Source organism: Sinorhizobium sp. CCBAU 05631, assembly GCF_002288505.1.
GTDB lineage: Bacteria > Pseudomonadota > Alphaproteobacteria > Rhizobiales > Rhizobiaceae > Sinorhizobium > Sinorhizobium fredii_C.
In genome coordinates, this window is the sequence record NZ_CP023064.1 from 455,291 (window position 1) to 511,480 (window position 56,190).

Sequence of the window (56,190 nt, forward strand, 5' to 3'; positions counted from 1 at the left end):
GCTTGCCGTGCCGGGCCTGATATCGGCCGGCATCTTCGCCTTCACGCTGTCCTGGAACGAGTTCATCTATGCGCTGACATTCATCCAATCGTCGGAGAACAAGACCGTGCCGGTCGGCGTGCTGACGGAACTGGTGCGCGGCGACGTGTTCGAATGGGGCGCGCTGATGGCCGGCGCGCTGTTCGGCTCGCTGCCGGTGGTCATCCTCTATTCGTTCTTCGTCGACTATTACGTCTCGTCGATGACCGGCGCGGTCAAGGAGTGACGGTCTCACCTATCATCGCTTGCCCGCAACGAGGAAGACAAGGATGGCGAGGACCACGGCAAACGGCGCCAGGGCGCCCAGGTCCTCCATGGCCCAAAGGGTGAGCCCGCTATAGAGACACCACAGGATCGGGATGGGCAGAAGCAGCCACAGCCTCTTTTGCCCGACCATCAGCATGGCGCCGAAGGTCGTTGCAACCGTCGGATCCGGCATCATCCCGAAGGTTTCCGCCGTGGCGGGCGGACGGCCTGCGACAAGGGCGATGAAGGGATAGGCGAGCAGGCCGCAAACGGCGAGGGCGATGCCGCCGTGATGACGCAGGCCGCCTGAGTTGGTGGGCGAGCGCGGCAGGAGGGCGGCCAGAACCAGCAATCCTGACTGGAGAAAAAAGGCAGCGGCAGCATAGGACATCGCCCAGTTGATGCTGGCATAGCGCGTCCACAGGAACTGCCAGGCGCAGAAGGCCCATGCCAGGGCGAAGAGCGGGAGAACCGCAATCCGGGCGCGGGACGCCTGCAGGGCTGCCGGAACGAGCAGGGCGAGCGCGCCTGCGATGAAGACAAGCTGAAGCGGCCAGAATTCCTGATTGTAGCGTTCGATGAGGCGGAAATAGACGCGCGGCGAGAACATCAGGAAGTCGGCGAGCGTGTAGGTCCCCCAGTCGGACATCAGCTACGCTTCCCGTCAGGAGCCGAGCGGCCGCTCACAGCGCTTCCACATAGTCGATCATGCGCCGGCGCAGCTTCTCGTCCGGCAGGACGCCGCCTGCGGCCTCGAGGTTTTCCCGCACGTGATCGACCCGGGTGGTCGCCGGGATGACGCAGGTGACCGCCGGATGGGAGATGATGAATTTCAAGAGGAACTGCGCCCAGTTGCGTGCGCCCGTCTCTGCGAGCCATTCCGGCAGCGGCTCGTCCTCGATCTGGCGGATCAAATTACCCTCCCGGAACGGCCGGTTGGCAATGACGGCGAGGCCTTTTTCCCGGGCAAGAGGCAGGATGCGCTGCTCGAGCTCGCGATCGAGGATATTGTAGGTCGCCTGGACGAAGTCGATTGGCTGGCTCGCCATGACCTTCTCGATCTCGCGGTGTCTGCGCCCTTCCGATGTCGTGATGCCGACATAGCGCAACTGCCCTGCCGCCTTCATTTCAAGGAGAGCCGGCAGGTGGTCTTCCCAGGAGACGAGATTGTGCACCTGCATGAGGTCAAACTTGTCGACGCCCCAATAGGCGCGCGACACCGCGATCTGCGCGTTTCCCTGTCCCGCATCCGATATCCAGACCTTCTCGGCGGAAAACAGGCGCTCCGGATGGCCGAGCTTACGGAGACCGTAACCGATCGTCGGCTGCGAGGAACTGTACATCGGCGAGGAATCGATCATGCGGCCGCCGCCCTCGAAGAAGGCGGCCATCACCGCGGCGCATTCCTCCATGAGCACCGGGTCGTCGCCGACATTGAAGGTGATCCAGGTGCCGAGACCGACCACCGGGATCGGTTCTCCGCTTGACGGAATCGGCCTCGTGAGAATGCCGGCCGGCTGGCCAACCGCCAGTCGCGGCGCGAACGGCAGCAATGCGCCGATGCCAAGCCCCTGAATGGTCGCGCGCCGAGTAATCTTCATCGGTCGCCCCTTCGCAAAGCCTACTCCTGCATGCTTCCCTAGATCGTAGCCGATTTGAGGACAAAAGCATGCAGCCATTCAAGGTGCGCTGATAAGACGCGGCGCTGTAGCATCGGGCGCATAATGAACCCGCTTGCCACGGCGCTGAAGCCACGAAGTCGTGATCGGTGCAGAGAGCCGACGCTCAGGCGCTTCCGCTGAAGGCGCGTTCGAGCGCGGCGATGTCGAGCTTCACCATGCCGAGCATGGCCTCGGTTGCGCGTTTGGCCCGGTCGCGGTCGGGACTGGACATCATCTCTCCCAGGACGCGCGGTGCGATCTGCCAGGAAAGGCCCCATCGGTCCTTCAGCCAGCCGCATTGTTCGGCTTCGCCGCCATTGGCGAGAAAAGCGTCCCAGATGCGGTCGATTTCATCCTGGCTGTCGCACTCGAGCAGGATCGAGAAGGCGTGGTTGAAGGGATCGAGCGGCCCGGCTTCGAGTGCGATGAAATTCTGGTCCTCCAGCGTGAACTCGATCACCTTGACGCTGCCGGGAGGGCCGCTCGGGGTCTCCGCCGGCACGGCCGTCTCGCCCGAAATGGTGGAGTTCGGGATTGTCGAAACGTAAAAGTCGACGGCGTCGCGGGCTTCCTTGGCAAACCAGAGATGTGAGACGATCTTGGCCATCGAATAAGCTCCTCGAGATGTTCGATTGCCGAAGGACGTTCCGGTTTGCCGGAAGCCGACAGACTGAGCGCAAGAATCTTCGTCTGATCGCCCGTTGCCTCCGCCGGCAAGCTCCGGTTCCGCGGTCAATGGGCGTGGAGAGCCCTGCTACCAGGGCCGCCAGCCGCTCGACCAATAGCGCTCCTTCAATTCGCTCAGGCGATCCTCGATGTCGGAAATGACGTCCTCTACGCGTGAAGTGCGCCGCATGGACCAGGATGGGCGGCTGGTACTTGCCAGGATCAGGCCGACGAGGCCGACGAGCGCAATGGCGGTCCAGGCCGGATGCTCCCTCGCCATCTCTCCGGCCCTGCGGCCGGTGTCCCTGACGGTATTGGCCACGGCCCGACCCGAGGGAATGCCGAGATCGGTGAGGGTGTCTTTCAATGCGTTGACCTGCTCACGAAGCCAGCGGACTTCCTCCTCCATGCTCTTTTGGTTCGGAACGCCAACCGTGCCGGACTTAGTATCGACGACGCCGCGCGGGACAGCCGAACCGATTGGTTTTTCTTGTGCCATTTTGCTGATCCTCCATATCCGGACCGTCAAGTGGTCCCCAGAGGAAACGGCGGCGGGCCGTTGGAGTTCCTTGGATCGGCAGGCGACAGGCATGCAGCGGAGGCCGGCTATTGCCGGCTTGACGTGCAAACGGTCAATCGCGGCTGCCCGGCCTGGGCGCAGCGCCGGGTAATTCGAACAGCAGTTGACATCGGAAAGGCGTTGCGTATTCTACGCGAATTGGTATGACCACTTGGCCACCAGCCGCGAGCGCTCGCGTGGCCTGCAGCGCGAGGATATGATGTTCTCTGCCGTGGAATCGCGCCGCCTGTACAGGCAGGTGGCGGACCAGATGCGAGGACTGATCGAGCGGGGCGAATTGGCCCCGGGCTCGCGGCTTCCGGCCGAGCGGGAGCTCGCGCAGAAGCTGGGCGTCTCGCGCCCGACGGTGCGCGAAGCCCTGATCGTGCTCGAGGTCGAAGGATTCATCGATATCCGCATGGGGTCCGGCATCTACGTCACGGCGCGCAAGGCGCCGGCGGCCGATGTGCCGCCTGAAGATTTCGAAGGACCATTCGAATTGCTGAGGGCCCGGGCGGTCGTCGAATGCGCGATCGCCGAGGAGGCGGCGCGGCTGGCCCGGCCCGAACATATAGAAATCCTCGACGACAATCTGGCGCGCATGGCCGCCGCGCTCGAGGACCGGCGTGAGGCGCTGGCGATCGATCGCGAGTTCCATGTGATCGTCTCGAGCATCATCGCCAACCAGACGCTCAACCGCTTTGTCGGCAGTATCCACGACATGCGCATGACGCCCTATTTCGAGAAGCTCGCCAGCTATTTCGAAAACACCGACACCTGGCGGGCGGCGATGGAGGAGCATCGGGTCATTCGCGATGCGATCGCCGCTGGCGATCCGGCCGCCGCACGGGCCGCGATGCGCGCCCATCTCGATCAATCTCAGCTTCGCCTGTCGGCAAGCTTCGTCGAGGAGCAGTCCGACAGCACGTTACCGGCCGCCTGGAGGCGTGCCGAAGGACAGTAAAGCAGGCAGTGACTTCACTTTGGGAGGAGTAAGAAGATGAAAGTCAGACTGTTAACGCTACTCGGCGCAACCGCGGCCATCCTGGGTTCGGCCTTGGGAGCGCAGGCCCAGACGGCGCTCAAATGGGCGCATGTCTACGAGACCTCGGAGCCGTTCCACACGGAATCAGTTTGGGCCGCCGAGGAGATCGGCAAGCGCAGCGAGGGACGCTACAAGATCGACGTCTTCCCGGCCTCGCAACTCGGCAAGGAAGCGGATATCAACCAGGGTCTGAAACTCGGCACGGTCGATATCATAATTTCCGGCTCGAGCTTCGCGGCGCGCGAATATGCGCCGATCGGCGTCACCTATTTCCCCTACACGTTCCGCGACGCCGCCCATCTGATCGCCTATACCAAAAGCGACGTCTTCAAGCGCCTGGCGGCGGGCTATGAGGAAGCCTCCGGCAACCACATCACCGCCGTCACCTATTACGGTACGCGCCACACCACGTCGAACAAGCCGATCGCCAAATGCGCCGACATGCAGGGGTTGAAGATGCGCGTCCCCGACGTCCCGGCTTATCTCGCCATGCCGCGCGCCTGCGGCGCCAACACGACACCGATCGCCTTCGCCGAGGTCTATCTCGCTCTGCAGAATGGCACGGTCGAGGCCCAGGAGAACCCGCTGACGACCATCGAAGCGAAGAAGTTCTTCGAAGTGCAGAAGCATATCGTGCTGACCGGCCATATCGTCGATCATCTGAACACAGTTGTTTCGAAGAACCTGTGGTCGCAGCTCTCCGATGCCGACAAGCAGATTTTCACCGAGGTGATGCAGGAGGCTGCGGAGCGCGCCACCAAGATCATCGAGGAGCGTGAGAAGGCGCTCGTCTCGACCTTCAAGGAGCGTGGTCTCGACGTGGCCGAAGTCGACAAGGCCGATTTCGAGTCGACCGTCATGGAAAAGGTCGCGCTTGAGGACTTCGGCTACAAGAAGGAGGACTGGGAGGCCATCCGCGCCGTCAAGTGAACCGCCTTTGTCGGCTCGCTGCATGGCGGGCCGACATTCCGTTTCTTAAACGTCGGATGATCGCCATGTCACAGGAAGTCCATCTGCAAGTGACCCCGGAGGAAATCGCCCATTCCTTCGACGAGGCTCCGCCCGCCGCGGATATTTCCAGCTATGCCTTCGAGGACTGGGTGACGCTCGCCGTCTTCTGGGTAATGACGGGATGCGTGTTCCTGCAGTTTTTCACGCGCTACGTCCTCAACGATTCCTATGCCTGGACGGAGGAGATCGCCACAAACTGCCTGATCGCCGTGGTGTTTCTCGGCTCCGTCATGTGCGTGCGCGTCTCCCGCCACATCCAGGTCGACGTGCTCTACCATTATTTCCCGCGGCCGCTGGCGCGGGCGATGGCGATCTTCGTCGATCTGGTGCGCATCGGTTTCTTTGCCTATGCCTGCTGGCTGATGTGGCGCTATGTGGCGATCGTCGCCCATGAGCGCATGGTGACCGTCGATCTGCCGCGCAACATCGTCTTCTACAGCGTCATGGCCGGCTTCGTGATGATGTTCGTCCGCTCGGTTCAGGTGTTCATCGCCAATCAACGCCGCGGCTATTCGGTTCTCGAGAAGCCCGAGGAATTCCAGAAGGTCGAGGACTGATCCATGCTCCTGCTCGTCGGTTCGTTTCTGGTCTTGATGGTGGTCGGCGTCCCGGTTGCCATCTCGATGGCCGTGGCGTCGGTCCTCTATCTTGTCTTCTACAACGTCGCGCCCGACATCATCGCAGCGCAGCGCATGATCGCCGGCGTCGAGAGCTTTCCCCTCTTGGCGGTGCCGTTCTTCATCCTTGCCGGCAACCTGATGAATTCCGCCGGCGTCACCGGCCGCATCTATTCCTTCGCCGTCGCGCTCGTGGGCTGGATGAAGGGCGGGCTGGCGCAGGTCAACATCATCGGCTCGGTGATCTTTTCGGGCATGTCCGGCACGGCGCTCGCCGATGCCGCCGGCATCGGCACGATCGAGATCAAGGCGATGAAGGATCACGGCTATCCGGTGGAAACCGCCGTCGGTGTTACCGCCGCATCGGCGACGCTCGGGCCCATTTTCCCGCCGTCGCTCCCCTTCGTCATCTACGGCATGATGGCCAATGTCTCGATCGGCGCTCTGTTCATGGCCGGCATCGTGCCGGGCGTGGTGATGACGGTGCTGATGATGCTGACGGTCGCGGTTTTCGCCTATCGGCGCGGCTGGGGATCGGACACGCCCTTCGAGATCAGACGGCTGCTTTCTGCTTCGGTCGAAGTGCTCGTCGTGCTTTCGGTGCCGATCGTCATCTATCTCCTGATGTCGGCGGGCTTGTCGATGAACGTCGCCGTCGGCCTGGCGCTTCTCGTGCTTCTGGCGCTCGACTGGTATTTCGATTTCTCGGCAGTCATGGCGCTGATGACGCCGGTGATCCTGATCGGCGGCATGACGATGGGCTGGTTCACCCCCACGGAAGCGGCGGTCGCCGCTGTCCTCTGGTCGCTGTTCCTGGGCCTGGTCCGCTACCGGACGATGACGATGTCGACGCTGGCGCGGGCGACATTCGATACTATCGAGACGACCGCTTCGGTGCTGTTCATCGTCACGGCGGCTTCGATCTTCGCCTGGCTCCTGACGGTCAGCCAGGCGGCCCAACTGCTCTCGGGCGCGATCCTGACGATCACCGACAACAAGTGGGTGTTCCTGATCCTCGTGAACCTCCTGATGCTGTTCGTCGGCTGCTTCCTGGATACGATCGCGGCGATCACCATCCTGGTGCCGATCCTCTTGCCGTTGACGGCGCAATTTGGCATTGATCCGGTGCATTTCGGCCTCATCATGACCCTCAACCTGATGATCGGCCTTCTTCACCCGCCGCTCGGCATGGTGCTCTTCGTGCTCTCTCGGGTGGCCAAGCTCTCGGTCGAGCGGACGACAATGGCGATCTTGCCCTGGCTCCTGCCGCTCTTCATCGCGCTCATCCTGATCACCTTCGTCCCGGCGGTTACGCTATGGCTGCCGGGCGCGGTCGGACTGAGCCGATGATGGCGGGAGGAGTGCGCCATGCGCGAGCCGCCCGGCTTTATGGCCGGCGCGATATTCGGGTGGAGACGGCGGAGGTTGCCGAGCCCGGCGAAGGCGAGGTCCTCCTGAAGATGGCGGCCGGCGGTATTTGCGGTTCTGACCTTCACTACTATCAGGACGGCGGCTTCGGCCCCGTCCGGGTGCAGGAGCCGATCATTCCCGGGCACGAGGCGTCGGGCCATGTCGCGGCGCGCGGTGCAGGGATCTCAGGACTTGCAGTCGGCGAACTGGTGGCGGTGAACCCGAGTAAGCCATGCGGCACCTGCCGCTTCTGCCGCGAAGGACTCGCGATCCATTGCCTGAATATGCATTTCATGGGCAGCGCCATGCGCTTGCCTCACGCGCAGGGCATGTTTCGCGACTGGCTCATTGTCCCTGCCGGCCAGTGTTTTCCGGCCGGCAGGCTAGTCAGCCCCGGCGAAGCCGCCTGTGCCGAGCCGCTGGCGGTCTCCCTGCACGCGGTGGGGCAGGCCGGAGATCTCACCGGCAAGCAGGTGCTCGTCACCGGGGCCGGGCCGATCGGTGCGCTTGTCGCCGCGGCCGCCCGTCATTCGGGGGCGGAAACGATCGTGGTCACCGACCTCGCCGATCCGGCACTCGCGCGGGCCGAAGCTATGGGCGCGACGCGGGTTGTCAACATTCGTCGCGATCGGGCGGGTCTGGCCGAGTACGAGACCGACAAGGGCCAGTTCGACGTCGTCTTCGAGTGCTCGGCCGCCGAGCCGGCGCTGCGCGGCGCGATCGCTGCGGTCAGGCCGCGTGGGCTGATCGTGCAGGTCGGGGTGACCGGCGACATCACCCTGCCGCTCAACGCGCTGGTCGGCAAGGAGCTGCGGTGGTTCGGGTCGCAGCGGTTCGACGATGAATTCGCCCGGGCCGTCGCGCTCATCGCCGAGCGCAGGATCGATGTTCGGCCAATCATCTCGCATGCCTTTCCGGTCGATCAGGCGGTGCAGGCCTTCGAACAGGCCGGCGACCGATCGTCCGCCTGCAAGGTGCAGCTGACATTCATGGTCTGAATTGAATACGGGAAGCGGGCGGAAGACCGCTCGGAAGGAGTTGGAAATGCGACATACATGGCGTTGGTTCGGGCCGGTGGACCGGGTGAGCGTCCAGGACGCGGCGCAGGCCGGCGCGCAAGGGATTGTCACCGCGCTGCATCACATCCCGACCGGGGATGTCTGGCCGGTGGGCGAGATCGAGAAGCGCCAGCAGGAGGTTCGCAACGGCGGCCTCGAATGGGAGGTGGTGGAGAGCGTTCCGGTATCCGAAAGCATCAAGACGCAGACGGGGCCCTGGCGCGATCATCTCGCCAACTGGCAGGAGACACTGCGCCGCCTTTCGGCGGCAGGCATCCGGACCGTCTGCTACAATTTCATGCCGGTGCTCGATTGGACGCGCACCGATCTGCGCTGGACCGCCCGTCACGGCGCCAAGGCCATGCGCTTTGACCGGATCGACTTCGTTGCCTTCGACCTCTATCTGCTACAGCGGCCGGGGGCTGCCGAAGACTACGACGCGGAGACGCGCGAGGCGGCGGAACGGCGCTTTCGCGCGATGACCGAGGAGCGCCGGCTTGGCCTCTCCCGCAACATCGGCGCGGGGCTTCCGGGCTCAGCCGACGGCTACAGCCTGCCTCAGCTTCGCGAGCACTTGCAGACCTATGCCGGTATCGGCCGCGACAAACTGCAGCGCCACCTCGTCGAATTCCTTGCCGAAGTGACGCCGGTCGCCGAGCGGGTCGGCATCAATATCTGCGCCCATCCGGACGATCCGCCGTGGCCGCTGCTCGGCCTGCCGCGCATTCTCTCGACCGCCGAGGACTATGCCTTCATGCTCAAGGAGGTTGACAGCCCGGCGAACGGTGTCACCTTCTGCACCGGCTCGCTCGGGGCTCGCGCCGCCAACGACTTGCCGGCGATGGTGAGCCAGTTCGCTCCGCGCATCCATTTCATTCATCTCCGCAATGTTCGCCGGGAGGAGGAGCGGACGCCGTGCTCCTTCTACGAGGACGAGCATCTGGAAGGCCACACCGACATGGTGGCGGTGATCGCCGAACTGCTCACCGAGGAGAAACGCCGTCGCGCCGCCGGACGGGCGGATCACCAGATCCCGATGCGGCCGGATCACGGCCAGGAGATTCTCGACGACATCACCCGCGGCGCCCAGCCGGGCTACCCGGCGATCGGCCGGCTGAAGGGGCTCGCGGAACTGCGCGGCATCGAACGGGCCCTGTCGCACGCCACCTATGGGCTGTCATGATCAGGGAATGGCAGTCTGGGTCGGCGGCTGCCTGGCGAACAGCCGTTTGATACCTGCGGCAAGAGCCTCCATGTAGAGGTAGATCACCGGCGTCACGAACAGCGTCAGCGGCTGCGAGACGAGCAGGCCGCCGACGACGGCAACGCCGAGCGGCTGGCGCAATTCGGCGCTGGCGCCGCTGCCGAGCGCGATCGGCAGCGTGCCCATGAGCGCGGCCAACGACGTCATCAGGATCGGGCGGAACCGCATCAGGCACGCCCGGTGGATCGCCTCTTCGGCCGGCAGTCCGTCGCGCTGCAGCGAGAGCGCCACGTCGATCATCATGATCGCATTCTTCTTGACGATGCCAATCAGCATCAGCAGCCCGATGACCGCGATGATCGACAGGTCGAAGCCGCCGAGGCTGATCGCGACAAGCGCGCCGGAGGCCGCCGATGGCAGGCCGGAGAGGATCGTCAGCGGGTGGATGACGCTCTCATAGAGAATTCCGAGCACGATATAGATCGTCAGGATCGCGCCGAGGATCAGCCAGGCTTGGTTGGACACGGCATCCTGGAATAGTTGGGCGGTGCCGTAGAAACGGGTCGTGACGTCGGCCGGCATGCCGATCTCGGCCTTCAGGCGGCCGATCTCTTCGACGCTGTTGCCGAGAGCCACGCCGGTCGGCAGGTTGTAGGAGATCGTCACGGCCGGCAACTGCCCGAGCTGGTTGACCGTCAGCGGCCCAGGAACCGTGTCGACCCGGGCAAAGGCACCGAGCGGCACCAGCCTGTTGTTTGCGGCCGGCACCTGCAGTTCGGCAAGCGAGGCGGCGGACCAGCTTTTTGCCGGATCGACTTCCATGATCACCTCGTAGCTGTCGCCGGAGGTGTAGATGGTCGAGATCTGTTCCGAGCCGAAGCCGCCATAGAGCGTCGAGCGCAGCACGTCCGTCGAAATGCCGAGTGCCGCGGCCTTGTCGCGGTCGACGACGAGGCGTGCCTCCGGGGCATTGTTCTCGAGGTCGGTGCTGACATCAGTGAAGAAGGCCCGGTCGTCCCGCATCGCCCCCGTCAGCTTGTCCGCCCACTGGTTCATAGCCGCCTGGTCGAGACCCTGGACGACGAGCTGGTACTGGCTGGCGGAGCTGCGCGCACCGACGGAGAGGTTCTGCACCGGCGAGATGTAGGCCCTGATGCCAGCGAGGTTGGCGAGTGCCGGACGCAATTTTGCAAGCACCTCGGGCAGCGCCGGTCGTTCGGTCTTCGGCTTCAATTCGACGAAGAGCCTGCCGGAGTTCAAGGCCAAGGAGCCTGCCCCGCCCGAGCCGATCGAGCTTGCCACATGCGCGACATAGGGCGAGCGCGCGAAGATGTCTTCGACCTTGGCCTGCAGCGCCGACATGGCGGCGAAGGAAATATCCGTCCGTGCCTGCGTCGTCACCTGAAGCTCGCCGATGTCCTCCTGCGGGAAGAAGCCCTTCGGTGTGGCACTGACCTGATAGACCGTCACGCCGATGCTCGCCAAGAACAGGAGGAGGACGGCGAACTTCGCACGGAGGCACAGGGTGAGCAGCCGCTCATAGCCGCGAAGCAGCGCATCGAATCCGCGCTCGAGCAGCGCGCCGACCCCGTGCCTGTCGTCCGGATCGGCGGACTTTTCGGGGAGGCGCGCCGCCAGCATCGGCGTCAGCGTCAAGGAGACGAATGCGGAGGCGAGGATCGAAATGGTGACGACGATGGCGAACTCGTTGAAGATCTTGCCGATCACGCCGCCCATCAAGAGGACCGGAATGAAGACCGCTACCAGAGAGAGCGAGATCGCGATAATGGTGAAACCGATCTCCGTTGAGGCGGCGATCGCCGCCTCAACGGCGTTCTGTCCCGTCTCCTCCATATGCCGGACGATGTTCTCCAGCATGACGATGGCATCGTCGACGACGAGGCCAACCGAGAGCGTCAGCGCCATCAGGGAAATGTTGTCGATCGAGAATCCCAGCGCATACATTACCGCGAATGTGGCGATGATCGAGATCGGCACGGCCAGCGCCGGAATGAGCGTCGCCCACAGGCGGCGCACGAAGATGAAGATCACCAGGATCACCAGCCCGATCGTCAGGCCCAGTGTGAATTCGACGTCGTAGACGGCACCCCGGACAGAGACGGAGCGGTCGTTGAGCGTCTCCAGAGACGCTCCCGCCGGCAGGGACTGGCGGAACGTCGGCAGCATCGCCTTGACCTTGTCGACGACGGCCACCGTATTGGCATCGGGCTGGCGCTGAACGGCGAGGATGATCGCTCGCGAGCCGTCATGCCAGCTTGCGGTCTGGGTGTTGGCGACGGAGTCGATGACCTTGGTAACGTCCCCGAGCCGAACCGCCTTGCCGTCGGCCGTCTTGACGATCAGCTTGGAAAATCCGGCTGCATTCTGCAATTGCGTGTCGGCAACGATCGTCATCTGCCGCCCGGTCGATTGCACCGTCCCGAGCGGCGAATTGTCGTTCGCCGCGGCGATGGCGGCCTGCAGCTCGGCGAGCGAAATGCCGCGCGCGGCAAGCGCGTTTGGGTCGATTTCGATGCGTACCGCGAACTGCTGGCTGCCGAAGATCGAGACTTCCGCCACGCCCCCGAGAGTCGAAAGCGACGGCGAGATCACCTGCTGGGCAAAGGCATCGAGCTTTGTGAGCGGCACCGTATCGCTCTTCAGGGCAAGGAGCAGCACCGGCGCGTCGGCCGGATTGACCTTGCGGAAGCTCGGCGGCGAGGGCATGTCCTGCGGCAGCGTCCGCAGCGTACGGGTAATCGCCGCCTGGACGTCGGCCGCCGCTGCATCGATATCGCGGTCGAGCGCGAACTGGATGGAGATCGAGGTCGCACCGAGGGAATTGTTCGTCGATACGCTGTCGATCCCCGCGATGGTGTTGAATTGCTTGATGAGCGGGGTTGCGACCGAGGTCGCCATCGTCTCGGGCGAGGCGCCCGGCAGCGACGCGGAGACGTTGATGACCGGAAAGTCGGTCCGCGGCAGGGCCGCAACGGGCAGCGCCGCATAGGCGAAGAGACCGGCAAAGACGAGCGCCAGCGACATCAGCAGCGTTGCGACGGGACGGCGGATGCAGAATTCGCAAATCGACATGACCCTTTTCCATGACTTGCCGGCTGGAGCATTTGCAGACAGCTGGGATCACCTGAAGCCGCACAGATGCGGCAAAAACAAACGAATAGAGCGGCGCGAACGTTGGGCGTCCCGCTCTACTGGACGACGCGTGCCTTGTCGCCTGCCTTGAGATGCAACTGACCTTCGGTCACGACCCGGTCGCCGGCGGAGAGCCCCGAGCGGATCGCGGCGTCCTGTCCGTTGTTGGCGGCGACGACGACCGGGCGGAGTTCGACAGTGTCGTCGGCGTTCAGCCGGTAGACGAAATCCCCTTTCTGGCCGGCCTGGACGGCGACGGCGGGAATGACGGGCGTCTTCGAAAGCGTCGTCTCTTCGATATCGACGTCGACATACTGGCCCGGCCAGAGCTTCTCTTCGGCATTGTCGAACTTGGCGCGCATCAGCACCGTCCCCGTCGCCGTATCGACGGCGGAATCGATGAAATCCAGGACGCCCGTGCCGATGACCTCGCGGGTGCCGCTGAGCCGCGCCGTGACCCGAGGCGGGGCGCCTGACAGAAGCCGGTTCTTGAAGGCCTGCAGATGGTTCTCGGGCAAATGAAAGGCGACTTCGATCGGATCGATGGCGGTAATGGTGACGAGGCTCGTTCCCGAGGTGCTGTTGCCGACGAGATCGCCGATCGTGACCTCAACCGCACCGAGGCGGCCGCCGATCGGGGCGCGAATGCGCGTCAGGTCGATCGACACCTTGTCCGCTTCCACCGCCGCCTGGTCGGCCGCGACCGTGGCCTTGGCCGATTGCTGTGCCGAGAGCGCGCTGTCATAGGCCTGCTGCGTGCCGGTGTTGTCGTCGCGCAAGGTCCTCGCCCGGTCGAGCTCGATCGCGGCGTCGGCAAGCAGCGCCGTGTCCTTCGCCAAGATCGCTTCATCACGGCTGAGGTCGGCCTGCAGGGCGCGGTCGTCGAGCGAAAACAGGAGGTCGCCCGCCCTGACCGTCTGCCCGTCCTTGACGTGAATGCCGACGATCTGGCTCGATATGCGCGCCTTGACTTCGACGGTCTCCGGCGCCTGCACATTGGCGAAGGTGCTGATGACGACGGGAAAGTCTTGCTGCTCGACTTGCGTAACCTGGACTGCGGTGGCCTGAGAAGAGGCGCCGTGGGCAGCCTTGTCGGTTCTTCCGGCCACACCGTCCGCGTGGGCATCGGCCGCGTCGAACAACGCCAAACCGGGGACCTTCGTAACAAGGGGCGCAATGGCAATTCCGGCAAGCATTGAGCCCAAAGCAATCGCAGCAATGACGACCCGGCTGGACATAGGACGCGCTCCTCGCAAGAGCATCGGGGCCGCCCGGGGCCGCCGATCTTGCCACCAGCATCTAGAAGAAGCGGGGGGCGCGTCCAGTGTTATTTCAATAGGTTACGAAGATTTAATCCGGCCTGCGCAGGGGTCGGCGAGTTCGGAGCCAGCCATGGCTTGGATATTTTGCTCATCGGGCCGATTGGCCTCGATCTCCAGCTTTTGAGCGGCGCGACGCAGGTGCTGCCATTCCTTTTCAAAACGCAGGAACACTTCGGTCGACATAAACCTCGGCTGCATATGATCTCCTCACGCTGCGACTTGAACACGCAGGCCGCGATTTTGGTTCCCCAGCCATCTTCGGATGCGGCCGATCATTGCTGACGACGCCGGAGGCGCACCTTAGCCGCAGGTCCCGATCAAATAGGTGAACCGCGCAGCTGCTGATCGGTTATACTGCGGGGTCCACCTATCGCCCCTCGAACTGGAGAGGCCGCCGCGCAGCTGGCTGCGAAACGGCGGCCTCAGGCAGTACGCCACAGAACCAATTCCACTCCTGCAGCAGGCACCCGTCAAGGTTTAGCGATTAGTTAATTCGAGCTACAGGTTACATCGGCCAGGGAGGTAAAGATGTCCGTAGGGACCCTGAAATCTCGCCGATGAGGCGGGACGTGCCGTCGTTAGATGGACTGCAAGGTCCAGGACGTGGCCGCGAGAATGAGGCCGATTGTCAGCACAATGCCGATGCCGTATTTCATCATCTTCATGCGGCGCGTGCGTTCGCCGGTCCAGTCGTAGCTCATCATGCGCTCCGAGCGATATTGCGCTTCGACCCGGAAAATTGAACCGAATTTGTTAATAAAACGGAAACCGAGGGTTTTCCACAGTCGTCTGCCCTTACGATGAAAGCCAAACGTCGAATGCTTACAGTCCGTCTGAGCGCAGATAAGTATAAGTTTAATAAAAAGTTCTGAAAGCTGCTGATTGAACAGATCAATAGTCTGCTTACGGCAGCTTCTCGCTACCTCTACCTTCGGAACGGCTCCTTTTGAATAATTTACCATCATTGGAAAAACCTTACGCGGGTTAACGCTTGCTCTCGGCATTCCGTCTATACACTCAGCTCAGATTGCGGGCTTCAGAGTGAATCTCAGATGTGTGGTTTTAGCGGCTATTTTGGCTCGATACGGGATGGAAGGGCGCTTCTCGAAACGATGACGGCCGCGATCGCGCATCGGGGACCGGACGAGCAGGGCATTTTCACCGCTCCCGAAGTCGGTCTCGGCCATGTGCGGCTCTCCATCGTCGGGCTCGGCGACGGCCAGCAGCCGATGTCGGATGCGAGCGGCGAACTGACGATCGCCTTCAACGGTGAAATCTTCAACTATGTGGAATTGAGGGACGAGCTTCGCGCCAGGGGGCGCCGTTTCCGCACCTCGAGCGACACCGAGGTCATCCTGCACCTCTATGAGGAGATGGGCGAGGCGTGCGTCTCGCTGCTCAATGGCGATTTCGCCTTCGCGATCTGGGATGCCCGCCGCCGCCGGATGATGCTGGCGCGCGACCGCATGGGGGTGCGCCCGCTCTTCTACACCGCGCATGCCGGCACATTTTATTTCGCCTCCGAGGTCAAGGCGCTCCTGAAGGTGCCGGGCATCTCGGCGGAGATCGATCCGATCGCGCTCGACCAGATATTCACCCTCTGGGCGCCGATCGCGCCCCGCACGCCTTTTCGCAATATCCTAGAGCTCGAACCGGCCCACCTGATGGTCGTTGAAGAGCGCGGCGTCACGACCAGACCCTATTGGCAGCTTCAATACCCGGACCGGGATCAGCCAGCTGGCTACGTTGACGCAAGGAGTGCCGCCGAGGAACTGCGGTCTATCTTGACCGACGCGACCCGCATCCGCATGCGGGCCGACGTACCCGTCGGCGCCTATCTCTCCGGCGGCCTCGATTCCTCGGTCGTCTCGGCTCTCGCGGCCGGCATGGCACCACAGGGGCTTCGGACCTTCTCCGTTACCTTCGACAGTGCCGAGCATGACGAGAGTGCCTTCCAGCTGGAAATGGCTGCGGCGCTCGGGACCGAGCACCATGCGATCGCCTGCCGCGAGGGCGACATCGCCAGGGTCTTTCCGGAGGTCATCCGCTTCACCGAAAGACCGATCATCCGCACGGCACCGGCGCCGCTCTATCAATTGTCCGGACTGGTGCGGGAGGCGGGCCTCAAGGTCGTGCTCACCGGCGAAGGAGCCGACGAGGTATTTGCCGGCTACGATATCTTCAAGGAAGCCCGGGTGCGTCGTTTCTGCGGCCGCCAGCCAGGCTCGCGCATCCGGCCACATCTCTTCCGCAAACTCTATCCCTATCTGCCGGGCCTCAAGCAGCAGTCGCCGGAATATCTCGCCGCCTTTTTCGGCGCCAGCGACGAGCGGCTCGACGATCCGCTCTTTTCGCATCGACCGCGCTTTAAGGGAACTGCCGCGACGAAACTGTTCTTCTCCGCCGACCTGCGCAGCCAATTGGGGGACTACGACGCCGCTGCCGAGCTTGTCGGCCGGCTGCCGCAGGATTTCGGTCGATGGCACCCGCTGCACCAGGCGCAATATCTCGAAAGCCGCTTCCTGCTGCCCGGCTACATCCTCTCCAGCCAGGGCGACCGCATGGCAATGGCCCGCGGGGTGGAGGGCCGCTTCCCCTTCCTGGACCATCGGCTCGTCGAATTCGCCGCGACGCTGCCGCCGGAGATGAAACTTAAAGGCCTGACGGAAAAGCACATCCTGCGCGAGGCGACGAAGGATCTGCTGCCGCCTGCGATCGGCAGGCGGGTGAAGCAGCCCTACCGCGCGCCCGACAGCCACTCCTTCACCGGCGCCGGCGCACGCGACTATGTTCGCGGCGCCCTCAGCGCGGAAGCGATTAGCGAAGGCGGCCTGTTCAATGCCGCGGCGGTGGCGAAGCTCTACGAAAAGTGCCGCTCGCGCCCGGCCTCGGGCTTCCGCGACAACGCCGCCTTCGTCGGCATCCTGTCGACGCAGCTGTGGCTGCGGACATTCACGGGGACCGGCTTCCGCAAGGCGGAAGCGGCCTGAAACGAAAGCAGTGAAAGGAAACCACATGACGCAGACGATCAAGGAGAAGGTCAGGACCTTCATCATCGATAATTTTCTCTTCGGCGACACCTCCTACGAACTCGGCGATACCGCGTCGCTGATCGAGAACGACGTCGTCGATTCGACCGGCATCCTGGAGCTCGTCGCCTTCATCGAGGACCAGTTCGGGATCGCGATGACGGACGCCGATATCGTCCCGGCGAACCTCGATTCGCTGGCGCGAATTGCGGCCTTCATCGAGGTGAAAGCAGTGCCGGTCACGGCGTAAGCGGCGGCGGGGCGGGGGCACTACGAAGATGAGGTTCGAGCAATTCCTCACCAGGAACGCCGCGGCGCACGGGGCAAAGACGGCCCTGGTCACCGACCGTAAGCGGTTGAGCTACAGGGAACTGGACGATCTTTCGTCGCGGCTTGCCGCCGCGCTCGCAGCGAGCGGCGTTAATGCCAACGACCGTGTTCTGGTCTTCATGGACAATTGCTGGGAAGCGGCCGTGGCGATCTTCGCGATCCTCAAGGCCGGCGCGACCTTCAGCCCGATCAACGCCTCCACCAAGGCCGACAAGCTCGCCTATATCATCGCCGATTGCGAGGCGGCGGCGATCCTGACGCAGGCGAAGCTGATGCCGGTCGTCACTGAGGCGCGCGCGTTTTCTGCCGCCAGGCCGCTTTTCGTCGCCTCGACCGCCGCGCCCGGCGGCAGCACGCCCGAGGGCGCGGCCTCCTTCGAAGAGTCCCTGACGGCCGAGCCCTTGCGCGTGCTTCACGGTGGCATCGACGTCGATCTTGCCATGCTGATCTACACGTCCGGTTCGACCGGCCGTCCCAAGGGCGTGATGATGACGCATCGCAATATCGATGCGGCGTCGGAATCGATCACCACCTATTTGCGCAACACGCCGGACGACATCATCCTGAACGTCCTGCCGCTTGCCTTCGACTATGGCCTCTATCAGCTGCTGATGACGATCCGGCTCGGCGCCACGCTCGTCCTCGAAAAGTCCTTCGCCTTCCCGCAGGCGATCTTCGAGCGAATTCGCGCCGAAGGCGTCACTGGTTTCCCGCTGGTTCCGACGATGGCCGCGATGATCCTGCAGATGCGCGACCTCGAGCCCGGCTTCCTGCCGAGCTTACGCTATATCTCCAATACCGCCGCAGCTTTGCCGCCGGCGCACATCGCCCGCCTGCGCGAGCTTTTCCCGTCGGCGCGGCTCTATTCAATGTACGGCCTGACGGAGTGCAAGCGCTGCACCTATCTGCCGCCGGACGAACTCGATCGCCGGCCGGGTTCGGTCGGAATCGCGATTCCGAACACCGAAGCCTTCGTGGTCGACGACGACGGCAAGCGCGCGCCGCCGGGCGTTCCGGGTGAACTGGTGATCCGCGGGCCCCACGTCATGCAAGGCTACTGGCGTAACGAGGCAGCCACCGAACGCATGCTGCGCCCGGGTCCGAACCCGTGGGAAAGGGTGCTCTATACGGGCGACCTCTTCCGCACCGACGATGAGGGCTTCCTTTATTTCGTCGGCCGCAAGGACGACATCATCAAGACGCGCGGCGAGAAGGTGGCGCCGAAGGAGGTCGAGACCGTTTTGCACGCCCATCCGGGGGTCGCCGAGGCGGTCGTCATCGCCGTGCCCGACCCGGTGCTCGGGGCTGCGATCGGCGCTCTCGTCGTCCGCTCCGACGCGGCGCTCACCGAGAAGGACATCATCCGCCACTGCGCCCGTCACCTCGAGGATTTCATGGTGCCGAAGATCGTCGAATTCCGCACCGAGCTGCCGAAGACGGACACGGGCAAGGTGAGCCGCAGGCTGGCGGCCGAGACATTGGAGGCAGCAGAATGAACATCCGCCCCGATCAGGAGACGTTCGTCTTCTCCGCCGACAGCTTGAAGATCGACGACGCCACGGAGACCGAACGCATCGTCTCGGGCTTGCGCGCGCAATTGCGCGGCATGCGCAAGCGCGGGCTGGTGCTCGGGCTTTCGGGAGGCATCGATTCGAGTGTTTCGGTCGCGCTGGCCGTACGCGCCGTCGGCGCCAAGAATGTCTTCTGCCTGTTCATGCCGGAAAACGATTCCGATCCTGAAAGCCTCCGGCTCGGCCGGCTGGTGGCCGAGACCTTCGGCGTCGAAGCGGTCGTCGAAGATATCGGGCCGACGCTTGCTGCCATGGGTTGCTACGCGCGCCGCGACGCCTTCATCCGGGAACTCGTGCCGGATTACGGGCCGGGCTGGGCGTCGAAAATAGTCATCGCCAATGCGCTCGAAGGCGAAGGCTACAACATTTCCTCGCTGGTGGTTCAGGACCCCGAGGGCAAGCGGACAAAGCTACGCATGCCGCCCTCCGTCTATCTCGGCATCGTCGCCGCCACCAACATGAAGCAGCGCACCCGCAAGCAGCTAGAATATTACCACGCCGACCGGCTGAACTTCGCCGTGCTCGGCACGCCGAACCGGCTCGAATACGACCAGGGCTTCTTTGTCAAGAACGGCGACGGCGCGGCCGACGTCAAGCCGATCGCCCATCTCTACAAGTCGCAGGTCTATGCGCTTGCCGCTCATCTCGGCGTTCCGGAGGAAATCCGCCGCCGGCCGCCCACCACCGACACCTATTCGCTCGAACAGACGCAGGAAGAATTCTATTTCTCGCTGCCCTACGACCGGATGGATCTCTGCCTCTACGGCCTCAACACCGGCCTCACCGCCGAAGAGGTCGGCCGCGCCGCAAATCTCTCCGCAGCGCAGGTCGAGCGCGTCTGGGCGGACATTGTCGCAAAGCGCAAGGCGACTCGCTTTTTGCATCTCGGACCGCAGCTCGTGCAGCCCGTTGCGGAAATCGGCGAGTGAAGCGGCGCGCGGGGCGCCCTATTCGCCCCGGCAGCCTCTCTGAACGGGCCCTCTGACATTCCCCCGGCGGTTCGCTGCCGATGCGTATTTTTTCAAGTTAGCGCTGCTATTTCAAAGTTTACGTTCTGCAAGGCGATCGACGCGCGATCGCCCGCTCAGCGGCATGTCTGGGATATTTTTCGTCCGGTCTCAACTAATCTCCAGCCCCGGGCAGGCTAGGGGAATTAACCATTTGTTAACCGTGACTCGCCTACATCTGAGGCAACGAAAAATTAACGTAGATGACCAAAGTGCTAACAGACACCCGCTCGATCCGCATCAAGGGCCGCTCGTTCCTGGCACTGGTGCTTTCACCGGAGCCGCCGCTCGATGCCTGGCTCACCCGCCTCGACGATTTGGCCTCGCGCTCCGCCGGGTTCTTCCTGGGGCGGCCGGTCGTTCTCGACGTCGCCGACCTCGAAATCGACCGGGCCGAGCTCAAGAAACTGATCGACGAGCTCGGCAAGCGCAATGTCCGGATCATGGGCATCGAAGGCGGCCGCCCGTCGCTCTTCGAGCCCGGCATGCCGCCGGCGATGAAGGGCGGTCGCCCGGCTCCGGATATCGAGATTCCGGCCGAGTCGAGTACCGAATCGGCTGGTGCGGCGCCGGCCACGGCCGTGGCGCCGAGCGTCCAGGTGGAGCCGCAGGCGGCGCGGGCGATCTCGTCGATCGTCATCCGCGAGCCGGTGCGCTCCGGCCAGTCGGTGATCTTCCCGGAAGGCGACGTGACCGTGGTCGGATCGGTCGCCTCGGGTGCGGAAATCATCGCCGGGGGCTCGGTGCATGTCTACGGGACGCTGAGGGGTCGGGCGCTCGCCGGTTCGGTGGGCAACGCCTCGGCGCGAATCTTCTGCCGCCGGCTCGAAGCCGAGCTGCTGGCAATCGATGGCGTCTACAAGACGGCGGAAGACATGGCACCCAATCTTCGCGGACAGGCGGTTCAGCTCTGGCTGGAAGGCCATTCGATCATGGCAGAGAGACTTAACTGAGCCGATGACCGGCCAGCATACAGGAGCGGGAAGATGGCGAAAGTAATCGTTGTTACATCGGGTAAGGGTGGCGTCGGCAAGACGACATCGACCGCCGCGCTTGGCGCGGCGCTGGCGCAGAGGAACGAAAAGACGGTTGTCGTCGACTTCGACGTCGGCCTGCGCAATCTCGACCTCGTCATGGGCGCCGAGCGGAGGGTCGTCTACGACCTCGTCAACGTCATCCAGGGCGACGCCAAGCTGCCGCAGGCGCTGATCCGCGACAAGCGCCTCGACACGCTCTTCCTGTTGCCAGCCTCGCAGACCCGCGACAAGGACAGCCTGACGCCGGAGGGCGTCGAGAAGGTGATGGCCGAGCTCAAGAAGCATTTCGACTGGATCATCTGCGACAGCCCGGCCGGGATCGAGCGCGGCGCGACGCTTGCCATGCGGCACGCCGACATCGCCGTCATCGTCACCAATCCGGAAGTCTCGTCGGTGCGCGACTCCGATCGCATCATCGGCCTTCTCGATGCCAAGACCGAACGGGCCGAGCGCGGTGAGCGGGTGGAAAAGCACCTGCTGCTGACGCGCTATGACCAGGCCCGCGCCGAGCGCGGCGACATGCTGAAGGTCGACGATGTCCTCGAGATCCTGTCGATCCCGCTGGTCGGCATCGTGCCCGAAAGCACCGACGTCCTTAAGGCATCCAACCTCGGCGCGCCGGTTACGCTGGCTGACAGCCGAAGCGCTCCGGCGCTCGCCTATCTCGACGCCGCTCGCCGGATTGCCGGCGAAACGGTGCCGATGATCATTCCGGGCGAGAAGCGCGGGTTTCTTGGTAAATTGTTCGGACGGAGGGCAGCATGAGCATATTCCGTTTCTTCAGCAAACAGACCTCGGCGCCGACGGCGCGCGAGCGTCTGCAGGTCCTGCTCGCGCATGAACGCGCCTCGGTCGGGCACTCGGATCTCGTGGCGAAACTTCGCGAAGAGATCCTCGCCGTCATCGCCAAGCATGTGCAGCTGGACGGCGACAAGGTCACCGTCAAGATGGACCGCGGCGAAAACGTCTCGACGCTGGAAGTCGACATCGAAATCCCGCTGAACGCGGTGCGCGCGGCCTGAAGCGGAGGCGCGATCTTTACGAACCGTCGAAGGAGCCGCCGATCAGGCGGCTCCAATGCTCTCCGGCAAGGCCATTGACGAAGCCCTGCGCGTGGCGGAAGGCGTCGACGAGTTCCTCGTCGCGGGAATGGACGACGGTCGAGGCCGCGTGGACGAAGCCGATGCGGCGACCCATCATCGCTTCGAGAAGCGCCGGTTGGGTGCGACCGCGCAGCGCCGCGGCGCCCCGGGCGGCGGCATGATCGATCAGGCAGTCGAGGACGGGACCTGCCTGGCCGGGCATGGCGAGCAGCTGCAGGACACGGGCGGTCCCGCCTGGCTTCATATGGTAGAAGAACGCCCCGACCGGAGCGCCGGTGCGCGTCTTGACGGCAGCGAAGTGCGGCGCGCCGAAGTCGGGCTTCTCCGTTGCGTTCCGCAGGATGTGGTTGAACTGGCCTTCGGTCCAGGCGGGCTGCACGGCAAAGTGCCCAGTCAACGGTGCGAAAAGTTCGGCAAAGGACCCGGCATCGATGTCGGCGACCTGAAACATCGCCGGAACACTGGCCTCCTTCGGAACCGCCGACCAACGCAGATCGCCGCGAGGCATTTTTCCGCGAAAGCGCTCGTCGAAGGCCCGTGCCAGGGGGCGAAGCGCGCGAACCGGCCCGATCCGGCCGGAGAGAAGCTCGACCGCAAAGCTCGCCGGGCGAAGGACGCGGACCCAGTCGAGGCTGTATTGCGGCAGCACGATGCCGCGCAGCCGCGTCCACATCTGCGTCGAGGTTTCGCTTGCCGTCTCGCTGAAGGAGAGGTCCTGCGGCCCGGCCAGAAAGGCCTTCAAGAGCCGGGCGCCGGCCATCGGGTCGCTCTCGCGGCCCTCGACCATCAGCGCGCCGCAGATGGCGGCGCGCAGCTGCCGGTCCTTGTAGCTCATCGGCAGCGCGTTAACGCCGACGAAGCCGGAAATCCGGCCGCCGTCATTGACGTGGACGAGCGGCGCGACCTCTGGATCATACCCGGGCGCTTCCAGGTAAAGGTGGCGAAGATAGTCGACGAGCGCCGGCGGCGCAGCCTGGTCGCTGTGGCGGAAGATCCTTTGGAAGAGCCCGGCAACGGCCGGAATGTCGGCGGTCGTGAGCGGACGAATGTCGCTCATCGCGCCGGTCCCTCCTTCAACCTGCGCACGATGGCGACCCGCGCCTTGCCGTGCGCATCGTGGGCGAAGCTCACGGCTTCATAGGCCTTGGCCCGGGCGATGAGGGCTGCGGCCTGCCGGTCCTGCCCCTCGCCGAACTCGAAGAGGAGCCAGCCGCCCGGTTTCAGGAAGGCGGCGGCCTCGCGGATCAGCCGCTGGTGGATGGAAATGCCGTAGGGCCCGCCGTCGAAGGCCTCGCGCGGCTCGCTCTCGAGGAGGTGGGCGCTATCGCCGGTGAGACGCGACGTCGATATATAGGGCGGATTGCAGACGATCATGTCGACCCGGCCTTCTAGGCCGGCTCCGTCGAGCGCGGCAAAAAGGTCACCCTGGCGGATCAGCACGCGCTCTTGAAGCGACAGGCGCTCGGCATTGCGGCGCGCGAGTGCGACGGTGCTGTCGGTCAGGTCCGCCCCCCAGACCCGCGCAAGCGGAACGGCAGCGGCGATCCCGAGGGCGAGATTGCCGGAGCCGCAGCACATGTCGATGACCGTCACCGGTTCCGTCGGGCCGGCAAGCCGCGCAACGGCGTTCCGCCCGAGCAACTCCGTCTCCTCCCGAGGCACGAGCACGTCGGGGGCGAGTTCGAGTTCGATGTCCATGAAGCGGACGAGTCGAGGCGAATGGCGGTCCGCCAGCTCGGCGCCGGGAAGATAGTCGCGCTTCAGCACGAACGCTCCTTCGGGATGTTTTTCGGGTCCGCGGAGACTAGCACATTCGGGTAAACGGAAGCTGAAAATACAATTGACGGGCGTATGTTAACCCCCCAATCATCTCTGTTCTCTAGTCTGCGGCTGGGAACCGGCGGATGGATTGCGGCAAGGGACGGCCTTTGCGACGCTGAATCCAGTGCGCAAGATCGACAGGGCAGGTCGGATGTCTTCGGAAGGCTTAACGGAATCGCGTGGCTACAAGCCCTTCCTGCCGATGATCCTGTCCTATGTGGCGTCCGGCGGCAGCCTCGTCCTCGGATCCGCGGCGCAACTTGTCACCTTCGCGATCCTCGCCCGCTTTCTTGGCGTCGACGAGTTCAGCGTCTTCGTCGCCATCACCGCCGTCGCCAGCATCGCTGTCCATCTCTGCGGACTGGGCGCGATGGAATCCCTCGTGCGGCGCGTCGCGCGGGATCGCGCGATCTATCCCGAGATGCTCGGCCACAACATTCTGCTCACGGCCGCAAGCGGGCTAGTCCTCGTTCTTGCCGGCGCCGTAACGCTGCCGTTCTTCTTTGCGCTGTCGGCCGATGCGGTCACCAATTTCCTGGTGATTGCGCTGATGCTCGTTACCAACATCGTGCTCGTCCGGATCATCGTTCTCGCAGAACAGATCTTCATTGCCCATTCTGATTTCGCCTCCGCCAACAAGGTGGTGGTCGGCTTTGCCGCGGCGCGCACCGTGGCGGCGGCGCTCGCCTGCCTGGCCTTCGGCGTTTCGACGGTGGCATCCTGGGCCGTCTGGCAATTTGTCTGCCATGTTCTGGTCGCCGTCACCTGTCTCCGGGCGATCAAGGGGCTCGGTAAACCGCGCTACCGTATCGTGCGGGAGGAACTGCCGCAGGGTCTTTATTTCAGCATTCCATTCATCCTGCGTGCCCTGCGGCAGAATGCCGACCTCCTCGTCCTGAGCCTCGTCACCACCGCCGAGATCGTCTCGAGTTATAGCGTCGCACGGCGGATGCTCGAGAGCAGCTTCCTGTCAGTTGAGGCGCTGAACCGTCTCATCTATCCAGGGTCGGCGCGGATGACGACATCGGGACTGCATCACGCCTTGCAGCGGGTGCTGCGCGTCCTTGCCGCCGCATCGGTCATCGGCCTGGCAGCGGCGCTGACGGTCTTCGTGCTGGCTCCGGTCCTGCCTTACCTTTTCGGACACGACTATGTGTCGCTCGTCGGCTTCGTGCGCGGCCTCGCATGGGTCGTCATACCGCTCGCCGTCTGGTCGGTGGCCGTGGAGGCGCTCGGGGCCTCCGGCTACCACGCCGCCCGCGCCGCTGTCATGGGACTTGGAAGCATCGTTGGGGCCGGGATCGCCGCGGCGGCGAGCTGGTACTCCCCGCCTACCGGCACCTTCGTCTCCTTCTATGTCATCGAGATCGCCATGGTCGTTGCTGCATGGAGCGTTTTCCTGCGCCTCGTACGCCGCGACCGGGAGCGGGCAACTCGCGAATTTCAGGCGGGACCAGCGCATGGGAGTTGAGTTGCGGAAGATTGTGCCGCATCCGGCGAGCATCGCCGAACCGCCGTGCCCCGGCACGCGGGCGATGACGCGCACCGATATCCCCACGATCGCGCGATTGTTCAACAGGGTCTTCCGCAACCGTGAGGGCGCGGCGGGCGAGGACCTGTGCCGCTACATCGAGACCGTTTTCTTTGGAAGCCCGTTCTATGCCTCCGAACAGGGCAGCATCGTGCACGACAATGGCAGCGGCGACGTCGACAGCGCCATTCTTTCCCTGCCTATGGAATTCGATGCCAATGGTCGCCGGCTGGTGGCACGCCTTCTCTGCGCCTTCATGGTCGATGGCAAAGCCGGCGCGGCCGGCGCGGCGCGGCTTGCCCGCAGCGTGCGCGCGGCTCGCCAGGATCTGTGCTTTTCCGACAGTTCTTCTCCCGTCAGCGCCGATCACTGCGTTGCCGGCGGGGGCGTCATCCTGCCGATCCAGAGCCTCGAATGGCAGCGCTTCTTCCGGCCGCTCGCTGCGGCTGCCGTTCTGGCCGGCCGGCGCATTCCGATTCTCAGGACGCCTCTGGTCGTTGGCGCACTGCGGTTGATCGATGGCGCGATTCGCCGTCGGGGGCCGTCGTCGGTACCTCCGGCGGCGCCGGGATGCCGGGTGCAGACGGCAAATCCCGATGAATTTCTCTGTTGCGCCGCACCGATGCTCGAGCGGTTTTCGGTTCGCCCCGCCTGGTCGAAATCCGAGTTCGATTGGCTCGTCGACGTCGCCTCGATGAACAGGAATCTCGGCGCGTTTCAGTGCCGGAAAGTGCTGCGCGAAGATGGCCGCACGATCGGGGCTTTCCTGTTCTTCGGAAGGTCTAAAGGCATGGCCAGTGTGCTGAACGTGATCTGCGACGAAGGCTGCGAAGCCGATGTCACCGCGGCAATGTTCGGCAGCCTCGACGCGGAAGGCTATGCGGTTGCGACCGGCATGGCGCAGCCGTTCCTAATGAATGCGATTTCGCGCCAGCGGTGGTTGTGCTTCCGCCACCGGGGCTATTTCTGCATGGTCACCCGGCACGCCGACATCAAGGAAGCGGCGCTCAGCGGCGACATCTATATCGGCGGCCTCGCGTCGGAAAGCTGGAGCCGTTTGCTGACCGATTTCTGAGGCCGCGAAAGTTACCGGCCGCATGCAAGTCTTAACCGAATATTCACTCTGCACTCCTAATTCTTAGCAGCAGATCTTACAACGCAGGGCAGTGCTCTTCGGTGGCTTCAAGGGCATGCGTGGGGAAAAACGGATGTATCGGCGGAGCGAGCCCTTAGAGCAAGGATTGCGCCTGGAGGCGCGCAGTCCCCGGCGCGGGACCGGCGGCTCGCTGCTGGACCTTGTTCCGGCCGTTGACAGGGAAGCGCCGGTCGAGCCCGAGGAGCACGAGATTTCCGCCCCGGCGGCAACGCGGGATGTTTCCCCGCCGATACCGGCGGCAAGGCCCAGTCCGCCGACTGTCGGCGCTTACTTCCCGCAGCTTCCCACGCTCGGCAGCGTCGGCATAGACGACATCATCCTCTGGCTGCGCGACGGGATGAGATGGATCGTCCTTGCGCTTGTTCTTTGCGTCGCCGCTGCCTTCATCTATGCGGTTACCGCCACACCGCGCTACACCGTCTATACCGACCTTGTGGTGGACCCCTCCAACCTCAACGTCGTCAGCGATGACGTCTTTACCAGCAACCCGCAGCGCGACGCGCAGCTGCTGGAGGTCGAGAGCAAGCTCAGGATTCTCACGTCGCGAAATGTTCTGAAGCGGGTCATCGACAAGCTGCAACTGACGAACGATCCGGAGTTCGTCAAATCGTCGCCACTTGCGGTGCTGACGGCTTTGTTCTCACGGGGAGACAGCAAGGCCGACAAGGAGCTGACGGCCATTCGCGCCCTGTCGGAAAGGGTCGAGGCACGCCGCGAGGAACGCTCCTTCGTCGTCGTTCTCGAGGTTTGGAGCGAGGAACCGGAAAAGGCCGTCACCCTTTCCGACGCGATAGTTGACGCCTTCGAAGCGGAACTCTTCCAATCGGCGGCCGAAAGCGCCGGCCGGGTGGCGCAGAACCTCAATGCCCGGCTCGATGAGTTGCGCCGCAACGTGACCGAGGCAGAAAAGAAGGTCGAGGATTTCCGGCGCGAGAACGGCCTGCTGTCGGCCAATGGCGAACTCGTCAGCAACCAGCTCTCGAGCGAACTCAATACTCAGGTTCTCGAGGCCCAGCAGCGCTTTATCCAGGCGGAGACGCGCTACAAGCAGATGAGTGCCGCGATCGCGCAGGGAGAGACGACCAGAGCCTCGGTCTTTGAGTCCGCTGACATGACGAACCTGCGCCAGCAATATAGTGCCGTGCAGCAGCAGATCGGTTCGATGCAGCTCACCTACGGCGAAAGGCACCCCCGTCTTGCCGCGGCACGTTCCGAGCGCGCGACGCTCGAGGCTGGCATAAACCAGGAAGCGCGCCGCATAGCCGAGCGCGCCAAAGCGGATTTCGACCGGGAACGCTCGGCGCTCGGTGCCCTGAGGACAAAGGCCGACGACGAGCAATCGAATGTCTTCACCGACAACGATGCGCAGGTCCACCTCCGCGACCTCGAGCGCGATGCGCGCACCAAGGCGGCGATCTATGAAACCCATCTGGCGCGCGCCCAGCAGATCACCGAGCGCCAGCAGATCGACACGACCAATATCCGCGTCATTTCACGCGCCATGCCGCCGAATTCGCGTAGCTGGCCGCCGCGAACCTCGATCCTGCTCATCGGCGGCGCCCTGGCCGGTCTCGCCGCAGGTGTTGCACTCGCGCTGGCGCTCGGCCTCTGGGGTTATCTACGCGGTCAGCGCCCGGCGGTCGGATAGGAAGCCGGCCAATGACAACCGCCGCCTTTGCGGAGACCAGCGCGCCGGACATTGCGAGGGCGCGCGTCGGCGCCTTCCTCTTCATGGCGATGTTTCTGTTTCTTTGGGTATCGATCACGCCCTATGTCGACCTGACGGGCGAGGCGATCCTCGACCCTTCCGCCGGCAACTCCAACCGCCTGAACCAGATCCTGGCGCTGCTGCTCTCCGCCGGTATGCTCGGCTACGGGCTGCTGCATCCGATGCGCGACATCATCCTGAAGCCGCGCCTGCTTCTCGCCATCCTCTCCTTTTGGTTCCTCCTCGTCTCGCTGATCTCCGCGCATCCGATGCTCGGCATCAAGGGCATCGTTCTCTCGACGATCATGACGGTGAATGCCAGCATCTATTTGCTGCTGCCGGCCTCGGAGCGCCACTTCGCCAAGATGCTGGGGATCGGCAGCCTGATCATGCTGGGATTCGCCTATTACGGCATTCTCTTCAAGCCGACGCTCGCCATCCACCAGGCGTCCGAACTGCGCGAGCCGATGAATGCCGGGCTCTGGCGCGGTCACTTCCCGCACAAGAACAGCGCCGCCTCCGGGATGGTGCTCGCCGCCTTCTTCGGGCTGTTCGTCGCGAGCAGCTGGTCGCGCATAACGGGCCTAGCGATCTTCGCGCTGTCGTTCCTGTTTCTCGTCAACACCGGCGGGAAAACCTCGACGGCGATGCTGCCGGCAATCCTCATGCTCGGATGGCTGTTCGAAAAGATGCGGCCGCTGCGTGCGCCGATCGTCATCGGCGGCGTAGGCCTGTTCAATCTATTCGCCGTGGGTTCGGCGGTTTTCAGGCCGCTCGGAGAGTTCATCACTGGCCTTGGCATCGACGCGACATTCACCAATCGCTCCGACATCTGGCGCTTCGCTTTCTCGGCACTCGCCGAGCGGCCGCTGACGGGTTACGGCTTCAGGGCGTTCTGGCAGACGGAGGAGCTGGTTTACAGTGGCGGCTCGGTCGAGACCTGGGCGGTGGCCGCTGCAAACGGCCACAATTCCTATCTCGACATTGCCCTGACGACCGGCTTCCCAGGGCTGCTGCTGACGCTCGTCTGGCTAATCCTGCTGCCGCTTCGCGACATTTCTCGCATTGCGCCCGAGCGCGAGAAGGCGCCGCTGACGCGGCTTTACATCCGCATCTGGCTCTACACGATCTTCCACGCCGGTCTGGAAACTCTCTTCTTCGAGGGCGGGAGCTTTGTCTGGTTCACTTTCGTCTTCGCCATCTACGGACTGCACCTGCAATCGAGCGCCGTGCTGGCGAAAGGTGCCGTCCCGGAAAAAGGAAAGCGCGTTGCTCATGCGTGATGTTCAGGAAAAGATTGGCGGCCTCGTCGACCGGCTAGCCAACCGGGCGATCTGGCGGCTCGCCGGGGCGCGGCGGGATATCAAAACGGACATACCGCTCGTCTCCTTCACCTTCGACGACGTGCCCGACAGCGCCCTTTACGAGGGAGCCCGGATTCTCGAGCGGTACGATGCGCGCGGCACCTTCTATATCGCCGGCGGGCTGGGGGGGCGGGTGGAAAAGCATCGGACGCTTATCACCCCGGAGGGATGCGCGGAGCTGCTCGCGCGCGGGCATGAGATCGGCTGCCACACCTTTGCGCATCTCAGGGTTCGCAGCGCCGGCGGCCTCGCCGCCGACCTCGACCGCAATGCGGACTATCTGAAGAGCGTCGGGGTCGCCTCGCCGGCGCGGAACTTCGCCTTTCCCTATAACGCCGCCTGGCCGCTGGCGCGCTCCGAGCTGCGCCGCCGCTATCGCTCCTGCCGCGCCGGCGGCGAGGCCATCAACCGGGAATCCGTGGATCCACTGATGCTCAAGGCCGTCGAAATCCGCCAGCCGGAGCAGCATGCCGAGACCCTGACCCGATGGATCGACGCGCTCGTCAGTGAGCCCGGATGGCTCATCTTCTTCACGCATGACATCGCGCCGCGGCCGACGCCCCATGGCTGCACGCCCGAGACCTTCGATCGTCTCGTCCGCTATTCCGTCGAAAAGGGTTGTCGCGTGCTGCCGGTCGATGAGGTGCTCGACCGGTTCAATTGGTAGGGGGCTGCGGTGCCTGAGCATGGCATAGCCGGGAAGCGCCTGCTGGCGATCAACAACTACTTTTACCGCCGCGGTGGAGCCGAGGCGGTGTTCTTCGATCATATGGCGATGTTCGACGAGCTCGGCTGGGACGTCGTACCGTTCGCCATGCGCCACGATCTCAACGAGCAAACGCCCTGGTCGGACTATTTCGTCTCCGAAATTGAATACGGCCGGAAGACGGGGCTGCTGCGCAAGGCGGTTCAAGCGGCGAGCGTCATCTATTCGCTCGAAGCCCAACGCAACATCCGCCGGCTGATCGGCCAGAGCCGCCCCGCGATCGCCCATGCCCACAATGTCTATCACCATCTGTCGCCGGCGATCTTCTCTACCTTGAAATCCGCCGGCATCCCGGTGGTCATGACGGTTCACGATCTGAAGCTCGCCTGCCCCTCCTACAAGATGCTGCGGCATGGCAAAGTCTGCGAAGATTGTCGCGGCGGGAAAATCTATAACGTGCTTCGCCATCGCTGCGTCAAGGACTCAGTCCCGTTGAGCGCCGTGGTACTGGCGGAAACGATGCTGCACCGGCTGCTCGGCCTTTATCGCGACAAGGTGGATCGGCTCGTCGTACCGAGCCGCTTTTACCTGGACAAGCTCGCCGAATGGGGCTGGCCGCGCGAAAAGATGGTCCACATAGCCAATTTCGTCGATGTGTCCACCTTTCGGACCGATTGGCAGGAGGCCGACTATTTTGTCTTCGCCGGTCGCCTGGCGCCGGAAAAGGGACTGGCGACCCTGATCAGGGCGATAGCTCTTTCGGGAGAGCGGCTGATCGTTGCCGGAACCGGGCCGGAAGAGGCGAGCCTTCGCCAGCTGGCGGCCGACCTCGGCGCAGACGTGACATTCGCCGGCTATCTTTCAGGCGAGAAGCTGCACCGGCTCATCGGCCAATCTTGCGCCCTCGTGCTTCCTTCCGAATGGTACGAGAATGCGCCGATCAGCCTTCTCGAGACCTATGCGCTGCAGCGGCCGGTCATCGGCGCGGCGATCGGTGGGATTCCGGAGATGGTCAGGGAAGGCGAGACGGGGCTGCTTGCCGCCTCCGGAAAGCCAGAGGACCTTGCACGGGCGCTCAGCGAAATGGCGGCGCTTTCGCCTCACGCACGCGCACGCATGGGCGCGGAGGGCCGATCCTGGATCTCCAGAGAATACTCGGCCGCGGCCTATCGGACGAGGACCCTCGACCTCTACGCGTCGCTCGGTGCTGCATAGGCTGAGCAAGGTCCGGCGACCGATTTCCGGCCAGTCTCGTAAAACTTTAGCGATCTTCTTACGCCCGGCGAAAGTGTTCTGCACGTAAAAGCTGCCGAAAGGGAACTTCCGGGGCAAGACAACCATGAGCAGTCAGACGGCAGTCTCGCGGGATCATGCTCCGCAGCAGACGAGGGGTTCGGCGACCCCGGTCAACACCGCTCGCGGCGGCGAGGGGCCTCTTCCCGAAAAGCTGCTCGCCGTCGACGCGCCGGCACTTGCGACGGCCGCGTTGCTCGAGGGGCCATTCTCCGGCTCAGGCACCGCACTGTCCCGGGACGAACTTGACGGTTTTCACCGGTCCATTGAGACGACGGCCGCGCATCCGCGCGTGATGATGCTTGGCCTGCGTGGGATACCCGACGTGCAGGGCGGCGTGGAAAAGCATGTCGAGATGCTCTCCACCAGGCTGGTGGCCCTTGGCTGGGGCGTCGATGTCATCGGGCGGCGGCGATATCTCCCCAAGACCGCTTCCTATTCCTGGAGCGGAATTCGCGTCTTCCCGCTCTGGGCACCGCGATCGATGGCGCTGGAGGCGATCGTCCACACCTTTTTCGGCGTCTGTTTCGCGGCGCTGCGCCGGCCGGACGTACTGCATATTCATGCGATTGGCCCGGCATTGCTGGTTCCCCTCGCGCGGCTCCTGGGCCTGAAGGTGGTGGTCACCCATCACGGGTATGATTACGACCGGCAGAAATGGAGCAGCTTCGCCAAGCGCATGCTCAAGCTCGGGGAACGCATGGGCATGCGGCTTGCGCATGGGCGTATCGCCATTTCCAAGGAAATCGTGGAGACGATGGGCGAGCGTTACGGGGTTCCGGTGGCCCTTGTCCCGAACGGCGTCGCTATATCGCCGTGGCGCGGCGGAACGGGCATTCTCGACGAGTTCGGCCTGACGCGCCGCCGTTACATTCTGCTTGCGGCGCGGCTCGTTCCGGAAAAACGCCAGACCGACCTCATCCGGGCCTTCGCGAGTCTCGGCGATACCGGCGTCAAACTCGTCCTGGCGGGGAGCGCCGAATTCGAAACGCCCTATGCGGCTAAGGTGAGGGCGATGGCTGAAGGCGTGCCCGGCGTTGTCCTGACGGGCTTCCAGTCTGGCCACAGGCTGGCCGAACTCTTCGCCAATGCGGCTCTTTTCGTCCTCCCCTCGAGCCACGAAGGCATGCCGATCGCCCTCCTGGAGGCGTTGGCCCATGGCTTGCCGGTGCTCGCCAGCGACATCGTCGCCAACCGCGAACTTGCCCTCGCTCCCGACGATTATTTTCCGCTGGGCGATACCGACGCCCTTGCCGCCGCCCTCGCCAAAAAAATAGCAAATCCGCCGACCGACGATGCGGTCCGAACTCAGATCGCCCATGTGGAAGCGACCCATAGCTGGGCGAGCGTCGCGCAGAAAACCCTTTCGGTTTATCGGGCGCTGGCAAGATGACCTCCGCCATGCGCCGGGACGATCGCAAGAAAGCGATCATGAACTTCAGGCGCGCGGCCGCGATCCTCGCGTGGTTCCTTTTGGCGCTGATCGCCTTTTCGACGCTGTCGCCGATCGCCATGCGTCCGCATATCGGCACGTGGGTCCACCTCGAGCGGTTCGGTGCCTATGGGCTGATCGGCTTCCTCTTCGCCGCCGCCTATCCGCAGCGCATTGCCCTTGTCCTCGGCCTGGTGCTTGGAGCGGCTGTCGGCTTTGAATTGCTGCAGATGCTATCGGCCGATCGCCACGCGCGCGTGACGGATCTTGCGGTCAAGCTGGCGGGCGGAGGATGCGGCGCCGGTGCGGCCCGGTACGCCGCTCGCTGCGGACGGCAATTGCGGGATTGGCGAAGTAAACCAAAACTCAAACCATCGCAGGTAGAAAGTTCCGCTTAGTGCATTTAGACCGCATGGGTGTGGCGAGCAAAAGCACGGCGCACCCTGCCTGGGGGCCATCTTGGCAATATCCGTCATTATCAAGACCTTGAATGAAGAAAAGCGCGTCGCCGCGACGATCGAGAGCGCCTTGACAGCGCTTGAGCGCCGGGGCGGCGAAGTCATTGTCGCGGACAGCGGATCGTCTGACTCCACGATCGAGATCGCCGCCCGATATCCGACAGTCATTGCGCAGATCACACCGCCGGCGCGTCCAAGTTGCGGCATAGGCCCACAGCTCGGCTTTCAGCATTCGCGTCACGACTATATCTGCCTCATCGACGGCGACATGCTGCTGGATGCGGACTTTCTCGACGAGGCCGTCGGCTTCCTCGAAGACCACCCGGCGATCGCGGGCGTGACCGGACACGTCGAGGAGATGCACGTCTCGAACCTGGAATTTGCGCGGCGCGTCAAACGCAACGCTCCAGAAAACCGGACGGGGCCGATCGACCGGATGAATGGCGGCGGGCTCTACCGGCGTAGCGCCATCGAGGATGTCGGCTACTTGTCGGACCGAAACCTGCACGGCTATGAGGAGTTCGATCTCGGCATCCGGCTGAGAAGCGCCGGCTGGGGCCTTTACCGGCTTGATCGGCGCTTCGTCCAGCACTTCGGTCACACGGTCAACTCCTACCGGCTGCTCGTGCGCCGCTGGAAAAGCAAATATCTCTACGGTATCGGCGAGCTCCTGCGCGCTTCGCTCGGCAAACCCTATTTCCTCCAGCTTCTGCGCGAACTGCCGGAACTCAGGCTTTGGGGGCTCGTGCATCTTTGGTGGCTGTTCTGCCTTGCATTGATCGTCTTCTTGCCGGACAAGCTCGTCGCAATCGCTGCGGTGCTCGCCACGGTTGCCAGTGTCGTTGCCATGGCAAGCGTCAAGAAACGCAGCCTAAGCATGGGACTCTACACGGTCGTCGCCTGGTTCTTCCACGCGGCGGCGCTGCCCGTCGGAATGCTCAGAAGCCGCCGACAGCCGGGCGACCCGATCGAGAGCAGAATCCTCGGGAAACCGGCTTGACGATGCGTTTACTGCTCACTGCTGCGGCGATCTTCCTCGGCTGCTTCACGCCGCCGGCGAAGGCCTCCGACCAATGGGTGCCAGTGCGTGACGTTTCGCTGGAAGTCCAACAGGGCAGTCCGCTCGACTTTTCCACCTTTCTGCCCAACGGCGTGATCGACGCGGATCACCGGCTCGTCGCCGGGGAGGGCGGGCGGCTGGCGCATGCGGCATCTCCGGAAAAGCCGCTGCGGATGCTCTGCGCCTCGCTCGCCTGGAGCCCAGCCTCCGGCGGCTTTCCCGATCACGAGGGTGCGGAACGCTACGCACGGCAGCTGGCGCTTCACGGCTACAACATCGCCCGGCTGCATTTTACCGACGCGAGCCTGATGTTCGGCCGGCAGAAGGATTTCGCCTTCGATCCGGAGACCCTCGACCGCATCCACTACCTGCTCGCGGCGCTGAAGCGAAACGGCATCCACTGGATCATCGACGGGCTTTCTTCGCCGCGCGGAGCCTATGGCGGTCATGACGACCGTTGGGAGGCAAATGGCGATCTCAAGCTGCGTCTGCACTTGGATGAGGAGGCCTTCGCCCATTGGAAGACGCTGCAGGAGACGTTCCTGGCGCGGGTCAATCCCTATACCGGCGTCGCGCCCATTCGCGACGATGCCCTGGCGCTGGTGATCCTCGCCAACGAGAACGGCATCGAGTTCGACAGCGTCGTGCATGAGCGCCCGGGCGCACCCGCTTATGACGAGGCCCTTGTCGCACCCTTCAACCGGTGGCTCGTGAAGCGCTACGCCTCGACCGACGAACTCACGCAGGCCTGGGGAGAGCTTGGCGACGACGAACGGCTGGAGACGGGCACCGTAAGGCTGCCGCCCGATCGCTACGCCGACAGCCCCCGCATGCGTGATCTGCAGGCATTCTTCACCGAACTGGAGCGGGCATCGGCCACCCGGATGAGCCAGATGCTGCGCGATCTCGGCTATAGGGGCCTGATCAGCACCTACAACAATTGGCCCACAGTCCAGACTGCGCTGAGCCGGCGCGATCTCGAAGCGGTGACCATGAACACCTATCACGACTGGGTCGGAGGCTATGCACCGGGCAGCGCCCTCCTGCAGGTGAGTTCCATTGCCGACGGCGCCAACTACTTCAGGATGATCGCAGCGGCGCGCTGGATCGGAAAGCCCTTCATCGTCAGCGAGTACGACCACCTGTTCTGGAACCGCTATCGCTACGAGGCGGGCCTCGTCATGCCGGCCTATGCGTCGCTGCAGGGCTGGGACGTGCTTTGCCGGCACGGCCATGGGCCGATCGTGCTTGCCTATGGCGAGCCCTATCCGCACAAGCGGGCGATGCTCCCCTATGCGATCGCGCTCGATCCGGTGGCGCGGGCCGGCGAAACGCTGGCGGCCCTTCTTTACCGGCGCGGCGATGTGGCGACCTCCGGCCTCACCATTCCGTTTGCGGTGCGCGGCGAGGAGGATCTTGGCGAGGATATGCAGGCGCGCGAGCCGGAGCGCCTCACCGAGCTCGCCTTGACCGCCGGCATCGGCCTCGTTCCTGCCGACAGCATCGACGACCGTGTCGGTGTCGCGCAGCCGCGCACGGAGGGAGCAGAGGAAATACTGACGGCGCTTCGCGACAGCGGCTCGCTGGCTCGCGACAATCAGACCGATACGGAAGCGGGCCTCCATGGGAGCGACACCGGCCAGATACGGCTTGATCGCCGAGCCGGGCAGTTGCGGGTCTCAACGCCGGCAACCGAGGCGGCGGCATTCTCCTCGCTGCGCGAGCCGATCGATCTCGGCGTTCTCCGCATCGAGCAGGCGGATGGAGACGGGCTCGTCGCCCTTGCGGCGATCGATCGCCAGCCTTCGCTCGCGCAAAGCCGCCGCATGCTGCTGATCTTTGCGACGGACGCCCAGAACAGCGGCATGATCTTCAGAGACAGCGAGGAGAAAGTCATCGAGGATTTCGGCAGCCTGCCTGTGCTGATCCGCAAGGGCAATGTCGATCTGGCGCTGGAGAGAAAGGCCAAATGGAGGATATCTCCGGTCGGCCTGGACGGCACCGTTTATCCGCCGGTGCGCAGCGGTGCGGGTCCGGTCGCCTTCCGCCTGTCGAACGATACGCCCCATGGGCCGACGACTTATTTTCTTCTGGAGCTCGACGACGGCTGAGTTCGTCGCGCACCGAGTTAGCGATTGCATTTCCCGGCTCAACCTGATTTTGGTCCGTGATCGGAAGGCGGTCGAACGATGCGCATCGGCCGTGGATGCATGGAGTGTTCGAAGCGATGGATAGCTTGCCCGAGATCGGCGGCAAGACCTGGTGGCCGGAGCCACGCAGCCGTTTGGGTGCGACGTTCTTCGTACGTCAGGCCTTTCCCTGGCTCGGACGTTATTTCAGTGGCCAGCCGCTCGCCTCGACGCTGTCGCCTGGGATCGAGGGCGTCGTCTCCTGGGGGGGGCGTATCCCCGCAAGGACAGCGATGGCGGTCGCCCGCGCGCGGCGGCTGCCGCACTGGCACCTCGAGGACGGCTTCCTGCGTTCGGTCGGTTTGGGCAAGGACGGAGACGCACCGGTCTCGATCATTGCCGACGACCTGGCGCTGCCCGTCGACGGCGGCCGGGCTTCGCGGCTCGAGCTGCTGATTGCCGAGGCGGCGGGCGGCCGGCATGACGGGTTCGGCCGGCGCATCCGCGAGCGGATGGTTGAATACAGGCTCTCCAAATACAACAATCTGCCGCATCGCCCACCGTCGATCGAGCCGTGCAGCCGGCGGCGCATTCTCCTCGTCGACCAGGTCTTCGGCGATGTCTCGGTGGGGCGCGCACTCGGCAGCCGCCGCTCGTTCGACCGCATGCTGGACGACGCGCTGACGAGCGGCGCGCAATGCGTCGTCAGGACCCATCCGGACGTGATGGCGGGCTATCGCAAGGGCTACATCACGGAACGCGCATCCAGGACTCCCGGCGTCATCCTGCTCGGCGACAAGGTGTCGGTCGCCTCGATCCTCGATGTCGTCGACGAGGTTTGGACCGTTTCCAGCCAGGTCGGCTTTGATGCGCTGTTGAGGGGGTTGCCGGTGCGCTGCTACGCAGTGCCCTTTTACGGCGGATGGGGGTTGACGGAGGATCGGGTGAGCCCCGCGGCCGAATTCGCCTTGGCCCGCCGTGCACTGGCGAGGCCAACGGTCGACCAAATCACCGCTGCCGCCCTCGGGCTCTATCCAAGCTATCGCAACCCGGCAGATTGGCGGCCCATGGATGTTTTTGCCGCAATGGACCTCCTACAGCGCCGCGTGTCATTAGACGTGCAAAGGTCGCTGTAACACTCGGTCGGTGCCCCCAACCCGGGTGCCTCCGACAGGCGCAAATGGTCGGGCAGTATCCGCTTTGCGCAACTTTGTATCGATTTAATCCACCCCTGTTGCGTTCTTAACCATTCCGCAATCATGGAATGCAACTAATTATTGTGGCGCTGGCATATTGTACCTGCGACAGAAGAGTTTTGCACCGAGAGCACTCGCGCGCTGCGAGACACTTTTCACGCGTGCCGCATAAATTTTACGGCAACAGGATCGTTGATTTATGCATTTTTTGCGAGGGGTTCCCCTGAGGGGCAGGCATATAGGGGCAGACATATGAAACTCAACATTGCACGCGGGATGATTGTGTTCGGCGGAATCATTGCGGCCGGACTGTTGGTCTCGATCGGCATCAAGACATACGCCTTCGACAAGCTCAGGGTGAACGGGCCGGTCTATGACCAGATCGTCTACGGCAAGGATCTGGTTGCCGACATCCTTCCGCCGCCGCTCTACACGGTGGAATCCTACATGCTCGCAATGGAGGCGATCTCCAGCCCGGAGCTTGCCGCCAAAAACCAGGAAAAGCTTGCCGCGCTGAAGCGCGCCTATGACGAGCGGCGGGTCTATTGGAAGTCTTCATCGGCGCCGGAGGCGCTGGTGAAGAAGCTGGAAGACGAGGTACTCGCCAGGGCCGACCTCTTCTGGCAGGTGATGGGCAAGCGGTTCCTGCCGGCGCTGCAGGCAAACGACCTTGCCGGCGCGGGTCAGGCACTGAGCGCCTTGAAGGACAGCTTCCACCACCACGAAGTTGCCGTGAACGAACTGGTGCAGATGGCTGTCGCCTTCCAGGCGGGCGAGGAAGCAGTTGCAGCCGTGGATACGCACCGCCTGTCCTTGGCGGCAACGGCTAGTTCGGCGATCTCGGTCCTGCTGCTTGCCGCCGGCCTCTGGTATCTCCGTCGCCGTGCGGTCCAGCCGCTGGCGGCGATGTCGTCCTATATGGAGACGCTCGCCGGCGGCGATTACAGCCTGGCGGTGCCGTTTTCGGATCGCGCGGACGAGATCGGCGCGGTAGCGAAATCGGTCGCCGTGTTCCGCGTGGCGGCGATCGAGCGCCGCAGCATAAGAGAGCGTGCCGAAGAGGAACGCCGCCGCCGGGACGAGCAAGAGACGGCGCTCCGCGAGCAACGGGCGGCGGAGGAAAAGGACAGGCTCACCGTCATCGATCAGCTCAGCGGGGGACTGGGTCGCCTGTCGTCCGGCGATCTCACGGCGCAGATCGACGCCGGCTTCGCCCCGGAGTTCGACCGGCTCCGCAGCGAATTCAACGGCAGCGTCGCGCAGCTTGCCGAAGCGATTTCCGGCGTGCTCCAGGCGACCGGGCGGCTGCGCTCCGGTTCGTCGGAGATCGCCAGCGCCACCGACGATCTGGCAAAGCGCACCGAGCATCAGGCTGCGTCGCTGGAGCAGACCGCCGCCGCCTGTGACGAGATCACCGCCACGGTGCGGACCTCGCTGGAACGCGCAAGGGAAGCAAGCCAGGTGATGCGAACGGCAAAGGACGGCGCGGAACGCTCTGCGGCCGTCGTCCGCGATGCGGTCGCCGCCATGGAACGGATCGCCGGCTCCTCGTCGCGCATCCGGCAGATCCTCAATGTCATCGACGAGATCGCCTTCCAGACCAACCTGCTGGCCTTGAATGCTGGCGTCGAGGCGGCCCGCGCCGGCGAAGCCGGCAAGGGATTTGCGGTCGTCGCGCAGGAGGTGCGGGAACTTGCCAGCCGCTCGGCCGCCGCCGCCAGGGAAATCAAGCAGCTGATCGAAACTTCGGCCCGCGAGGTTGCCGACGGTGTCGAACTCGTCAACCAGACCGGTTCGGCACTGACGGGCATCGAAGGACATATGCAGCAGGTAAGCGGCCTGATCGGCGCGATCGTCACCGCGGCCGACGAGCAGTCCTCCGCCCTCGACGGCATCAATGCCGCTCTGCAGCAGATGGACCAGGTCACGCAGCAAAACGCAGCCATGGTCCAAGAGACGAATGCCGCCTGCCGCACCCTCAGCGAGGAGGTGCTTGATCTCGACCGGATTGCCGGACGGTTTCAGGTGAAGGCCAATGCCGGGCCGCTCCGCCGCGTTGCCTGATCGCGTTGGGGCTGCGGGCCGGGAAGATCGTTATCGTTGAGTCGGCGCGAACGTTCGAAGCTTAAAAGGAAGAGAGGCTCCGCAAACGTGCGGCCGGAGGCGGCACGTGCCAGCGGCAAGCCAAGCCGCTGGCACGATACCCAGGGCATCATGCCCAAGGCTGCCCTGCACCCACGAGAAGGAGTGTAAGCGGACCGGCCGGCGCTAGGCTACCGTTTCCAGGTGATATCCATATCCGCATTGCGAAGAGGGTATACGCTTCACGCAAAATAGCGCGGCGCGGCTGCCGACTGCACGAGGCGCATAGTCGGCAATCAACAACAGGATGTAATCTTTCGTTATATATGTTATTTCGTGCGAATAACTGCACCGAGACAAACGCTTGGCGCAAACATGTCTAGACTGTGTCAGTATTGTGGCCTCAAAAACTGTAGCGATTACTAGCATCTTTTCCGCCGGCGCTCGGAACAGTTGCACTTTTCAAGGAACTCGAGGCGTTACGACGAGAGCCAAGGCCTGCATGGCCGTTAACTGTGGGTGATCGTGTTGCCGTTTCGCGGCCGGATGAAGAAATGCTGGTCGTATTCGTAAGAGCCGCCGCCCGTGAAACTCTCGAAAAGGCCGGAGAAGATCGTATCCAGCTTGTATTGGACCCGAGTCACCACCAGTTGCACGCCCTCGATTCGCAAATCCTCCGGCACCTCGACGGGCGAGTCCTGCCCTGAAGAGAGGGCTGTCGTGCCGTAGGCGGCAGACCAGTTCACGGTCGCCTTGCCGTCGCTGTCGATGTCGAGAACGCAAAGGAGGACCGTAAGTTCGTCGGTTTCATAGGGTTGCACGATGGTGCTGACGCCGTCGAGGATCGATTCGACGCTCGCCTCCGTCCAACTGCTTTGCATGGCGATGATCTCGCTGCTCGTCGAAGCGATCTGATTGATCTTCCTTCGAACCGTTAGGCCTTGGCCGAGATCGACCAGTCCGGCGAGCAGCAGCAGCAGGATCGGAAAGAGGAAGGCGAATTCGATCGCGGAAGCTCCGTCGCGGTTCCGCAGGCAATGCCGCAGAAGGGCGACTGTTCTCTTGGCGATCGGTCTCATGCGGGCATCCTCAGAACGGTTCGTTGCGCAGCAGGACGGCGGCGCCCATCAGATAGCTGCCGTCCGCGAGCGTGGAGCTCGAAAGCGAATAGAGACTGACGATCGGCTTCCACGGAAGGAAAGCCTGGACCATCACGTAGTCGCTGCCCTTGCCGATTTCGAAGCCTTCGGTGATCGCGACGGCGCCGCTGCTGTTGATCGCCTTCATCGCGCCGGAAGAGGAGGTGTCGGTGAGCGTGTCGACGGCCACCAGCAGCTTGTCTTCGCAGTCGAGCACATAGAGCAGGTTGCCGCAGACCTCCGTCTTGAAGCCGGTGAGGCTCATGTTCTCTGCAGTCGCCTGACCCGTTCTGATCAAGCGAGCGGCCTTGTGAACCGCCGCATCGAGGGCCGTGTCGATGAAGAACATCGCCGCACATTCGAGAATCCCGAAAATGATGGTGAACAGCGGCAGCGCGAGCAGCGCGAATTCAATGGCGGCGACACCCGACCTGTCGCGCAGCAGCCGGCGCAGAAGCGTTATCTTCGAACGGCTTGTCATTGGGTCAGCCGTACCGAGGTCAGATATTGGTTGAAAAGGGTGGAAAGGCCGGCGGTGATCTCGTCTTCCGAGGCGGCGGAGATGAAGAGGTCGGACGAGGAGGCGCAGTCCTGCAGCGCGATCGGGATATAGTCGTGCCGAGTGGTGCTGCTGCTCACACCGCTATGCAGCGTGCCGCCCCATGTTGATGTCCAATCACTATTGCCCATCGATTTGGCGAGAGTTGCGTTGTAGCCCCAGTCTGCCGGGATCGCGAGATATTCCGTGTAGAGAACGGCCATGGTTGCGTCGTTGTCTTTGAGGTAGTCGCACCAGTCCGGGTTCACCGGCGTAACTCGGCCCCAATATTTCCCGCTCCATTTGATAACCCAATCGCGATTCGACTGAACGCCATCGGTAAGCAAAAGAACGAGCTTTAGTGGCGAAGCCGCCGACGTGCCATCTCCGGCTGTACCGACCTTTTTCTGAAGAGCCTTCAGTGACGTCTTGAAATCGGTCGTCGAGGTGGACGTGGCGCTCGTCAGCCCGCTGCTATCGTCGGACAGCTTCTTCCGCGCCGTGCTGGTCGAATAGGTCGGCTCGAGAACCTCGGCAATTGTTTCGCCGAGACTGTAGAGCCCGACCTTAATCCTCGCATGGTCCTCGTCCGCCGCGTCGACCATGTCGAGCACCTCTTCGACGGCGTCGAGCGCCACGTCTGTTCGGAGCTTTACACCAAGGCTCTTAATGTAGTTGTAGTAGGTCGATGCGATGACGGAGCCGTTCTTCTTTACCGGATCCTTCGTGTCGTGGCAGGCGAACTCGCAGCTGATATTCTTGTCGGCCCGCAGCATTGCCTGGTCTTCGCTCGTCGCCGCAAGCAGCATCGACGGCGACTTGTCGATGACAATGTAGACTTCGAGGTGAGATGTGGCCGGCCCCTCGATGGCGCTGACGACGCCGACCGGAACGGTCTTGATGTCCGCCAGCGTCATCACCGTCGTCGGCACCGTCCCACTCGCCGAAGCGGTTATCGTGTGACCGGTCTTGTCGACCTTGATGTCCGTCAGGTCATAGGTGGCATTCTGCTTCTCGGACTGGGCGTCGAACCATTCCTTGATCTTGTCGACGATCGCGTCCTCGTCGTAGTCGTCGATCTCCTTGATGGCGGCCACCAGCGCCGCGTCGAGGTCGGATTGCATTCTGCTCTGAATGTTGTAGGCGCGCGTATAGTCGAGCCCGGCGCCGACGGCGAGAAGCATGGGAACCATGCAGATTGCGACCGTCAGCGCGACATTGCCGCCCTTGTCGCGGATAATGTTTGCCATTCGGCCGGTGATCAGCTGACGGAATAAGCCGAAATCGAAACGCATGTTAAATGACCAGCTCCGTTACCACGCGGGCCGATCGTGCTTTCGAAATATTATTCGTGAGTAAATTAGCGCCGTCTGCGGCTGGCCGATTGGCGCGCGCCTATCCGGATTGCGCAGGAAAACAATGCGGGCGGTCAGAACGGCCCCGGCCGATGACTGAGATGGGCGGGCTCGCCGGGAGCCGCTCGGCGGTCAGCGGTTGCTGTCGGTCGATCGTGACGACGCCACGCCGGCGCCGCGCCGGCTATGGAGCTTGGCCGTTTCGGACGGTGTCTGGCCGAAGGCGTCATGGTAGACCGCGGAAAACCGCCCCATATGGGTGAAGCCCCAGGCGCGCGCCACCTGCGCGATCGAGAGCGCATTGGTACTGTCGGAAAGGGTCTTGCGAACACCTTCAAGCCGCATCTGGCGCAGAAAATTCAAGGGCGTCGTACTCTTGAATTGCTGGAAGGCCGTTTGCAGGGCACGCACGCTCGTGCCGGCCTCCCGGGCGATTTCGGCGACGCTCATGGGCTCGGCGATATTGGCAACCATGTATTCGATCGCCCGTTTCAGATTTCGCGGCATGGCGGGTGACATTGGTTTGTGCAATCGCGCGCTGTAGTTGTGAGGAACCGATTCGAGGATCATGACCATTGCTGCCTGGAAAAGATGTGTGGCCGCCGTCGTTGACACCCGGTCTTCGCCGTCGAAACAATCCCAGAGCAGGCGTCCGAGAGCTGCGAGCCTGGAGCCGACCGCCGAGTCGGTTTCCAGAGTCGCGCAAAGGTCGATATCTCCGAGAACCGGGGCATCGAGGAGCTGGCTCAGCTGGCCGACCATCGCTGATTTTTCGAACGCGATGCCGATATGGCCGCGGTTCTCGTGAATCGTCAGCTTTTCGAACTGCGCCATATTGCCGACCATGGCCGTGCCGGGTGTCGATAGAAGGCGTTTGCGGCCGACATCGATCTCCATGGCGCTCGAATGCGGCAGGTAGAGCACAAAGGCATCGGACGGTCGCGAGAATGTGACTTTCATGCCCGAATGGCACATGCCCGCCCAGATGCTGAACGGCCCGGCAGAATAGTGGCGATCCTCGACCGAGATACGCCCGCCGACTTGCAAGGGTTCAACCTTCGCGGGCGACAATGTCCTTGCATAATGCTCTGACATTTCGTCGGCATCTGCTTTGACGATGCGGAAGGCGGGTCGATGAGGAACGTACCTCATCTAGGCTCCGAGAAAGCGGGGGCGCCGTGCCGCTTGGCGCCTCGAATGACATTTTTTGGTCTCAGCTTCACGCCACCTCCCTTTGATGGGTACTCGCCGTGTCCGCATTTATCGTACAAATAGACCGTATATTAGCTATGGCGTAAACGATTATGTGTATGCGTCTATCCAAAAAGCGAAAAACGCAGCCGGATTTCGCAGAAATTGACCGCGGGCGCCGGATGAGCATCGCGATTCACAGGTGGCGGGCACAATCGAAGCGCGGACGGCGCTCGCCCACTGATCGCGGGCGCGGGCGACGGAATGAAGCGACCGGCAGCGCGTGGGTATTGATCCAATCGCGGCACGCGACGCCCATCGCAGTTGACCGCCGCGGGGCCGGTTCATCCTCACTCCAAATCGGCAATCAAGGAACATTCAGCTCCGCGTGATGAGCGTCACGTTCACCCCCCGAAGGATCGTTGCAGACGGAAAGCGTCGCCATCGGGATAAGCCCTGCGCTATGCGGATACTGGAGCAGTTGTTTCCGTATGTCTTTTGTAAGCCGTCCGACATATTCAAGGAAGTGGTGATTTTAAGTTGAAAACTACTCCCGCCGGCCCTGGCTTCTACTGAGCGTGGTGTCCTGCGGGGCAATCTATAGCGCTTGGGTCATTGAACGCAGGACGCTCAACAAGGTGGGAACGAGAACGAATGCAGGCCAGACCGAACAAGAAAGAACCCCGCGCAATCGACATCCATGTGGGCAACCGCATCCGATTGCGCCGATTGGCTTTGGATTGGAGCCAAACGAAGCTCGGCGAGGCGCTCGACGTCAGTTTCCAGCAGGTGCAGAAATACGAAAAGGGCCTGAACCGCGTCGGGGCGAGCCGCCTTCAGCGGGCTGCCGAGGTCCTGAGCGTGCCGGTGTCCTATTTCTTCGAAGGCGGCCCGGAGAGCACGAACGGGCTGGAGCACAATGGCGCCGCGGTGACCTCCAGCGATGAAATGCTGCAGTTTCTCGCGACCGAGGAGGGCGTGGCTCTTAACCGCGCCTTTGCCCGGCTCCGCGATCCGCAGGTTCGACGGAAGATCGTGGCACTCGTCAAAGCCTTGGCGCCGACGGTGGAAGAGGCACCGATAGCAGCGGAATAGCGCTACCGGCACCGCGGCCGGTCACGACATTGTCGAGCACGGCGCGCGACCGAAGATGTGTGACGCCAGTCAGGCGTTTCGGCTCACCTTGATGAGGGCGTCGCCGCGACAGTGAACGCGGCGGCGTGGATGAGCCCGCAGGTCATTCGGCGGCGATCGGCGCAGGATAGGCGGAGTTGTCCTCGATCGCCGCCGTGGTCGCCTCGACGGTTTCGCCTTCGGGCTCGGCTGCCTTGGGCTCCCTGCCGAAAAACAACGCGTAGCCGGCCGGCAGCACCAGGATCGTCAGCACCGTCGCCACCAGGATGCCGCCCATCATCGCATAGGCAAGCGGTCCCCAGAAGACGCCGCGCGAGATCGGGATCAGAGCGAGCACGGCGGTCAGCGCCGTCAGCACGATCGGCCGGAAACGCCGTACGGCTGCGCCGATGATCGCCTCCAAGCGTTCCATACCCGCCGCAATGTCCTGGTCGATCTGGTCGATCAGGATGATCGAATTGCGGATGATGATGCCGAGCAGCGCAATGACGCCGAGGATGGCGACGAAGCCGAAGGGTGCGCCGCTGATGAGCAGCGCCGCTGCCGCACCGATGATGCCGAGCGGCCCGGTTGCGAGCACCAGCATGGACTTGCCGAAGTGCCGGAGCTGCGCCATCAGCAGGACGACGATGACGAGCAGCATGATCGGCGCCTTGGCGGCGATCGATGCCTGGCTCTCGGCACTGTCTTCCGCACCGCCCTGGATCTCGACCTTGTAGTTCGGGGCAAGGCCGTCGCGCAGGCCCTGAAGTTCGTTATAGAGCTTGAGGGTCACGTCGTTCGGCTGGATGCCGTCCGGCAGCGTTGCACGCACGGTGATGGTCGGCAGTCGGTCGCGCCGCCATTCGATACCCTGCTCCATGACCGGAACCACCTTGGCCACCTGGGAGACGGGCACGAAGCTGCCGAAATCCGTCGGCACATAGACCGATTTGACGGCCGAAAGCAGCTGGCGGTTTCCGTCCGGCTCGCGCGCCACGATCGAGACGGTCTCTTCGCCGTCGCGGAAATCGTCGAGCGGCACGCCGGACATCGCCGCCTGCAGCATCTGGCGGATGCGCTGCGAGGTGACGCCCAGCGCGCGGGCGCGATCCTGATCGATCACCAGCTTCATCGCCGGCACGGGCTCCAGCCAGTCGTCATGGATCGCACCGAGCAGCGGGTTTTCGTTAAACTTCGCCTTCACCTGATCGGCGATGCGCCGCACCTCCTGGCGATCCGGCCCCATGACCCGGATCTGCACCGGCCAGCCGGTCGGCGGACCGAGGAAAAGACGGTCGACCTTGGCGCGGATCGATGGGAAGTCGTCGGCGAGGATCGACCGCAATTTGACGATCAGCCGTTCGCGGGCAGGCTCGTCCTTTGCCATAACCAGGAGCTGCGCGAAGTTGGGATTGCGCAGCTGTTGGTCGAGCGGCAGGAAGAAGCGCGGTATGCCTTCGCCGATATAGGTGGCGATGAAGCGCTTGTCCTCGTCGTCCATCATGCGCGCCTCGAGCGCCTTGGCCTGTCTTTCGACTTCCTGGATGCTCGTGCCCTCCGGCAGCCAGAGGTCGACTAGGATTTCCGGCCGCGACGACTGCGGGAAGAAGTTCTTCGGAATGAACTGGAACGCCCAGAGGCTTCCCATGAAGGTAGCGAGCGTCAGGACGAGCACGAGGACGCGATGGCGCACGGCCCAGCCGACGGTTGCACGGAGACGCCGATAGAAACGGGTGTCGAAGGCGTCGTGGTGGGTTCCCGCATGGTGGCGCTGCTTCAGAATCATGTAGCCGAGCCAGGGCGTGAAATAGACCGCTACGAACCAGGAGACGACGAGCGCGATGCCGACGACGTAGAAGAGTGAGCGAACATATTCGCCCGCGGTCGATTCCGCGAAGCCGACGGGAATGAAGCCGGCCGTGGTGATCAGCGTACCCGTCAGCATCGGAAAGGCAGTGGAGGAATAGGCAAAGCTCGCCGCTTCGATCTTCACCAGCCCTTCCTCGAGCTTCCGTTCCATCAGTTCGACGACGATCATCGCGTCGTCGACGAGGAGGCCGAGCGCAATGATCAGCGCCCCGAGCGAAATACGCTGCAGGTCGATGCCGAGCTCGTACATGATTGCGAAAGTGGCGGCCAGCACCAGCGGGATGGCGATGGCGATCACCAGGCCCGAGCGCCAGCCGATCGATAGGAACGAGACGATGAGCACGATGATCAACGCCTCGACGAGCGCATGGCTGAATTCGCTGATTGCCTCGGTTACGACCTCCGGCTGGTTGGAGATCTGTTCGACCGACACGCCGTAGGGAAGGGAGGTTTCGAACCGCTCATAAGTCGCCTCCACGGCCTTGCCCACATCGGTGACCTTATGCCCCTTAGCCATCACCACGCCGATCTGGACGCTATCGTGGCCATTGAAGCGGAACTTGCGCGAATAGGGATCTTCGAGCCCCGAGCTGACGGTGGCGATGTCGCCAAGCCGGATCGTCTCGTTGCCGGCGCGCAGCCTCAGTTCGCGGATATCCTCGGCGCGTTTCACGTCCCCGTCGACGGAAATGCGCACCGAGCGGATGCCCGTCTCTATGCTGCCGGCGGGGTCGACATTATTCTGTCCGGCGACGGCGTTGCGCAGGTCGTTGAGCGTCAGCCCGCGTGCGGCAAGCAGTTTGGAAGAAACATCGATGTAGATCTTCTGCGGCTGGTCGCCGAGGATCACCACCTTCTCGACGCCCGGTGTCGTCAAGAGCATGTCGCGCCCCTCGATCGCGAAGCGCTTCAGTTCGGGATAGCTGTAGCCGTCGCCGCTGATCGCATGGAGCGTGATGAAAGTATCGCCGAACTCGTCGTTGAAATAAGGACCGAGGACGCCGTCCGGCAGTTCATTGGCGATATCGCCCACCTTCTTGCGCACCTGGTAGAAGGCATCGGCGACGTCGTCGGCGGTGGTGTCACCCTCGATCTGCACGGTGATGACGGCGCTGCCGGCGCGGGTGTAGGAGCGGACGAAGTCGAGATGCGGCGTCTCCTGCAGCTTGCGCTCGATCTTGTTGACGACCTGGTCCTGCATCTCCTCTATCGAGGCGCCGGGCCAGACGGCCTGAACCACCATGGTACGGAAGGTGAATTCCGGATCTTCGCGCTGCCCCATGCGAACGAGGCCGAGTGCGCCGGTGATGATGATCAGTCCCAACAGAAACCGCGCGATGCTCGGATGGCCGATTGCCCAGCGCGACAGGTTGAACGGTTTCTTGTCCCCGTTGGTGGCGTGCATCGGCGTATTTCCGTTCTGTTGATTGGTCTTATCGGACGACTTCGCCCGTTTCGGCGCGGGCGGACTGCTGCTCGGCAAGAGGCAGCTTGACCTTCAGGTCTTCGGCCATGAACTGCGTACCGGCGGCGACGACGAGATCGCCCGGCCGCAACCCTTCGGCGACGCGCACCTGTTCGCCGGCGTAATCGGCGAGCGTGACGCGGCGGGCATGTACCGTCGTGGCGCTGCGATCGACTACCCAGACGATGTCCTTGCCGTCCTTCTGCGCGAGCGCGCTCAAGGGAATGGAGACGAGGGACTCGGCGTTGGCGGCCGCGGCCTCGACGGTCGCGGTCATCCCGAGCAGGACGCGCGGATCGCTGGGCAGGCTGATGCGCATCGAGAATGTCCGGGACTGCCGCTCCGCGCTGCCGGAGACCTCGCGCACATGACCGTCCAGCGTGAGCATGTCGTTCGACCAGAAGCGCGCCTTGACCGCCTTTCCAGGCGTGAACTCGGCGATGTCCAGTTCCGGAACGGCAACCTCGATCTCCTTTTCGCCATCAACCGCGACAGTAACGACCGGCGTGCCGGTCCCGACCACCTGGCCGACATCGGCATTGATCGCCGTCACGATGCCGCTCTGGTCCGACTTGAGACCAGCATAGGCGACCTGGTTCTTCGCCTGGCTCAGGCTGGAGGCGGCCGCGTCGCGCGTGGAGACCGCCTGGTCGTAAAGGAGGTCCGCCTGGTCCAGCTCGGCCTTGGAGGAGAACGACTTGGTGAAGAGCTGCTCGGCCCGCCTCTTCGTCAGGGATGTCGTCTGCACCTGCTTTTCGGCGGCGAAGAGCGTTGCTTCGGCGCTCCTGACGGCGAGCTCATAGTCGGTCGAATCGATGCGCGCGAGAAGGTCGCCCGGCTTCACCCGGTCGCCGACATTGACGAGCCGTCCGGTGATTTTGCCGCCGACCCGGAAGCCGAGATTCATCTCGGTGCGCGCCTTCACGGTACCGGCATAGTCGAGCCGGCGAGTCTCGCCCGTGGCGGCGATCTCGACCACCTTGACCGGCCGTATGATCTCCTTCGTTTCCGCCTTCTCCTCCGCGCAGCCGGAGAGCACGGCGGCAAGCGCGGCAAGGGCGAGCACATGGGCGAAGAGCGGCCGATTGTAAGCTCTCGGTGAAAACATCGTTCGGGCTCCTGATCCGGTATCTGGCAGCGCGGCTGCCTTATTTCTTCAGCGCCTTGATGGCGAACTCGATCAGTTCGTCGGGTGTCGGGCGGTTCTCCTTCGCAAGACATTGCGCGACGATCTGCGGATGACAGAGGGTGACGATGCTCGCGCCGAAGCATCGGGCGGCGACCTCAGCGTCCTGCTCGGCGAATTCGCCGGCCTCGATGCCACCGCGGATGATGCCGGCGAGAAGCTTATCAATGCGGTCGAGATGTTTCTCGATGACGTGCCATTCCTGTTCGATCGCCACGACCACCATCTCGTGGACCTTTTGCTCGTCGAGCATGGTCTCCACGGTCGTCTTGTGCTGTGCCAGCACGTAATGTCGCAGGCGCTCGGTAGCACTCACGGGGAGGCGGGAAATTTCGTAGGCCTGCTGATAGCTCGCCTCCAGCATGCGCGCGCAAAGCGCCTGATGGATCTCCGTCTTGGAGCTGAAAAAACGATAGATGTTGGCCGGCGACATGCCGAGGTCGCGCGCAATGTCGGCCACATTCGTCTTCGTGTAGCCGTAATGCCGGAAAAGCCGCTCCGCGGCATCGAGAATGCGCGCGATGTTTTCCTGCCTGGTCGTGTCGATGCTGCTTTCTGCCGGGTCGGTCATGGGCTCGCACTCGTGATGAGTGACGATTTTCGAATTTCGTCAGTCATAATCCGGCAGGCGACACTTGTCAATCGTGCGCGCCGCGTGATTTGCTGTGCAGGGACGGCTGGGGAGAAGCACGATTGCGGTGATCTGGCCTGAGCGAGCGGAGACAAAATCGTACGATGGATAAAACGGGAGGCGCTGCGGATGGTCGCTCTTAACGGAGGACTGGCAATACCGATTGCCGCCGAGGAGCGTCAGCTCCTCCGGCAAGGTCGCTTGCGAGGAGTGCGCCGCCGTCGCGAGACAAAAGAAGGGCTCGGCCGCGCAAGCGGGTTTCGCTGGCGAGCGGGGCTTACCTTCTCCCTAGAGGACGAAGTAGCCCTTCTGCAGCGTCACGGCATCGTCGAGATGGATGGCTAAGTCGGCCTTCTTGTCGCCGTTGACGTCGCCGTAGATATAGGTGTCGGAGGCAGCGCGGTCGTAGCGCAACTCGCCCTTCTTGCCGCTGAAAGCGGCGGTTCCAACGAAGCTGAAGGCCTGGTTTCCAGTGGTGGTTGTGTTGGCGTCGATTGCGGAAAGATCGATCCGATCGGATGCCGAGGCCAGGAAGTCGTATATCGTATCGCGGCCCGACGTGGCAACGGTGCTGTCCGCCACTGACTTGAACTGGAATGTGTCGGCGCCGCTCACGCCGGTTAGCTTGTCGGCGCCGCCACCGCCATAGAGCACATCATTGTTCGATTCGCCGTACAAAGTATCATTGCCGTTGCCACCATAGAGCTTGTCGGCGCCCGAGCCGCCGTAAAGTGTATCGTTGCCGGAGTCGCCACTCAGTGTGTCATTGCCACTGTTGCCCCACAGCCGGTTGGCCGCCTGATTGCCGGTGATGGTGTCGCCGGCCGAACCTCCTTTGACGTTCTCGATCAGCGAGCGCGTATCGCCGTGATAGAGCAGCGCGTTGAAGATGTTGCCGGCGGCAAAGCCGCTGTTGGAACCGCCACCGAGCCAGGCGAGCTGGTCGATGCTGAAGGTCGAGGCCTTGCCTGGACGCAGGTCGATCTTGAGGCCCGTTGCATATGCCGAGAGATCGTAGGTGTCGTTGCCGCCGCCATCCCATATGGTCGCGAAAATCCGATTGGCACCGGGAGCAATGCCGACTGCGCCATTCACGAGCGTCGCGCCGCTATTGGGCGTCCACTTGTAGACCGTATTGCCGCTGTTGGTGCTGAAATCCGCGCCGTACATTTCCTGCAGCGCCGCAATGTCAGCCATCATGAACGTTTGCGGCGCGCCGTATTGTTCGTAGTAGTAACCCTCGCCTGCTCCAACATAGCCGCTATAGGTCATGATCGAATATTCGATCGAATCGTACTGGGCAGGCAGAGGCTGGAAGGCTCCCTCTTGTTCATGCCCGTGCTTCAGGCCAAGCGCATGGCCGAGTTCGTGCATGAGCGTGTGCCAGGCATAATTTCCGGCAACCGGCTTGCTGTAGTCGTAGATGGTGCCGGCATAGGTCTTCCCAAACCAGATGTCGCCGGCTTCGGCATAGGCGCCCGGCAGATACGCCCAGGCGGTCGAGGGCAGGGTCGACTGCGCAAACCGGATTGTCGCGCTGGATGCGCTTCCGGAGGTGAAGTCGGCATTGGTGAAGCCCTCGACGGAGAAGCCGTCATTGGCGGTTGAGCCGAAGGTTTGCTCCATCGCGAACAGCGCGGCGTCTATCTGCGCCTGCGAGACCGCGGCAAAGCCATTGTCCTTCTCGCCGCTATAGCTGTAGCTGCTCTTCGATGCCGGGAAGGCATAGGTGATCGGCCCGGTCCAGGCGTAGCCCGACAGCACGCCGTCGATCAAACTGTTGCCGGTCTTGTTCAAGGTCTTGCCGGTTTTGCCGGTACCGCTCATGCTGAATTCCCACCAGAAAAGCGCGGGGCCGTTGTCTCGCGCTCATAAAATGCAGATCGTGCCGGCGACGTTAGGCTCCGAATGCCTACGATTGTTGTAACGAACTCGATAAGATTGGAGAGAAACGTGCCGATCATCAGGTTGCTGTCGTGTCTTGCCGCCGTGATTGTAGCGGCGCTGTGTGTTGCACCTATAGCGTCAGGTACGGCCAAAGCAAGCGGGGTGGACATGCAGAAGCCTCCGGATCACGAGGCGGCCGTCCGGGCGGAGTTCGAGACGGTGAGGGCGGAGGATACCGTGGAAGCCTATGAGCGCTTCATCCGGCGCCATCCGAATCATTCATTGGTCAAGGACGCGGCAGAAGCGCTGGCGCGGCTCAAGAAGCAGTAGCGCAGTAGGCGGCGAGGCCAGCTGTCGTTGCGTTTGTCCGCTTATTTCGCGCGTAGCAGCATGCCGAACAGGTCGCGGGGATCGTCCGGATCGGCGATCATGTCGAGATTTTGATAGAAGCCCGTGCCGGACAGCCGGTCGCGCACGTAGCGGAGCGCCGAAAAATCCTCGATGGCGAAGCCGACGCTGTCGAACAGCGTGATCTGCCTTGCATCGCGGCGGCCGGGTGCGGCGCCCGTCACGACCTTCCAGAGCTCGGTCACCGGGAAGTCCGCTGCCATCTGCTGGATCTCGCCCTCGATGCGGGTCTGCGGCGGATATTCGACGAAGACGTCCGAGCGAAGCAGGATGTCGCGGTGCAGTTCCGTCTTGCCGGGGCAGTCGCCGCCGATCGCATTGATATGGACGCCGGCGCCCACCATGTTGTCGGTGAGGATCGTTGCGAACTGCTTGTCGGCCGTACAGGTGGTTATGATCTCGGCCCCCTCGATCGCAGTCTGGGCGGTCGTGCAGGAGACGATCTCGAGGCCCGAGCCCGCCAGGTTGCGCGCCGTCTTCTCGGTTGCGCGAGGATCGACGTCGTAAAGGCGGACGGTGTCGATGCTGCAGACGGCCTTCATCGCCAGTGCCTGGAACTCGGCCTGGGCGCCGTTGCCGATCATCGCCATGGTGCGCGCGCCCTTTGGTGCCAGGTGGCGCGCAGCCATCGCCGAGGTCGCGGCGGTTCTCAGCGCTGTCAGCATCGTCATTTCCGTGAGCAGCACCGGATAGCCGGTCGAAACTTCGGCAAGGAGCCCGAAGGCGGTCACGGTCTGCAGCCCGTCGGCGATGTTCTTGGGATGGCCGTTGACATATTTGAAGCTGTAGACGGCGCCGTCGGAGGTCGGCATCAGCTCGATCACGCCGTCGCGCGAATGGCTGGCGACGCGCGGCGTCTTGTCGAAGCTCTCCCACCGGCGGAAATCGGCCTCGATTGCGTCCGTGAGCTCCGCCAGAACGGTCTCGATGCCCAGATGGTGGACGAGATGCATCATGTTCTCGACGCTGACGAAGGGCACCATCGCCTTGGCTGACGGGAGCGGTGAAAGCATCGCGGTTCCTCCTGCATGTGCGGGCTATCCCGAGAGAGTAATGGCAGGCGCTGCTGGTCGAAAGCGCAAAGCTGTGCTATTTTCGTCATCCCACTGAGCAATTTTGCCGGCCCGATTGCGCAATTTATCCAATGACAGCGACAGACAGAGCAACCGCAAGATACGCGCCGGATGATCTCGACCGGCGGATCATCGCCCACCTGCGCGTCGATGGCCGGGCTTCGCTCTCCAAGCTCTCCGATGCGCTCGGCGTCGCGCGCGGAACGGTGCAGAACCGACTGGATCGGCTGCTGGAAACGGGAACTCTGATGGGGTTTACTGTGCGTGTCCGCGAGGACTACGACCTGAACACCGTCCAGGCGGTGATGATGATCGAGGTCGTCGGGAAATCGACGACCCAGGTCCTCCGCAAGCTGCGCGGCATTCCCGAAATCCATAAGCTGCACACGACGAACGGCAATTGGGACCTGGTCGCCAATATTCGCGCTGCGAACCTTTCCGAATTCGACCGCATCTTGCGCGAGGTGCGGATGATCGACGGCGTCGCCAACAGCGAAACCAGTCTTCTCCTGAGCAGTGTTTGAGCGGGTCCTTACGATATCGGCAGTTGAAAGCCGAGCGCCCGCCAATTAGGTTCCGGCCGCAATCAACGGAAGTCCGGGGTGGGGAATAATCGCGTGAATACAGGCAATCGGCCCTTTCTCCTGCTGGCCTGTCTGGGATCATTGTCCTCGCCAGCCAACGCGGACTGGCAGGCGGTCGAGACGGTGAAGAGCTACGCGATAACCGGGCAATCCGGCCCGGAGCTCTATGCATCGATCGGCGAGCACGGTCCGAAGCTCGGGCCAACGCGCGCCATCGCGCATACGAGCTTCAAGCTGACCTGGTCGCGAAAATACGAGGCTCACGGCGATGCCTGCGTTCTCGTGTCGGCGCTGCCGAAGCTTGCGATCACCTATACCCTGCCGAAACCCTCCAAGCCCCTGCCGGCAGGCACGCGGGAGCACTGGGAAACCTTCATCGACGGCGTCCATGAGCACGAATTGGTGCATGGCGATTTCATCAAGGACATGGTGAAGAAGATCGAGGCCGCAACTGTCGGGCTCACCGTTCCCGCCGACCCGCAATGCCGCAAGATCAAGTCGGAAATGACCAAGCGGCTCGGGGCGCTCTCCAACGCCCAGCGCCAGCAGAGCCGAGATTTCGACCGCGCGGAACTCAGCGACGGCGGCAAGGTTCACCAGCTGATCCTCAATCTGGTGAACGGCGGATAGAGGCTCGTCCGCCACGGGGCAGCGCGCCGTAAGCCGCAACAGATGCACGCAAAAAGCTGGTGACGGCCACAAACACGCCCCCGAATTGTCTCAATGGAGTTGAACTGTGCCGCGGCGTTACACGCGTGCGTCGTCCACCTTTCGTGGCGATGCGGGCTGTCCAATGCTGAATTTGTGTCGGAAGGGCGAGCCTCTCCGCCGGTCCGAGAAGGGAGTCATGCATGCACAGAAATCTTTTCGCCGCCCTTTCCGCAGCTTCTCTGTCTTTCGTCGGCTTCGCCGCCCATGCAGCCGACCTCGCTCCCTATCGAGAGCCCGCGCCACCCCCGGCGCTGGACGAGCAGGACGGCGTCAAGATCGGTTATCTGGAATGCGATATCGGCGGTGGCGCCGGCTATGTTCTCGGATCGTCGAAAGAGATAGAGTGCGTCTTCCGCTCCCTTGGCGGCGATGAGATCGAGGATCGCTATACCGGCGAAATCCGCAAGCTCGGCGTCGATATCGGCTTTACCATGCGCAGCCGGCTTCTCTGGGCCGTTTTCGCGCCGACGGCCGGCTATCACCACGGCTCGCTGAGCGGCCTCTACAAGGGCGCGACCGCCGAGGCAACCGTCGGTGCCGGCGTGGGTGCCAATGTGCTCGTCGGCGGCACGTCCGGCTCGATTCACCTCCAGACCGTCAGCGTCACCGGGCAGCTCGGGCTGAACGTCGCCGCCGCCGGAACGTCGATGACCCTCAACTCCGTCAATTGAGCGGCCTCAAGCTTTCGTCCCGGTCGCCTTGCGGCGACCATTCGATCATCATGGTTTACGGTCGTATCCACTGAAACCATGGTGATCGAACATGGCGCGGGGTGAAGCATGGCTGCTCTCGATCCGCTTGAACTCCTTTTCGGCGGGATGGCAAAGCTCGGGCCCGGCAGCGACGCCGACACGCTGCGGGCCCTGCATAGCCTGCCGAAAGGCCATTTCGGCCTCGTCGTCGACGCAGGCTGCGGCGCAGGTCGGCAGACCCTGGTGCTGGCCAAGGCGCTCGGGGTCACCATCCATGCGGTCGACTCGCATCGACCGTTCCTCGATGAATTGCAGCGACGCGCCGAAGACGCCGGCGTTGC

General features: G+C 63.3%; 51 protein-coding genes (2 of these 51 only partly in view). 32 read left to right on the forward strand and 19 right to left on the reverse strand.

Annotation, left to right across the window (positions count from 1 at the left end; translation table 11 throughout):
• Positions 1-265 carry the end of a carbohydrate ABC transporter permease gene (locus tag SS05631_RS21705; RefSeq protein ID WP_037419151.1) on the forward strand. It extends 635 nt beyond the left edge of the window, so only the last 265 of its 900 coding nucleotides appear in the window; the start codon falls outside the window, past its left edge; it ends in the stop codon at positions 263-265.
• Positions 266-277: 12 nt separating this feature from the next.
• On the opposite strand, the gene SS05631_RS21710 is transcribed toward SS05631_RS21705, so the two are convergent.
• From SS05631_RS21710 to SS05631_RS21725, 4 genes are all read right to left on the reverse strand, one after another.
• Entirely contained in the window at positions 278-934 is a 657-nt protein-coding gene (locus SS05631_RS21710; RefSeq protein ID WP_037419154.1) for a DUF6064 family protein, read from the reverse strand.
• A 34-nt stretch (positions 935-968) separates the two neighbouring features.
• Positions 969-1,886: an aldo/keto reductase gene (locus SS05631_RS21715; RefSeq protein ID WP_037419157.1), complete on the reverse strand. Its 918-nt coding sequence runs from the start codon at positions 1,884-1,886 to the stop codon at positions 969-971.
• 184 nt (positions 1,887-2,070) lie between these two features.
• Entirely contained in the window at positions 2,071-2,553 is a 483-nt protein-coding gene (locus SS05631_RS21720; RefSeq protein WP_037419160.1) for a VOC family protein, read from the reverse strand.
• A gap of 147 nt (positions 2,554-2,700) precedes the next feature.
• The gene (locus SS05631_RS21725) at positions 2,701-3,111 is read right to left on the reverse strand and encodes a hypothetical protein (RefSeq protein WP_037419165.1); all 411 of its coding nucleotides are present in this window, start codon (positions 3,109-3,111) and stop codon (positions 2,701-2,703) included.
• Positions 3,112-3,388: 277 nt separating this feature from the next.
• Between SS05631_RS21725 and SS05631_RS21730 the strand changes: the two genes are divergently transcribed.
• The 6 genes from SS05631_RS21730 (at position 3,389) to uxuA (ending at position 9,495) form a co-directional block, all read left to right on the forward strand.
• The gene (locus SS05631_RS21730; RefSeq protein ID WP_244412163.1) at positions 3,389-4,135 is read left to right on the forward strand and encodes a FadR/GntR family transcriptional regulator; all 747 of its coding nucleotides are present in this window, start codon (positions 3,389-3,391) and stop codon (positions 4,133-4,135) included.
• A 36-nt stretch (positions 4,136-4,171) separates the two neighbouring features.
• The gene (locus SS05631_RS21735; RefSeq protein WP_037419168.1) at positions 4,172-5,146 is read left to right on the forward strand and encodes a sialic acid TRAP transporter substrate-binding protein SiaP; all 975 of its coding nucleotides are present in this window, start codon (positions 4,172-4,174) and stop codon (positions 5,144-5,146) included.
• Positions 5,147-5,211: 65 nt separating this feature from the next.
• The gene (locus tag SS05631_RS21740; RefSeq protein ID WP_037419220.1) at positions 5,212-5,784 is read left to right on the forward strand and encodes a TRAP transporter small permease; all 573 of its coding nucleotides are present in this window, start codon (positions 5,212-5,214) and stop codon (positions 5,782-5,784) included.
• Between the two features lie 3 nt (positions 5,785-5,787).
• A complete protein-coding gene (locus SS05631_RS21745; protein ID WP_037419171.1) occupies positions 5,788-7,194 on the forward strand; it encodes a TRAP transporter large permease in 1,407 nt (468 codons plus the stop codon).
• Positions 7,191-8,252, forward strand: coding sequence for an L-idonate 5-dehydrogenase (locus SS05631_RS21750; RefSeq protein ID WP_162109110.1), 1,062 nt, complete (start codon positions 7,191-7,193; stop codon positions 8,250-8,252). The genes SS05631_RS21745 and SS05631_RS21750 overlap by 4 nt, the downstream gene beginning before the upstream one ends.
• A 46-nt stretch (positions 8,253-8,298) precedes the next feature.
• On the forward strand, positions 8,299-9,495 hold the full coding sequence (gene uxuA, locus SS05631_RS21755) for a mannonate dehydratase (RefSeq protein WP_037419177.1): 1,197 nt from the start codon (positions 8,299-8,301) through the stop codon (positions 9,493-9,495).
• Here the strand turns inward: uxuA and SS05631_RS21760 are convergent, their stop codons facing one another.
• From SS05631_RS21760 to SS05631_RS31700, 4 genes are all read right to left on the reverse strand, one after another.
• Positions 9,496-12,609 carry an efflux RND transporter permease subunit gene (locus SS05631_RS21760; RefSeq protein WP_037419180.1) on the reverse strand — a complete coding sequence of 1,038 codons (3,114 nt, stop codon included), beginning with the start codon at positions 12,607-12,609 and terminating at the stop codon, positions 9,496-9,498. It abuts the gene before it with no gap.
• Between the two features lie 116 nt (positions 12,610-12,725).
• Positions 12,726-13,907, reverse strand: coding sequence for an efflux RND transporter periplasmic adaptor subunit (locus SS05631_RS21765; protein ID WP_037419183.1), 1,182 nt, complete (start codon positions 13,905-13,907; stop codon positions 12,726-12,728).
• 102 nt (positions 13,908-14,009) lie between these two features.
• Complete coding sequence (locus SS05631_RS21770) at positions 14,010-14,189, reverse strand: hypothetical protein (RefSeq protein ID WP_037419186.1); 180 nt, start codon at positions 14,187-14,189, stop codon at positions 14,010-14,012.
• 380 nt (positions 14,190-14,569) lie between these two features.
• Positions 14,570-14,956 (reverse strand): hypothetical protein, encoded by a 387-nt coding sequence (locus SS05631_RS31700; RefSeq protein WP_162109108.1) that lies wholly within the window; start codon positions 14,954-14,956, stop codon positions 14,570-14,572.
• Between the two features lie 87 nt (positions 14,957-15,043).
• On the opposite strand from SS05631_RS31700, the gene asnB reads away from it, so the two are divergent.
• From asnB to minE, 7 genes are all read left to right on the forward strand, one after another.
• Entirely contained in the window at positions 15,044-16,981 is a 1,938-nt protein-coding gene (asnB, locus tag SS05631_RS21780; RefSeq protein ID WP_037419189.1) for an asparagine synthase (glutamine-hydrolyzing), read from the forward strand.
• Between the two features lie 25 nt (positions 16,982-17,006).
• Positions 17,007-17,270, forward strand: a complete 264-nt coding sequence (locus SS05631_RS21785; RefSeq protein WP_037419192.1) for an acyl carrier protein — start codon at positions 17,007-17,009, stop codon at positions 17,268-17,270.
• A gap of 28 nt (positions 17,271-17,298) precedes the next feature.
• Complete coding sequence (locus SS05631_RS21790; RefSeq protein WP_037419195.1) at positions 17,299-18,846, forward strand: AMP-binding protein; 1,548 nt, start codon at positions 17,299-17,301, stop codon at positions 18,844-18,846.
• Positions 18,843-19,850 carry an NAD(+) synthase gene (nadE, locus tag SS05631_RS21795; RefSeq protein ID WP_037419198.1) on the forward strand — a complete coding sequence of 336 codons (1,008 nt, stop codon included), beginning with the start codon at positions 18,843-18,845 and terminating at the stop codon, positions 19,848-19,850. The genes SS05631_RS21790 and nadE overlap by 4 nt, the downstream gene beginning before the upstream one ends.
• A 281-nt stretch (positions 19,851-20,131) precedes the next feature.
• A complete protein-coding gene (minC, locus tag SS05631_RS21800) occupies positions 20,132-20,881 on the forward strand; it encodes a septum site-determining protein MinC (RefSeq protein WP_037419201.1) in 750 nt (249 codons plus the stop codon).
• 33 nt (positions 20,882-20,914) lie between these two features.
• The gene (gene minD / locus SS05631_RS21805) at positions 20,915-21,730 is read left to right on the forward strand and encodes a septum site-determining protein MinD (RefSeq protein ID WP_037419204.1); all 816 of its coding nucleotides are present in this window, start codon (positions 20,915-20,917) and stop codon (positions 21,728-21,730) included.
• On the forward strand, positions 21,727-21,987 hold the full coding sequence (gene minE / locus SS05631_RS21810; RefSeq protein ID WP_037419207.1) for a cell division topological specificity factor MinE: 261 nt from the start codon (positions 21,727-21,729) through the stop codon (positions 21,985-21,987). The genes minD and minE overlap by 4 nt, the downstream gene beginning before the upstream one ends.
• Before the next feature lie 16 nt (positions 21,988-22,003).
• On the opposite strand, the gene SS05631_RS21815 is transcribed toward minE, so the two are convergent.
• Both SS05631_RS21815 and SS05631_RS21820 read right to left on the reverse strand, forming a co-directional pair.
• Positions 22,004-23,125, reverse strand: a complete 1,122-nt coding sequence (locus SS05631_RS21815; RefSeq protein WP_037419209.1) for a hypothetical protein — start codon at positions 23,123-23,125, stop codon at positions 22,004-22,006.
• Complete coding sequence (locus SS05631_RS21820) at positions 23,122-23,766, reverse strand: class I SAM-dependent methyltransferase (protein WP_234819757.1); 645 nt, start codon at positions 23,764-23,766, stop codon at positions 23,122-23,124. The genes SS05631_RS21815 and SS05631_RS21820 overlap by 4 nt, the downstream gene beginning before the upstream one ends.
• Positions 23,767-24,040: 274 nt before the next feature.
• Here SS05631_RS21820 and SS05631_RS21825 point away from each other — a divergent pair, with 274 nt between their 5' ends.
• From SS05631_RS21825 to SS05631_RS21880, 12 genes are all read left to right on the forward strand, one after another.
• Positions 24,041-25,360 (forward strand): lipopolysaccharide biosynthesis protein, encoded by a 1,320-nt coding sequence (locus SS05631_RS21825; protein WP_037419222.1) that lies wholly within the window; start codon positions 24,041-24,043, stop codon positions 25,358-25,360.
• A gap of 64 nt (positions 25,361-25,424) precedes the next feature.
• Complete coding sequence (locus SS05631_RS21830; protein ID WP_234828255.1) at positions 25,425-26,495, forward strand: GNAT family N-acetyltransferase; 1,071 nt, start codon at positions 25,425-25,427, stop codon at positions 26,493-26,495.
• A 133-nt stretch (positions 26,496-26,628) separates the two neighbouring features.
• A complete protein-coding gene (locus tag SS05631_RS21835) occupies positions 26,629-28,224 on the forward strand; it encodes a GumC family protein (protein WP_037419234.1) in 1,596 nt (531 codons plus the stop codon).
• 11 nt (positions 28,225-28,235) lie between these two features.
• Positions 28,236-29,567: an O-antigen ligase gene (locus SS05631_RS21840; protein ID WP_037419236.1), complete on the forward strand. Its 1,332-nt coding sequence runs from the start codon at positions 28,236-28,238 to the stop codon at positions 29,565-29,567.
• Positions 29,560-30,315 carry a polysaccharide deacetylase family protein gene (locus SS05631_RS21845; protein ID WP_037419239.1) on the forward strand — a complete coding sequence of 252 codons (756 nt, stop codon included), beginning with the start codon at positions 29,560-29,562 and terminating at the stop codon, positions 30,313-30,315. Before SS05631_RS21840 ends, SS05631_RS21845 begins: the two co-directional genes overlap by 8 nt.
• Positions 30,316-30,339: 24 nt before the next feature.
• Entirely contained in the window at positions 30,340-31,569 is a 1,230-nt protein-coding gene (locus SS05631_RS21850; RefSeq protein ID WP_037419485.1) for a glycosyltransferase family 4 protein, read from the forward strand.
• A 124-nt stretch (positions 31,570-31,693) separates the two neighbouring features.
• Positions 31,694-33,040, forward strand: a complete 1,347-nt coding sequence (locus tag SS05631_RS21855; protein ID WP_083854042.1) for a glycosyltransferase family 4 protein — start codon at positions 31,694-31,696, stop codon at positions 33,038-33,040.
• Positions 33,041-33,078: 38 nt separating this feature from the next.
• Positions 33,079-33,477: a membrane protein gene (locus SS05631_RS21860; RefSeq protein ID WP_037419491.1), complete on the forward strand. Its 399-nt coding sequence runs from the start codon at positions 33,079-33,081 to the stop codon at positions 33,475-33,477.
• Between the two features lie 61 nt (positions 33,478-33,538).
• On the forward strand, positions 33,539-34,537 hold the full coding sequence (locus SS05631_RS21865) for a glycosyltransferase (protein WP_037419241.1): 999 nt from the start codon (positions 33,539-33,541) through the stop codon (positions 34,535-34,537).
• Between the two features lie 2 nt (positions 34,538-34,539).
• The gene (locus SS05631_RS21870; RefSeq protein WP_037419243.1) at positions 34,540-36,708 is read left to right on the forward strand and encodes a glycoside hydrolase; all 2,169 of its coding nucleotides are present in this window, start codon (positions 34,540-34,542) and stop codon (positions 36,706-36,708) included.
• A gap of 116 nt (positions 36,709-36,824) precedes the next feature.
• Positions 36,825-37,862 carry a capsular biosynthesis protein gene (locus SS05631_RS21875; protein WP_037419494.1) on the forward strand — a complete coding sequence of 346 codons (1,038 nt, stop codon included), beginning with the start codon at positions 36,825-36,827 and terminating at the stop codon, positions 37,860-37,862.
• 312 nt (positions 37,863-38,174) lie between these two features.
• A complete protein-coding gene (locus SS05631_RS21880) occupies positions 38,175-39,986 on the forward strand; it encodes a HAMP domain-containing methyl-accepting chemotaxis protein (protein WP_037419245.1) in 1,812 nt (603 codons plus the stop codon).
• Positions 39,987-40,513: 527 nt separating this feature from the next.
• Here SS05631_RS21880 and SS05631_RS21885 read toward each other — a convergent pair.
• The 4 genes from SS05631_RS21885 to SS05631_RS21900 form a co-directional block, all read right to left on the reverse strand.
• Entirely contained in the window at positions 40,514-41,083 is a 570-nt protein-coding gene (locus SS05631_RS21885; protein ID WP_037419246.1) for a TadE/TadG family type IV pilus assembly protein, read from the reverse strand.
• 10 nt (positions 41,084-41,093) lie between these two features.
• A complete protein-coding gene (locus tag SS05631_RS21890) occupies positions 41,094-41,624 on the reverse strand; it encodes a TadE family protein (RefSeq protein WP_037419249.1) in 531 nt (176 codons plus the stop codon).
• Positions 41,621-42,976 (reverse strand): TadE/TadG family type IV pilus assembly protein, encoded by a 1,356-nt coding sequence (locus SS05631_RS21895; RefSeq protein WP_037419251.1) that lies wholly within the window; start codon positions 42,974-42,976, stop codon positions 41,621-41,623. Before SS05631_RS21895 ends, SS05631_RS21890 begins: the two co-directional genes overlap by 4 nt.
• Positions 42,977-43,168: 192 nt before the next feature.
• On the reverse strand, positions 43,169-44,188 hold the full coding sequence (locus SS05631_RS21900) for a helix-turn-helix domain-containing protein (RefSeq protein ID WP_037419253.1): 1,020 nt from the start codon (positions 44,186-44,188) through the stop codon (positions 43,169-43,171).
• A 693-nt stretch (positions 44,189-44,881) separates the two neighbouring features.
• Between SS05631_RS21900 and SS05631_RS21910 the strand changes: the two genes are divergently transcribed.
• Positions 44,882-45,322, forward strand: a complete 441-nt coding sequence (locus SS05631_RS21910) for a helix-turn-helix transcriptional regulator (RefSeq protein WP_037419256.1) — start codon at positions 44,882-44,884, stop codon at positions 45,320-45,322.
• A gap of 142 nt (positions 45,323-45,464) precedes the next feature.
• Here the strand turns inward: SS05631_RS21910 and SS05631_RS21915 are convergent, their stop codons facing one another.
• The 4 genes from SS05631_RS21915 to SS05631_RS21930 form a co-directional block, all read right to left on the reverse strand.
• Complete coding sequence (locus tag SS05631_RS21915; RefSeq protein WP_037419258.1) at positions 45,465-48,617, reverse strand: efflux RND transporter permease subunit; 3,153 nt, start codon at positions 48,615-48,617, stop codon at positions 45,465-45,467.
• A gap of 28 nt (positions 48,618-48,645) precedes the next feature.
• Positions 48,646-49,785: an efflux RND transporter periplasmic adaptor subunit gene (locus SS05631_RS21920; protein WP_037419261.1), complete on the reverse strand. Its 1,140-nt coding sequence runs from the start codon at positions 49,783-49,785 to the stop codon at positions 48,646-48,648.
• Between the two features lie 40 nt (positions 49,786-49,825).
• Positions 49,826-50,434: a TetR family transcriptional regulator gene (locus SS05631_RS21925; RefSeq protein WP_037419264.1), complete on the reverse strand. Its 609-nt coding sequence runs from the start codon at positions 50,432-50,434 to the stop codon at positions 49,826-49,828.
• Between the two features lie 348 nt (positions 50,435-50,782).
• On the reverse strand, positions 50,783-52,321 hold the full coding sequence (locus SS05631_RS21930) for a M10 family metallopeptidase C-terminal domain-containing protein (protein ID WP_037419267.1): 1,539 nt from the start codon (positions 52,319-52,321) through the stop codon (positions 50,783-50,785).
• A 228-nt stretch (positions 52,322-52,549) separates the two neighbouring features.
• Here SS05631_RS21930 and SS05631_RS21935 point away from each other — a divergent pair, with 228 nt between their 5' ends.
• Positions 52,550-52,711 carry a hypothetical protein gene (locus SS05631_RS21935; RefSeq protein ID WP_083854045.1) on the forward strand — a complete coding sequence of 54 codons (162 nt, stop codon included), beginning with the start codon at positions 52,550-52,552 and terminating at the stop codon, positions 52,709-52,711.
• 41 nt (positions 52,712-52,752) lie between these two features.
• Here the strand turns inward: SS05631_RS21935 and SS05631_RS21940 are convergent, their stop codons facing one another.
• Positions 52,753-53,802 (reverse strand): ornithine cyclodeaminase, encoded by a 1,050-nt coding sequence (locus tag SS05631_RS21940; RefSeq protein WP_037419270.1) that lies wholly within the window; start codon positions 53,800-53,802, stop codon positions 52,753-52,755.
• A gap of 131 nt (positions 53,803-53,933) precedes the next feature.
• Between SS05631_RS21940 and SS05631_RS21945 the strand changes: the two genes are divergently transcribed.
• The 4 genes from SS05631_RS21945 to SS05631_RS21960 all read left to right on the forward strand — a co-directional run.
• Positions 53,934-54,386, forward strand: a complete 453-nt coding sequence (locus SS05631_RS21945; protein WP_037419274.1) for an Lrp/AsnC family transcriptional regulator — start codon at positions 53,934-53,936, stop codon at positions 54,384-54,386.
• Between the two features lie 93 nt (positions 54,387-54,479).
• Complete coding sequence (locus SS05631_RS21950) at positions 54,480-55,076, forward strand: DUF922 domain-containing Zn-dependent protease (protein ID WP_037419277.1); 597 nt, start codon at positions 54,480-54,482, stop codon at positions 55,074-55,076.
• 221 nt (positions 55,077-55,297) lie between these two features.
• Positions 55,298-55,828 (forward strand): DUF992 domain-containing protein, encoded by a 531-nt coding sequence (locus tag SS05631_RS21955; RefSeq protein ID WP_037419280.1) that lies wholly within the window; start codon positions 55,298-55,300, stop codon positions 55,826-55,828.
• Between the two features lie 108 nt (positions 55,829-55,936).
• On the forward strand, positions 55,937-56,190 hold the beginning of the coding sequence (locus SS05631_RS21960) for a class I SAM-dependent methyltransferase (protein WP_202947944.1). Its footprint extends 376 nt past the window's final position; only the first 254 of its 630 coding nucleotides appear in the window; the start codon lies at positions 55,937-55,939; its stop codon lies beyond the right edge, outside the window.

Excerpts from the sequence above, each read along its gene's own strand:
- SS05631_RS21710 (WP_037419154.1), bottom strand. The coding sequence starts at position 934 with ATGTCCGACTGGGGGACCTACACGCTCGCCGACTTCCTGATGTTCTCG.
- SS05631_RS21715 (WP_037419157.1), bottom strand. The coding sequence starts at position 1,886 with ATGAAGATTACTCGGCGCGCGACCATTCAGGGGCTTGGCATCGGCGCA.
- SS05631_RS21720 (WP_037419160.1), bottom strand. The coding sequence starts at position 2,553 with ATGGCCAAGATCGTCTCACATCTCTGGTTTGCCAAGGAAGCCCGCGAC.
- SS05631_RS21725 (WP_037419165.1), bottom strand. The coding sequence starts at position 3,111 with ATGGCACAAGAAAAACCAATCGGTTCGGCTGTCCCGCGCGGCGTCGTC.
- SS05631_RS21730 (WP_244412163.1), top strand. The coding sequence starts at position 3,389 with ATGATGTTCTCTGCCGTGGAATCGCGCCGCCTGTACAGGCAGGTGGCG.
- SS05631_RS21735 (WP_037419168.1), top strand. The coding sequence starts at position 4,172 with ATGAAAGTCAGACTGTTAACGCTACTCGGCGCAACCGCGGCCATCCTG.
- SS05631_RS21740 (WP_037419220.1), top strand. The coding sequence starts at position 5,212 with ATGTCACAGGAAGTCCATCTGCAAGTGACCCCGGAGGAAATCGCCCAT.
- SS05631_RS21745 (WP_037419171.1), top strand. The coding sequence starts at position 5,788 with ATGCTCCTGCTCGTCGGTTCGTTTCTGGTCTTGATGGTGGTCGGCGTC.
- SS05631_RS21750 (WP_162109110.1), top strand. The coding sequence starts at position 7,191 with ATGATGGCGGGAGGAGTGCGCCATGCGCGAGCCGCCCGGCTTTATGGC.
- uxuA (WP_037419177.1), top strand. The coding sequence starts at position 8,299 with ATGCGACATACATGGCGTTGGTTCGGGCCGGTGGACCGGGTGAGCGTC.
- SS05631_RS21760 (WP_037419180.1), bottom strand. The coding sequence starts at position 12,609 with ATGTCGATTTGCGAATTCTGCATCCGCCGTCCCGTCGCAACGCTGCTG.
- SS05631_RS21765 (WP_037419183.1), bottom strand. The coding sequence starts at position 13,907 with ATGTCCAGCCGGGTCGTCATTGCTGCGATTGCTTTGGGCTCAATGCTT.
- SS05631_RS21770 (WP_037419186.1), bottom strand. The coding sequence starts at position 14,189 with ATGCAGCCGAGGTTTATGTCGACCGAAGTGTTCCTGCGTTTTGAAAAG.
- SS05631_RS31700 (WP_162109108.1), bottom strand. The coding sequence starts at position 14,956 with ATGATGGTAAATTATTCAAAAGGAGCCGTTCCGAAGGTAGAGGTAGCG.
- asnB (WP_037419189.1), top strand. The coding sequence starts at position 15,044 with ATGTGTGGTTTTAGCGGCTATTTTGGCTCGATACGGGATGGAAGGGCG.
- SS05631_RS21785 (WP_037419192.1), top strand. The coding sequence starts at position 17,007 with ATGACGCAGACGATCAAGGAGAAGGTCAGGACCTTCATCATCGATAAT.
- SS05631_RS21790 (WP_037419195.1), top strand. The coding sequence starts at position 17,299 with ATGAGGTTCGAGCAATTCCTCACCAGGAACGCCGCGGCGCACGGGGCA.
- nadE (WP_037419198.1), top strand. The coding sequence starts at position 18,843 with ATGAACATCCGCCCCGATCAGGAGACGTTCGTCTTCTCCGCCGACAGC.
- minC (WP_037419201.1), top strand. The coding sequence starts at position 20,132 with ATGACCAAAGTGCTAACAGACACCCGCTCGATCCGCATCAAGGGCCGC.
- minD (WP_037419204.1), top strand. The coding sequence starts at position 20,915 with ATGGCGAAAGTAATCGTTGTTACATCGGGTAAGGGTGGCGTCGGCAAG.
- minE (WP_037419207.1), top strand. The coding sequence starts at position 21,727 with ATGAGCATATTCCGTTTCTTCAGCAAACAGACCTCGGCGCCGACGGCG.
- SS05631_RS21815 (WP_037419209.1), bottom strand. The coding sequence starts at position 23,125 with ATGAGCGACATTCGTCCGCTCACGACCGCCGACATTCCGGCCGTTGCC.
- SS05631_RS21820 (WP_234819757.1), bottom strand. The coding sequence starts at position 23,766 with ATGGACATCGAACTCGAACTCGCCCCCGACGTGCTCGTGCCTCGGGAG.
- SS05631_RS21825 (WP_037419222.1), top strand. The coding sequence starts at position 24,041 with ATGTCTTCGGAAGGCTTAACGGAATCGCGTGGCTACAAGCCCTTCCTG.
- SS05631_RS21830 (WP_234828255.1), top strand. The coding sequence starts at position 25,425 with ATGACGCGCACCGATATCCCCACGATCGCGCGATTGTTCAACAGGGTC.
- SS05631_RS21835 (WP_037419234.1), top strand. The coding sequence starts at position 26,629 with ATGTATCGGCGGAGCGAGCCCTTAGAGCAAGGATTGCGCCTGGAGGCG.
- SS05631_RS21840 (WP_037419236.1), top strand. The coding sequence starts at position 28,236 with ATGACAACCGCCGCCTTTGCGGAGACCAGCGCGCCGGACATTGCGAGG.
- SS05631_RS21845 (WP_037419239.1), top strand. The coding sequence starts at position 29,560 with ATGCGTGATGTTCAGGAAAAGATTGGCGGCCTCGTCGACCGGCTAGCC.
- SS05631_RS21855 (WP_083854042.1), top strand. The coding sequence starts at position 31,694 with ATGAGCAGTCAGACGGCAGTCTCGCGGGATCATGCTCCGCAGCAGACG.
- SS05631_RS21860 (WP_037419491.1), top strand. The coding sequence starts at position 33,079 with ATGAACTTCAGGCGCGCGGCCGCGATCCTCGCGTGGTTCCTTTTGGCG.
- SS05631_RS21870 (WP_037419243.1), top strand. The coding sequence starts at position 34,540 with ATGCGTTTACTGCTCACTGCTGCGGCGATCTTCCTCGGCTGCTTCACG.
- SS05631_RS21875 (WP_037419494.1), top strand. The coding sequence starts at position 36,825 with ATGGATAGCTTGCCCGAGATCGGCGGCAAGACCTGGTGGCCGGAGCCA.
- SS05631_RS21880 (WP_037419245.1), top strand. The coding sequence starts at position 38,175 with ATGAAACTCAACATTGCACGCGGGATGATTGTGTTCGGCGGAATCATT.
- SS05631_RS21885 (WP_037419246.1), bottom strand. The coding sequence starts at position 41,083 with ATGAGACCGATCGCCAAGAGAACAGTCGCCCTTCTGCGGCATTGCCTG.
- SS05631_RS21890 (WP_037419249.1), bottom strand. The coding sequence starts at position 41,624 with ATGACAAGCCGTTCGAAGATAACGCTTCTGCGCCGGCTGCTGCGCGAC.
- SS05631_RS21895 (WP_037419251.1), bottom strand. The coding sequence starts at position 42,976 with ATGCGTTTCGATTTCGGCTTATTCCGTCAGCTGATCACCGGCCGAATG.
- SS05631_RS21900 (WP_037419253.1), bottom strand. The coding sequence starts at position 44,188 with ATGAGGTACGTTCCTCATCGACCCGCCTTCCGCATCGTCAAAGCAGAT.
- SS05631_RS21910 (WP_037419256.1), top strand. The coding sequence starts at position 44,882 with ATGCAGGCCAGACCGAACAAGAAAGAACCCCGCGCAATCGACATCCAT.
- SS05631_RS21915 (WP_037419258.1), bottom strand. The coding sequence starts at position 48,617 with ATGCACGCCACCAACGGGGACAAGAAACCGTTCAACCTGTCGCGCTGG.
- SS05631_RS21920 (WP_037419261.1), bottom strand. The coding sequence starts at position 49,785 with ATGTTTTCACCGAGAGCTTACAATCGGCCGCTCTTCGCCCATGTGCTC.
- SS05631_RS21925 (WP_037419264.1), bottom strand. The coding sequence starts at position 50,434 with ATGACCGACCCGGCAGAAAGCAGCATCGACACGACCAGGCAGGAAAAC.
- SS05631_RS21930 (WP_037419267.1), bottom strand. The coding sequence starts at position 52,321 with ATGAGCGGTACCGGCAAAACCGGCAAGACCTTGAACAAGACCGGCAAC.
- SS05631_RS21935 (WP_083854045.1), top strand. The coding sequence starts at position 52,550 with ATGCAGAAGCCTCCGGATCACGAGGCGGCCGTCCGGGCGGAGTTCGAG.
- SS05631_RS21940 (WP_037419270.1), bottom strand. The coding sequence starts at position 53,802 with ATGCTTTCACCGCTCCCGTCAGCCAAGGCGATGGTGCCCTTCGTCAGC.
- SS05631_RS21945 (WP_037419274.1), top strand. The coding sequence starts at position 53,934 with ATGACAGCGACAGACAGAGCAACCGCAAGATACGCGCCGGATGATCTC.
- SS05631_RS21955 (WP_037419280.1), top strand. The coding sequence starts at position 55,298 with ATGCACAGAAATCTTTTCGCCGCCCTTTCCGCAGCTTCTCTGTCTTTC.